We start from the raw sequence: 53,683 nt of genomic DNA on the forward strand, positions 1-53,683 counted from the left end.
GCTTGGAGTGCGTTGTCTACATGGGTGCCGAGGACTGCCGCCGCCAGGCTTTGAACGTTGCCCGCATGCAACTGCTCGGCGCCACCGTGGTTCCCGTGACCAACGGTTCGCAGACCCTCAAGGACGCCATCAACGACGCCCTGCGGGATTGGGTTTCCAACGTGGAGACCACCCACTACCTGTTGGGTACCGCTGCCGGAGCCCACCCGTTCCCTGCCATGGTCCGCTTCTTCCACGAAGTGATTGGCGAGGAAGCCCGCGCCCAGATCCTGGATCAGACCGGCAGGCTGCCCGACGCCATCTGTGCCTGCATTGGTGGTGGATCCAACGCCATCGGCCTGTTCCACAGCTTCCTTGACGACGCTTCCGTGAAGATCTACGGCTTTGAAGCCGGTGGCGATGGCGTTGAGACGGGGCGTCACGCCGCAGCAATCTCCCTGGGACGTCCCGGTGTGCTCCATGGTGCACGTTCGTACCTGATGCAGGACGAAGACGGCCAGACCATCGAATCCCACTCGATCTCTGCCGGACTTGACTACCCCAGCGTGGGACCCGAGCACTCGTACCTGGCGGACATCGGACGCGTGACGTACGAGGCCATCACAGACACCGAAGCCATGGACGCCTTCAGCCTCCTGTGCCGGACGGAGGGCATCATCCCGGCTATCGAGTCTGCGCACGCGCTTGCCGGTGCCATTAAAGTGGGCAAGCGCCTCACCGAGGGTAAAGAGGACCCGTCCGAGATCTCCGTGATCGTGAACCTGTCCGGACGCGGGGATAAGGACGTTGAAACAGCAGCGGCGTGGTTCAACATGCTGGACGAGGAAGGCCACGTCAAGGGCACCACGCTTTCTACCCGCAAGCCCAAGGGTCCTGCAGAGCGCACCTCCGAAGCAGCCGTGGACGTAAACGAGGACCAGAACTGATGACTGAACAATTCGCCAGCAAATCCGCTGCCGCCATCGACCGCGCCAAGGCCGAGGGCCGGGCGGCCCTTGTCGGATACCTTCCGGCAGGCTACCCCACGGTCCAGGACAGCATCGATGCCGGGATTGCCCTGGCACGGAACGGTGCGGACCTCATTGAGATCGGCATTCCCTACTCCGATCCCGTAATGGATGGGCCTGTAATCCAGGCTGCTACCACGGAAGCGATCAACAACGGTTTCCGCGTGGCCAATGTCTTCGACGTCGTTGCAGGGATCACAGCCGCTACTGACGCCGCCGTGTTGGTCATGACCTACTGGAACCCGGTCATGCGCATGGGCGTGGATGAGTTCTCCCGCCGCCTGGCTGAATCCGGCGGAGCCGGCCTTATTACTCCGGACCTTATTCCGGATGAGGCCAGTGAGTGGTTCGAGGCTTCGGACAAGTACGGACTGGACAGGGTCTTCCTGGTGGCCCCGTCATCCACGCCTGAACGCTTGGACATGACTGTCAAGGCCAGCCGCGGCTTCGTGTATGCCGTCTCCATCATGGGCGTGACCGGTACGCGCCAGTCTGTCAGCAGCACAGCCGAAGACGTCGTGGCGCGTGCCCACGCTGCAGGTGCAGAACGGGTTTGCGTTGGCCTCGGTGTTTCCAACCCGGACCATGTCCGTGAGATAGCTGAGTACGCGGACGGCGTGATCGTCGGCACCGCTCTCGTGGCGGCCCCTCCGCGACGGCGGCGTTGACGCTGTCGGCCAACTCACCAAGAACCTCAGCGCCGGCTTGGGCCGCGCAGCTGCAGACGCCTAGGAAAAAGGAAACAGCGAAGCCCAATGCAGACCGTCCTCCACGCAGCGGCAATGGTTCCACTAAGCATCCCGAGCCCATCGTGGTCCGGTTTCGACATTCCGCTGCCGTGGGGGACGCTGCGTATCCACGCGTACGCCCTCTGCATCCTGGCGGGAATCATCATCGGCCTGTGGCTGACGTCTTCCCGATGGAAGCGACGGGGAGCCCCGGAGGGCAGCCTGTGGGATATCGCTATTTGGGCGATTCCCTTCGGCATTATCGGTGGCCGCCTGTACCACGTGTTTTCGTCGCCGGATGCGTACTTCGGTCCTGGGTTCGACGGCACAGGTGACCTCTCCCTGATTCCGCAGATACAGCGGGGCGGCCTCGGTATTTGGGGTGCCGTGCTGCTTGGTGCCGTGGGCGCCTGGATCGGTTGCCGTCGGGCGGGCGTCAAGCTCACCGCGTTCCTGGATGCCGCAGCCCCCGGGTTGCTGCTTGCCCAGGCGATCGGACGTTGGGGCAACTGGTTCAACCAGGAACTCTTCGGCGCCCCCACTACATTGCCGTGGGGACTCCAGATTGACCCCGCCAACGCAAACTTCCCAGCGGGCATGCCGGCGGACACGCTCTTCCACCCGACGTTCCTCTATGAATTCCTGTGGAACATCCTGGGCGTTGCCATACTTCTTCTGCTGGACCGGAAGTTCCACTTCCGCCGGGGACGCCTGTTCTGGCTGTACGCGATGTATTACACACTTGGCCGGGTGTGGATCGAAGCTCTCAGGATTGACGATGCCGAGCAAATCAGCCTCTTTGGGATCACCACCAGGCTGAATGTATGGACGAGTATCTTCGTCTTCGTTGCGGCGCTGGTTATCCTCGTTGTTCTCGGCAGGGGAGGGCGGCCACAGCCGGACACCCCTTATTTGCCGGGTCGGGACCCGGAATCCACACCTGCCAAAGATGAGGCATCCGTGACGAGAGTCACCAGTCATGATGTGGACCCATCTGTCTCGGATAGTGGTTCCCGTGGTAATCTCCCAGATAACCAAAGCGATCCGGGCCACGTTGACGAGCCGCAGGATGCAGCAGGGGATTCCCTTAAGGACGGCACGTCCAAGGCGGAGTCCGAATCTGCTGCGACTGCCGCAAGGAAGGCCCCCGGATCCTCGCTGGAAGCTGACGACACCAAGTAGTCGTTTCCGGCAAAGGGGCAACAGAGTCACCGCTCGTAGGGCCCAGTCCACAGCGTCGTGGCACCCCGGAAACCGGATCGCAGCATACCGATGTTCACTGGTCAAGCCGGGGCCAGTGGTCTGCGTAACTGTTAGTTGCGCTTGATTGGCTGGCCTACAATTCCAATAACTAGCGCTTTGTTGTGCCCATCACAAGGGCATGCAAGGTGGGGCCAACGTTGTCCCTTCCATACGCACGATCACGAGGAAGGACGTCTCCCATGACCCATCTTCATAACCCCGGTTGGTCCGAAAATATCGAACCGCAGGGTGCCATGTCTCCATTCAAGCGCTTTGCTGCGCTTCCGGAGGGCCCGGGGTCTTTACAACCCGGACAAGGAGAAGGACGCCTGCGGCCTGGCAATTATTGCCACGCTCCGCGGGGAACCGGGATACGACATCGTGGAAGCGGCTCTGACTGCCCTCCGCAATCTCGAACACCGCGGCGCCGTGGGCGCCGATGAAGGTACGGGCGACGGTGCGGGCCTGCTGATGCAGGTTCCGGACGAGTTCTTCCGGGCCGTCACCGAATTCGAATTGCCCGCTCCGGGCCAGTACGTGGTGGGCACGGCCTTCCTTCCTGCTGAATCGCGCGAAGCAGCTACGGCCAAGGCCGGTATCGAAGCGCTGGCGGCGGACGAGGGCCTCACGGTCCTTGGCTGGCGCGAGGTTCCCGTGGTCGCAGACCTCGTGGGTGCCATGGCGCGTGCATGTATGCCGTACTTCTCGCAGCCCTTCTTTGCATCCGCTACCGGCGAGCAGCTTGAGCGCAACGAACTTGACTCCCGCGCCTGGCGGATCCGCAAGCGCGCCCAGAACAAGTACGGCGTCTACTTCCCGTCGCTGTCCTCGCGCACCATTGTGTACAAGGGCATGCTGACGACGGCACAGTTGGAGCCGTTCTACCCGGACCTGTCGGACAAGCGCTTCAAGACCAAGCTTGCCATCGTCCACTCACGCTTTTCCACGAACACCTTCCCGTCGTGGCCCCTGGCACAGCCCTTCCGGACCATCGCCCACAACGGCGAAATCAACACGGTCAAGGGCAACCGCAACTGGATGCGTGCACGCCAGTCGCAGCTGGCCAGCCCGCTGCTTGGCGACACCCCTGAAGAGCTTTACCCGATCTGCACCCCAGGTGCCTCGGACTCTGCCTCCTTCGATGAAGTAGCCGAGCTCCTTTGGCTCTCCGGCCGGCCGATCACGCACTCGATCATGATGATGATCCCTGAGGCGTGGGAGAACCATGCCACCATGGATCCTGCACGCCGCGCCTTCTACGAGTACCACTCGCTGCTCATGGAGCCGTGGGACGGTCCCGCCGCCGTGTCCTTCACTGATGGCAACCTCGTTGGCGCAACGCTGGACCGCAATGGCCTGCGCCCGGGACGCTACTGGATCACTGAAGACGGCTTGATCGTCTTTGCCTCGGAAGTGGGCGTCATCGAGGTCGAGCCTTCCAACGTGGTCAAGAAGGGTCGCGTTGCCCCGGGCAAGATGTTCCTGGTTGACACCGAAGCCGGCCGCATCATCGACGACGCCGAGGTCAAGGCCGAGGTCGCAGCAGCCAACCCGTGGGCCGAATGGCTCAAGGACAACCTGATCGACATCAACGAGCTCCCCGAGCGTGAGCACGTACGCCACACCGCTGCATCGGTGAACATCCGCCAGCGGACCTTCGGCTACACCACCGAAGAACTGAAGATTCTGCTCGGCCCCATGGCCCGTACAGGCGCCGAGCCCTTGGGCGCCATGGGTTCCGATACTCCGGTTGCCGTGCTGTCCAAGCGTCCGCGCCTGCTGTTTGACTACTTCGTGCAGTCCTTCGCCCAGGTCACCAACCCGCCGCTGGACGCCATCCGCGAAGAGCTGGTGACGTCACTTAAGTGCGCCATCGGCCCCAACGGCAACCTCTTGGATGGCAAGCAGGTCCGCCAACCGCAGATCTCCCTGCCGTTCCCCGTGATCAACAACGATCAACTGGCAAAGATCTCGAACATCGAAAACGCCGACGGCGACCGCATCGCCATGAAGGTACGCGGCCTTTACCGCCCGGAGGGTGGGGAAGCGGCACTGCGTGCCCGCCTGACGGAGATCTGTGAGCAGGTTTCCGGCGCGATCAACCGTGGCGTGCAGTACGTTGTGTTGTCCGACCGTGACTCGAACGCGCAATGGGCACCCATTCCGTCGCTCCTGTTGGTCAGCGCCGTCCACCACCACTTGCTCCGCAGTGCGAACCGCACCAAGACGGCACTCGTGGTTGAGGCCGGCGACGTCCGCGAGACGCACCATGTTGCCGTGCTCATTGGCTATGGCGCATCGGCAGTCAACCCCTACCTCGCCATGGAATCGGTTGAACAGCTGATCTCCAACGGCGACGTCGAGGGCGTGACTCCGGAAGACGGCGTTTACAACCTCATCAAGGGCCTCGGCAAGGGTGTCCTGAAGATCATGTCCAAGATGGGCATCTCCACTGTTGCTTCGTACACCGGCGCCCAGACTTTCGAGGCGCTGGGCCTTTCGCAGGAACTCGTTGACGAATTCTTCTCGGGTACGCACTCCCAACTGGGTGGCGTGGGCCTTGACGTTATTGCTGCGGAAGTTTCGGCACGGCACCAGATGGCGTACCCCGAGGGCGGCATCGAGCACCCGCACCGTCCGCTCCTGGGTGGCGGCGAGTACCAGTGGCGCCGTGACGGTGAACCGCACCTCTTCAACCCGGAGACCGTGTTCCGCCTGCAGCACGCTACCCGTGAGCGTCGCTACGACATCTTCAAGGCCTACACCAAGGGCGTTGACGATCAGTCCGAGAACCTGATGACCCTGCGTGGGTTGCTCAAGTTCAAGAGCGACGTCCGTCCGGCCGTGCCGCTGGAGGAAGTGGAGCCCGTCTCCAGCATCGTCAAGCGTTTCTCTACCGGCGCCATGAGCTACGGCTCCATCTCCAAGGAAGCCCACGAGACCCTCGCCATCGCCATGAACCGGTTGGGCGCCAAGTCCAATACCGGTGAAGGTGGCGAGGACGTTGACCGTCTGTTGGATCCGGAGCGCCGCTCTGCCATCAAGCAGATCGCTTCCGGCCGCTTCGGTGTCACCAGCCTGTACCTGACCAACGCCGACGACATCCAAATCAAGATGGCCCAGGGCGCCAAGCCCGGCGAGGGTGGCCAGTTGATGGCCCAGAAGGTCTACCCGTGGGTGGCCCGGACGCGCCACTCGACGCCCGGCGTCGGGCTCATTTCCCCGCCCCCGCACCACGACATCTACTCGATCGAAGACCTCGCGCAGCTCATCTACGATGCCAAGCGCGCCAACCCTTCGGCCCGTGTACATGTGAAGCTGGTTTCGGAAGTCGGGATCGGCACGGTGGCCTCCGGCGTGACCAAGGCGAAGGCCGACGTCGTGCTTGTTTCAGGGCACGACGGCGGTACCGGCGCCTCGCCGCTGAACTCGCTCAAGCACGCGGGTGTGCCGTGGGAACTCGGCCTGGCCGAGACCCAGCAGACCCTCATGCTCAACGGACTCCGCGACCGCGTTGTTGTCCAGGTTGACGGCCAGCTCAAGACCGGCCGTGACGTGGTCATCGCCGCCCTCCTGGGTGGCGAAGAGTTCGGTTTCGCAACGGCTCCGCTGGTTGTCTCGGGCTGCATCATGATGCGCGTCTGCCACTTGGACACCTGCCCCGTTGGTGTTGCTACCCAGAACCCGGAACTGCGTTCGCGGTTCAACGGCAAGCCCGAATTCGTGGTCAACTTCTTCGAGTTCCTCGCAGAAGAAGTCCGCGAAATCCTGGCCGAGCTTGGCTTCCGCAGCCTCGAAGAGGCGATCGGCCACGCCGAGGTACTGGACACCCGCGAAGCGATCGACCACTGGAAGGCCGAAGGCCTGGACCTGGACCCGATCCTGCACGGTCTTGAGTTTGACGACGACGTGCCGCTGCGCAACATGACAACCCAGAACCACGAACTGGACAAGCACTTCGACCAGCGGCTCATCACCATGGCCGCCGAAGCGCTCAGCGACCGCATGCCCGTCAAGATCACCCTGGACGTCATCAACACGGACCGTTCCGTGGGCACGATGCTCGGCCACGTAGTGACCAAGACGTTCGGTACCGACGTGCTGGCGACGGACACGATCGACATCACGCTCAACGGCACGGCCGGCCAGTCACTTGGCGCATTCCTGCCTGCCGGCATCACGCTGCGCATGTATGGAGACTCCAACGACTACGTTGGCAAGGGCCTCTCCGGTGGACGCATCATCGTCCGCCCGGACCGCACCAACGTGTTCCAGGCAGAGCGAAACGTCATTGCCGGCAACGTCATCGGCTACGGCGCAACGAGCGGCGAGATGTTCCTGCGTGGCCAGGTCGGTGAACGCTTCCTCGTGCGCAACTCCGGCGCGACCGCCGTCGTCGAAGGTATTGGCGATCACGGATGCGAGTACATGACCGGTGGCCAAACACTGATCATTGGCCGCACCGGGCGCAACTTCGGTGCAGGCATGTCCGGTGGTACCGCTTACGTGCTGGACCTGCAGCATGAGCGCGTCAACAAGGATGCGCTGGACTCCGGCGAACTTCAGCTCCTGGAGCTGGACGCCGAGGACCGCGACATCGTCCATGGCCTGCTCACCAAGCACGCCGAGGAAACCGAATCCGTCCTGGCCGGCCGTCTGCTCGAGAACTTCGACGACACCGCCGCCCGCATCACCAAAGTACTGCCGCGCGACTACGCCGCAGTCCTGCAAACCCGTCTCGACGCCATCGAAGAGGGCCTTGACCCCGACGGCGAAGAAGTATGGTCTCGAATCCTGGAGGTAACCGGTGGCTGATCCACGCGGATTTCTGAAAGTCCGGCAGCGCGAAACGCAGCCACGCCGTCCCGTTCCGGTCCGCATCATGGACTGGAAGGAAGTGTACGAAGCACAGGAAAAGGGCGTCCTGAAGAGCCAGGCCGGCCGCTGCATGGACTGTGGCGTACCGTTCTGCCACCAGGGCTGCCCGCTGGGCAACCTCATTCCTGAGTGGAACGACCTCGTCTGGCGGGACAAGGGTGAGGAAGCGATCGAACGCCTCCACGCCACGAACAACTTCCCGGAGTTCACCGGCCGTCTGTGCCCGGCACCCTGCGAAGCGTCCTGCGTGCTCGGTATCAACCAGCCCGCCGTGACCATCAAACAGGTTGAGGTTTCCATCATTGATGAAGCCTTCGACAACGACTGGGTCCACCCCCTTCCGCCGACGCGCCTCACGGGCAAGACGGTTGCCGTGGTGGGTTCCGGTCCTGCAGGTCTCGCAGTTGCCCAGCAGCTGACGCGTGTTGGCCACACTGTTGCCGTGTACGAGCGTGACGACAAGATCGGCGGCTTGCTCCGCTACGGCATCCCCGACTTCAAAATGGAGAAGGAACAGGTTGACCGCCGCCTGGAGCAGATGAAGGCCGAAGGCACCCGCTTCCGCACCGGCGTCGCAGTCGGTACGGACGTGACCTGGGAACAGCTGCGCCGCCGTTACGACGCCGTTGTGATCGCCACCGGTGCAACGGTTCCGCGCGACCTGCCCATTCCGGGCCGTGACCTTGAAGGTGTTCACTTCGCCATGGACTACCTGGTTCCTTCCAACCGCGTAGTGGCGGGGGAGAGCCCGGAGAATCACATCGACGCCCGTGGCAAGCACGTGGTCATTCTTGGTGGTGGCGACACCGGCGCGGACTGCATCGGTACAGCGCACCGTCACCAGGCGGCTTCAGTTACGACGCTCGCGATCGGCAAGCAGCCGCCTCTTGAGCGTGCCGGGCACCAGCCGTGGCCGACGTTCCCCACACTCTTCGAGGTCGCCAGCGCCCACGAAGAAGGTGGCGAACGTACCTACCTGGCCTCCACCGTGGAGTTTGTTGGCGAGAATGGCAAGCTCACCGGGGTCAAGGTTGCCGAGACGGAGTTCGTGGATGGCAAGCGCCTCCCGAAGGCGGGGACCGAGCGGATCATTCCCGCTGACCTCGTCTTCCTGAGCCTCGGCTTCACCGGTGCTGAGCCGTCCGGTATCACCGAGCAGGTCAGTGCAGAATTCGACGGTCGGGGCAACGTAGCCCGCGACGGCTACTACATGACGAACACCGAGGGTGTGTTTGTTGCCGGTGACGCCGGACGTGGCCAGTCCCTGATTGTGTGGGCCATTGCCGAAGGCCGTGCATGCGCGGCGGCAGTGGACAAGTTCCTCATGGGAAGCACAATCCTTCCGGCACCGGTCGCCCCCACTGACCGGGCAATCGCGGTCTTATAACGCCGGTAGGAATGATCTTTAACTCAACCAGCAGCACACTACTTAGGGTAGGTATATGAGACGCGCGAAAATTGTGGCAACTTTCGGCCCGGCAATCTCCAGCTACGACAACACTCTCGCAGTGCTGGAAGCCGGCGTTGACGTTGCCCGCATGAACATGAGCCACGGCGACTACTCCGTGCACGACAACACCTATGAGAATGTCCGCAAGGCTGCGGCGCAACTGCACAAGCCCGTGGCTATCATGGCTGACCTCCAAGGTCCCAAGATCCGCCTTGGCCGCTTTGTCGACGGCCCGCACGAGCTTGCCGTTGGCGACACGTTCACCATCACCACTGAAGACGTCCCCGGCACCAAGGACATCTGCTCCACCACGCTGAAGAGCCTCACCGAAGACGTCAACGTGGGCGACGCCCTGCTGATCGACGACGGCAAGGTTGCCCTTCGCGCCATCGAGGTTGACGACGTCAAGGTCGTCGCCACCGTTACGGTCGGTGGCAAGGTGTCCAACAACAAGGGCATCAACCTGCCCGGTGTTGCCGTCAACGTCCCCGCACTGAGCGAAAAGGACGAGGACGACCTCCGTTGGGCCCTCAAGCGCGGCGTGGACATGGTAGCCCTCTCCTTCGTTCGGGATGCCTCTGACATCAAGCGTGTCCACGAGATCATGGACGAAGAAGGTCGCCGCGTTCCGGTGATCGCCAAGATCGAAAAGCCCCAGGCCGTGGACCAGCTCCACGAAATCATCGATGCGTTCGACGCCATCATGGTTGCCCGTGGCGACCTCGGCGTTGAGCTCCCGCTCGAAGAGGTGCCGATCGTCCAGAAGCGAGCCATTGAACTGGCACGCCGCTGGGCCAAGCCCGTCATCGTGGCAACGCAGGTCCTGGAATCCATGATCGACAACCCGCGTCCGACGCGCGCCGAGGCTTCTGACTGCGCCAACGCAGTTCTCGACGGCGCCGACGCAGTCATGCTGTCCGGCGAAACCTCAGTGGGTCAGTACCCCATCGAAACCGTCAAGGTCATGGCCCGGATCATCGAGTCCACCGAAGAACACGGCCTCGAGCGCGTCCCCCCGCTGGGCACCAAGCCCAAGACCCGTGGTGGCGCCATCACCCGTGCCGCCGTCGAAATCGCCGACCAGCTGGACGCAAAGTACATCTGTACTTTCACCCAGTCCGGTGACTCGGCACGCCGTTTGTCGCGTCTGCGCCCGGTCAAGCCGGTCTTCGCGTTCACGCCCGTTGAGCACGTGTGGAACCAGCTTGCCCTCACCTGGGGTATTCAGCCGGTTCTTGTGCCCTCCGTCGGCCACACCGACGAAATGACCGCACAGGTTGACCGTAGCCTCCTGGATATGAAGATCGTCGACGAAGGCGACCTCGTTGTCATCGCCGCCGGTTCCCCTCCCGGACAGGCCGGTTCCACGAACTCGCTGAAGGTCCACAAAGTGGGCGACCTCGCCGACACGTCCAAGGTTGACGCATCGCGCAAGGAACCTGTGGGTCCGTGGCCCGAAAAGAAGAGCAAGACAAGGGCATAGTCCCCTCGGTTTGAAAGCGGGCCCCGCCGTTTGGCGGGGCCCGCTTTGTTTTGTCTTGTTTCGACTCTTAAGCAGGCACGACGGCGGCCGGTCACCTTTCGCGTAGGTGACCGGCCGCCGTCGTTTGCTGCTTGGTGCTAGTTGACCTGGTTGATGATCGTTTCAGCAACCTCACGCATGCTCAGGCGACGGTCCATGGACGTCTTCTGAATCCAGCGGAAGGCCTCCGGCTCGGTGAGGCCCATCTTCGTAGTCAGGAGGCTCTTGGCACGCTCTACGAGCTTGCGCGTGGCGAACTGCTCCTGGAGGTCGGACACCTCGTTCTCGAGCGCCTTGATCTCCTCGTGGCGGGAAAGCGCGATCTCAATCGCCGGGATGAGGTCAGCCGGCGTAAACGGCTTCACAACGTAGGCCATGGCACCGGCGTCGCGGGCACGCTCCACGAGTTCCTTCTGGCTGAAAGCAGTCAACAGGACAACAGGGGCGATGCGGGCCTTGACGATCTTCTCTGCCGCCGAGATGCCATCCATCACGGGCATCTTCACATCCATGAGGACAAGGTCCGGCTTCAGCTCTTCGGCCAGCTGCACGGCCTTCTCGCCGTTGTCTGCCTCGCCGACGACGTCGTACCCTTCGCCCTTCAGGATCTCGATAATGTCCAAGCGGATGAGGGTCTCATCCTCGGCTACGACGACGCGTCGGGCCGGCTGGGCTGCGGGTGTGGACTCCGTCTGTTCGGTCACGGGATCTCCTTGAAAAGGTTCGGCGGGTTCATGTCCATCTTAGTGTGGACCGCTGCGGCACATGATTTTGTTGCACTCGGGTGCCCGGTTCTTTGATTTAGCCTATCTGCATGTAGAGTAGTTTCGCGTGCTGGGAAAGGATCGCGTTGCTCACAGGAATGAGGGCAGTCAGCGAGAATTAACTTCCCGGTAATCCGCGCCCGAGTGGCGGAATTGGCAGACGCGCCGCACTCAAAATGCGGTATCGAAAGGTGTGTGGGTTCGAGTCCCACCTCGGGCACATGATTAACCCCTAGAAATAGGGGTTTTTTCATGCCCTTGTTGACGTAAACCTCGCCTTTGTTGACGTAAAGCATTAAACTGGAACTGATCCACCAAAATAATCTGATCGGGGACAGACCTATGCCACGTACAAAATTGGACGCAAACAAGGGCACTTGGCCTAGCAGGGTTGACGCTGTTACTAACGACCCGGCCCGGATCGAGCAGCGCATGAGCATCGAACCCGACATGACAGTTCCCCGCAGTGGGGAGGGCGACTACGTACCTAAGCTCGCGCGGGGTGAGTATGTGATCCGGGCTCAAGACGTCGCCCAGCTTGAACACGAACGTCGCCACAGCGGGGTCTTGGGGATTCTTGAAGCTCACCCCGACTGGGCGCATGTTGGAGACGACAACATGGTGTTCTGCGTGGGCTGTGACTACGAGGAAGCGCCGGTGAGCTTGTCCGATGCACCACGGAAGTTCCGCGAACATCAAGCCCGCATGATCCCCTCTGGTCAAGCACTGGACATCGACGCAGAAGAACAACTCATCGAATGTCTTTTCCGCGGCTACAAGACTCTTGGATTCGACACGGACGGCGATAAGACCGGCATGGAAATGCTTGCTAGAGCAGGGCTGGGCGGTAACAACCTAGCCGAATTCATCCGGCTCATGGACCACTCTTTCGCTCAGGCACGCGAAGACATGGCCGGCGCCCGATGATTGGGTGGGCGCTGGTACTCGAGCTGGACGCGGCATGATCGACCGAGACGACTACATAACGCGCGGCCTGCTGTACCTCCTGGCGTGGTTCGCAACAACCCCGCTCGTGTTGCCCTTTCTGGGGGGTATGGGCCTTCGGGATGGCTGGGATGCCCATCGGGCTAGTCGCGTCCGTCGTACTTGGGCTGGGCGGCTACAAGCTTTACCTTGACTGGCAGGGCAGGAAGTACGGGGCATGAGTCTGATAAACATCATCACCGTTGCCCTCTCGGCAGTGTCATTAAGCCTCTCCGCGTGGGCCGTCATCTACAGCATTGGAACTATCCGGCTGAGCAACAGAACCATCGCGCGCAGCGAGGCGACCATTCAAGAGAGCATCAGGACCCGGCAGGCTTACGAGACGCCATGATGCGATGGGTTCGAGAGGCGCTAGCCCTCATCCGCGAGGATCGTAGGCTCACAAAAAGAAATCAACGCATACATCAAATCCCGCAGGAGCAAGAAATGAACGTCGCCCGTGGCTAGTATCCGTACCCGTAACCGTGTTGACGGCTCCGAATACCATCAAGTCTCATGGCGGGAGAACGGCAAGCAATGCGGGCGGTCGTTCGATGTCATGGCCGAAGCGGAAATGTTCAAAGCCGCGCTAGAGATGAACAACAACAACGAAGACATAGCAGACGCCATAGTCTTCGCCTACCTCAAAGGCGCCCGAACAGTCGGCGCCGTTGTCGCGGAACACATTGACCTTCTCGTCAAACCAACACCGCAAACCATCCGCAACTACCGGCACATGCTCGCGGAACACATCATGCCGCACCTCGGCGGGATCGCAGTCAAAGACCTGGACCTACGCCACCTCACCTCATGGGTTCGGTCCATGCAGGAAAAGAAGCTAGCGCCAAAGACAATCCGAAACGTGCACGGGCTCATCTCCGCTGCTATGGAAACTGCGATGCGGTTAGGTTACCGGCCTGACAACCCATGCCGCGGCGTCACCCTCCCAACAACGGAACACGCCGAAGACCACGAACAGTTCCTCACATGGGATGAATGGAACCTCATCTACAAACACCTGAACCCGCTCTACCAACCACTGGCCCTGTTCTTGGTGATGTCAGGGGCTAGGTTCGGTGAAGCAACAGCGGTTACGGTTGCTGACTTGAACGCAGCAGGGAAGCCGGCGACTGTCCGTATCAGTAAGTCGTGGAAGCGTGACGCGTCAAACGGGTATTATGTGGGCGCCCCTAAGACCCGTTCATCCAAGCGAACGGTGTCACTGCCACCCACCTGTGTTCAAGCCCTCATCCCGGCCATTGAAGGGCAGCGAGGCGACACTCTACTGTTCCGCACGAAGACAGGTGGCAGGATCGCGCAACGCTACCTGTGGGACGCCTGGACCGCCGCCGTTGAGGACGCCCGCAAAGAAGACCCACGCTTCACAAAGACCCCACGCATCCACGACCTACGGCACACGTCCGCGTCATGGGGGCTCCAAGGGGGGCTTAGTTTGTACGAGGTGGCCCGCCGTCTGGGTCACGCCTCAACAGCGACCACAGAGCGCGTCTACGCACACCTAATGCACGAAGGCATGGCGAAGGGTGCAGACGTTATGGGCAAGATGCTCGAAGGGTAACCTTACGGGGTGGAAGTTACGCTAACGGTTGAGGATAGTGAGGGCGGTATCGGTTACGTGTCCGCTGTGGGTGCTGACTATGAGGACGCGTACGAGAAAGCGTTGGTGCTGGTCCCGGAGGACTGCAAGCCCATCGTCATCCGGACGGACGCTTAACGCACGAAATGCCCCCACCCGATGATGGATGAGGGCGTTTATTGTCCCGCTGGTATTCTTGCCCGATGACTGACACGCATGGGGGCATGCAGCGCGAGATGGCGCCAGAAGAAATCCAGAGACGTGCGGTAGAGCGCGAACACGCTGATGATATGGCGTTTGGTTACTGCGAATTGTGCGGTTACTCGTATCACGTTGAACCGTTTGTTCTACACGCTTGCTCCAACTAACGACGAAATGCCCCCACCCCTATGAAGGGTGGGGGCATTGTTACGCAAGGCACGCCGGCATGCTGGTATGCCTAACTGATCTTTCGGAACTGCACTTCCGCGAACTCCGCGTAACCAGATGAGTTGTCGAACAGCTCGAAGCTAACCCGTGCTGTTGCTGCGTTTGCTGGGATAGTGATTTGGTGGTGGGCAAGCCCCCAACCGTTGACCATTCGGTCGCGGGCAACGACCACGCTGCCCAGCAGGACGCTGGACGCGTCACGGAAGCGGATCACGAACATACCCTCAGCTAGTCCTGACGTGCGGATCAGCACCGAGGCTGTCCACACTTCACCTGGAACCACTGAAACGGCGTAGTAGTCGTTGGGTGCGGTTCCCGTTCCGGACTCGTTGGGCATGAGTCGGAAGATGTTACCCTTCACTCCGGTTTCTGTCGTGAGGACAGGGCCGATGGTCTTGACAGAGCTTCCACCAATGGTGAGCCCTACGGGGTAGGGGGAAGTGTCGATGCCTGACATGTCAGCCCCGGCTACCAACGATCCATCATCGACAAATGAGGTCGTGGTGTTTAGGGAGATGAATGTGAGGAACTTCCACGTCGAGTCTCCAGGGGCCTTGCGGTAGACTCGGTACCCGCGTGAGCCGCTGACAGTCGTGTTGGTGATGGTGATCTTGCCAGTTCCACCCAGTGTCACCTGACGTTCGGCTGACGGCAGCGATTCGCCCCAGTACGTGCGGGAAGTGTACTTGTAGGAGTAGGTGCCTGCGGGAAGGGTGCCGCTTGCTGTGTCTGCGGTGCCGGCTGTCAGGTTCGGTGCTGCCTGCGGGGCGGTCGCCGTCAGCATGCCGTTAGCGAGCCCGTCAGCGCCGTTCATCGTGGCACGCCGGATGTTGGGCGGCCCAGCTTTGGGCTCGACAGAGTTCCACCCAAATTTGCCGATGGTGGCGTACGCTACGGCGCCGACCGTATTTGGGTGAAGGCTGTCCGTTGACCAACCAGCAGGCCACCCGCCCGTGACTGGATCCGCCAAGGAGTCCCAGCCAATGATCTGAACCTTGTTGGTGTTCGCCCAATCATAAAGAGCAGTGTTCCATGTGCGAGTGGTGGCGCCGCGCCCTGCCACGTCGGTGGCGTCAGTGGGCCATATCGCGCCAATCACAAGGTCTGCGTTGATGGCTTTGCACTTGTCGTAGTAGGCCCTGCACGTTCGCAAGCCACGACGCCATTGTGTACCCCTGGCCGATGTCATTAGTCCCAATGGTCAGCAGCACAACATCAGGATTCTGGGGCGCGACATAGGTATCAAAACGGGCAAGAACCTGATCCGACCGGTAACCGGCTACGGCAGCGTTGAAGACGAACCGGATCCTGCCCATGGACTGGCGTGCCATTTCGGAGGTCCAAGAACGGGACCTGTCTTGGTTGCCCAGTACAGTTGAGAACCCATTGATGGTGATGGAGTCCCCATCGAACACCCATCGGGGACCGTATACGGCGCGACGGGCTTGCGCGTAGCTGGCATTGAGAGCCGCGCCTTGGAGGCGTACGGGGAGGTTGATATCGGCGGCTTTGACCGCCGCGGGCAGGGTGAAATCATCGCCTACCGAAACAAGTCGCTGGGTCAAGGTGTTACTCCGATCAAATAAAACCCAGGATGGTCCGGGTCAGGGGTGACAGCGCCAGCAGCGACCGTATTCAACGGTGCCAGCCACGCCGGATTAGGCGAAGGCGCAGGGGTCAACGTGTCAGGGTCAATCTCAACAAGATCCGTGTACTCCACCGTGGCCACGTCAGGAACAGCGAAAGCGCGCTGCTTCGCCGGAACCCCATCGAAATACTCGGTGACATACCAAACCCACGCGGGCGTTGAAGGCTCAACCTCAACGTCGGCGGCGCCAGCGACGAGTGACACGGCGAACTCCACCGGGAGAACCACCGCGCCACCCTCCACACGCCGCGCTGTTGGCTGCCACAACAAACCCCCACGAGCAGCCACAAGACCAGCCACCCCTGGAACTTGCGCCCGTATCTGAACAATGGTCACAGGGTGCCTCCTAAGCTGGGGTTAGTTGGTTTGCTTAGGCTCAGCACCAAGACCAAGCTTCGTTAGCCACTCATTCACGAACGGGTTAGCCATGAGCCGGGTAATAGCACCGGCAACAGTCAATGCCGTGAGCCCTGCACCTGTTGCGGCTTCGGGGCTCTGGTTCGTGACAGCGGTGTACAGCAAGGGAGCAGCAACCGCAGCGCCACCAATGAAGGCGATTACCGTTCGGAGTGTTGCTCGCCATGGGTACTTGGTCTGAGTCGTCCCAGCAACATGGTCAGCCATTACGCATCCCCCTTGGACAGCTCGACCAGCAACGCCTTTGCGAGGTCCGGGGCGAGTGCCTTAGCAATCGCCGCAGCATCAGCCTGCACGTCACCACCTGGGGCCGTTTCGAGCTTCCCGCCGATGGTTGCGAGCTGCGTACGCACAGCGGTGAAGCTGTCATAAACCATGTCCTTGAGAGGCTTACCTTCGGGCATCGCAGTGCCGCCAACAAAGTCATGCTCGAACAGCCCCTTGAAGACTTCGCTGACAGTCTTTCCGCCGTCGTAGGCGGGGGAGTTAAGCAGAGCGTGTACTACTTCTGCGGAGGTGGGCATGTCGTCTTCTTCCGTGTTAATGATTTCGCCGGCTGGTCCGATGGAGGCTGAGCCTGCTTCGTCGTCCCAGTAATCGGTCATGAACAGCCGCGGATTCACGCGACCGTAAGTGTTGGTGTTGAGGTTGAAGTTGTACGGCAGGCAACCAACATGACTATGCGGGCCGGTGCTTACGCCCGTGCCCCCGTCACTGTTGCCTGAGAGCGCGAAAACTTGTCCACGCCTAACCCGGTCGCCCGTCTTCACCCGCAGTTCCGAGTTGTGCCCGAACTCGAAGTACGGGGCCGTCTCGCCATCCATGTTGAGGATGACCATCTTGCCGCCGTACATGAGGTTCCAGCCCCAGTTGTCTGCGTAGGTGTCATCAAACTCGCCCGCGAACACCACCACACCATCACCGGGCGCGCGGACTGGGGTGCCGACAGGTACGGCCCAGTCGTCACCGTTGTGACCACCGGGCGGGTTCGGACCCCAGCCGGGGTTAGCGCCGAAGTCCTGAGACCTGCGGACGCTGCGGGGAAACGGGAACAGATAGCCCATGGCTAGACTCCAGGAGGGTTTACGTTGATGGTGGTTTGCGGGACCGGCGCGTTGATGTGATCTGTTAGGACCTTCTCAACACGGGTAACGGCGTCCTTCACTGAGGTGCCGTTGTTGAACTCGACCTCATGGCGGATCGTTTCCAGCACACCGTCTTGATGGTCGAGCCGTTCGAAGATCCCCGGAATTGCAGGCTGCCCGGTTTTCTTGTCCTCGGGCACGCCGATCACGCGGTCAATGAACCGGCCCCACTTGCGCAGGACCGGCCCAACCTTCCACACCGCAAGGAGCGCAAGAAAAAGGCCCCCGAGCCAGGGAGCCACCGAAATAAGATCAGATATCCACTGAGGCATCATGATGTCGTCCCCTACACTGGCCGGTACTCGACATTGCGGACCTCAACCGTCCCGCCAGACACGCGGGCGAGGCGGGTCCAGGCATAGTCATCAGCACTCAACGTCAGCGGGACGCAAGCATTGAGACGCAAAGTCACCCAGTCTGACGACGCAGGCAACGTGAAGTCCTTCTCGGCAGTCCACGCAGCCGAATCCAAATCCGAGGACTGATGCAACCGAACTACAGCGCCCGTCGTGGCGCGGACCTCAGCCTTAAGCTGCATCGTGCCGCCACGCATCCACCCGTAACGGAGCATGCTGTGAGACTGGGAAAGGTTGTTCGTGCCCGCCGTTGAAGCAACACCGCTGGAAACTGTCCAGCCCGTACCAAGCCATTTCGCCAAACCGCCAGCAAACGAGCCATCCCGGACCACCTGAGCCCAATTCAGTGTGCTCGAATCAGCACACAACAAACCAGACACGGTAAGGATCTCAATCGATCCCGCATCCCGGAGGTCAGCGAGGTGCTGCAACAAGTCCTTGAAGTCCGCTGATGTGGAGAAATCACCAACCCGGTCAAGGTTGTTCGGGTGAACCATGATGCACAGGCCCGCGGCATCCTCGATAGCCGCATCAATGTGGTCATACACTGCCGTCAGGTTCGCTGGCGTATCCACTGTGAAGTGGGTTAGCCCGTTGCGCGGCTTCCCGTCCAACTGCCGCAACAGCCCTGGCATGTAACCGGACATGACAGAGTGACCAGTGGACAAGAGCTTCCCGGCTGTGTGTTCGAAGAACAGTTCCGCCGCGTCAGCGGACGCGAACCCGTCATAGTTCGTCCCGCCAACCCCAGGCTGCATCCACTTGTTCACCTCAAGGGTTGGAAGTGAGGTTTTGAGTGTGGCGAGGCTGGTCACGATCTGTCCCGTGAGAGCGGACGTGCCAGAAGCGTCCTGATGATTGCCTCCGTGATGCCAAACCTCAAGACCCTGCTTGTGCGCCCAGTCCTTCACGGTGTCCCATGTGCCAAGGTTGGACAGGGCGATAAGATCGGTGGCAGTGAATGAACCCGAGCAGTGCGCCGAACTGGCTGGGATCCCAAGGTCAGACAACGTTACGTCCACACCAGAGTTGATCAGCCCGTTGATAGGGTCATCAAACCTGAGTGCGACAACCGCTTTCGGGTTCGTGCCGATCTTCCCGCCACGGCGCCGGCTGAACTCATCCCGCAAACCAGTCTGATTCAGGCCAAGCGGCTGAACCGTGGCCGAAACAGCATCAACGTCAGCTTTCGTGGCGATCTTCTGCCAACCAGACCACGTGTGCGTGCCAACCGTCGTGACAGTCCAGTTGCGGTACAAACCACCAACAGCCGTGCCCTGCGCCTCATACTCCACAAACCGGACACCCAGACCGACGTTGCTCATCGTGTGGTACGTCAGGTAGCCGGGGACAGCGACACCAGTGGGGAGGTTCGTAATCGCCGCCGCTGTCGTGGCGGACTCGATGGAGTACCGCCCGTCAGGGCGCGTCAGGTCAAGCGCGTCCGCACCCGAGTCCAGACGGCCCTGGTAGTCCGTGTCAATGCGCCGCCACGGCATGAACGTGTTAGAACCAACACTGTTCGTCTGAGTCGAGTAAACCCCGGCACGCGCACCAAACGAGTAGATCGTAATGGACTTAACACCAGACTTGTTCCGGAACTCAACATGCCCACCAACAGTGCCAAGCCACGTCGGCCAGTTGACCATGCCCGTTGCGTTCGCCACATAGTACAGCCCCTCATCCGCGAACGTAAACAAATCCGTCGAAGCGGGCAGGTTCCCAACAGACCAGCCCGGAGGGCCCGGAACGCCCTGCGGGCCGCGGAGGTTAGCGAGGTAAACCCATCCCCATGTAGCCATTAGAGCTGCCTCCATTCGTAAAGTTTCCCGGTATTCAGCGGGTCAGCATCGTTTAGCGGGTTCTGTTCGAGCCACATGGTGAATGGGCGCGGGTTTTCGGGGGCCGTGAGGGACACATAAACCATTCGGGTGTTTGTTGGGGGCTTCCCGAAAAGGTCACTGAACGAGCCGCCACCCGTCGGTACTTGCAACGCCCAGTCCGGGAAGTCAGCTCGCACGTAGTTGCCGCCCGCGTCTAGCCATTGGATGGAGAGCGTGTACCACGCGTCGTCCAGCATGTCCGTGGTGGACTGCAACGGGGCCGTGAACGAACCGTCAGACGCCGGCTGGACTGTGACAGGCTCGGTGGGGAGCATCACGCCAGACTTGGAATTTGGGGCGTTCAGCGTGAAATGAATTTCAGGGTATTTCCCAACAAGGTGCCCACCCCCAACCTCGGTTAGCGTGCCGGTCACGTTTGGCATGTCGCCTCCTGGGGCAAAAGAAAAGCCCCGGTGTGCGGGGCTGTGTACGTATGAAGAGTGAGGGTTACGCTTGCGGCTCTAGCTCGGCTCGCATTTCAGCGATGATGCGGTCCTTGACTTTGTTTTGAGCGTTCGCCGTAGCCAACGCCAACTGACAATCAGCCAACGCCTGCCGAAACTCGCCAACGATGCTGTCATGCATCAACTGGAAATCCTTGGCGTTCATGGGGCTCCCGGTGTATTAATTCAGCGGGCGAACCGCTACCATTCATTCATGAGGAAAATTGGGGGACTCATCGCCGTTGCGGCGTTGGCCCTTGCTGGATGCGCAGCACCAGAACCAACAGTGCAGACAACTCCGCAACCCACGGCAACCACCAAATGGGTCACCAAAGATGGCCAGCCGTTCGACATCACAACCGTCAAGTTCAACGACAGGGAAGTTCCGGCGTTCAAGGCTGCGGCAGCGGGGATACCTGCGTACTCGCATGAATCGGAAGCATCACTAGCCGCGATCGGGCATGACCTGTGCGAGCACTACGCCAGCGGGTTCACAACAGAAGACCTCCGCATATCAGGCGGCGAGTCACTAGCCACTATGGGAGAAGCAGCAAAGGCAACCGTCTGCGCTACGCGGTAGACCTGTAAACCCGGCCACCTTCACTGATGTACAAGTTTGCTGGCTCAGTCGTTGTGGGCAGGTTGTTCAAGAACGTGCCAGTCGAATTCACGATGATTGCGTTCAACCCAACACCCATGTCAGCTTGGCTCGTGCTGACGGTTACCGCCCCGCTGCCCTTGACGAGCTGCGCACCGTTAGGGGTAGCCGCAAGGTAGGACCCATTGGCGAACTTGAGGCTGCCGTCGAAGTAGCCTGGGTCAATCGTCACGTCACCCGCCACGATCTTGCCCGTGGTCACGTTCAGATCGTTCTTGAGCGTCGTCACGCCCTCAACAGACAGCGTGCTTGTCGTCTTCATCGGGCCGTTCACTGTGAAGTCGCCAGTCACAGTGGTGTCACCAGCGACGGTAGTGGTGCCATTCAAATCCGTGGGGCCGGTCTGCGTGAAGTGCCCCGCAGATGTGACATCACCTGTGATCGTGGTGGCGCCAGCAATATCAACAGGCCCGTTGAGGTTCACGTCACCAGTCGCAGTGAAAATGCCAGTCATAGTGATCGTGCCATCGGCGATAAGCTCGCCTGAGATGGTCGCGGAGCCTGTAACGTACAAGCCGCCGTTCTCGATAGTGATCGCGCCACCGTCATACACAGACATTCCGCTACGGCCAATCGCCATGTGGTTCTGATTCGTCGCATACCGCAGATCACGGATCGCGTCCCAAATCTCTCGCAGATCGCCCTGGGATAGGTCATGGATCTGGGTCACGTCAACCGCCTATCTCTTGGATTTGCAGGGTGATCCAGTCCCGGTCGAACGTGAACCCGATCAACCGCCACTCATGCCAATCGGCAGTCAAGAAATACAGGCCAGAAGTCTTCACCCGGCACGTTCCCCCAAGGATCAAATCCGCAGCCGTAACCGAACCATTCGCGCGGATCTTGAAACTCATCTGCTGCGTCGGATCGTTCGAGGCGTTCAAGTCCGCCGTGGCGCGCTGCTGCAACTGCCCACCATCCGGCATGCCCTGATAACTCTTGACTGCTTCAAGTGCCGGCCCTGTCCCCGTGAACGAATCATCGTCACGGACAATCATGTTTCGTTCAGAGCCCTCGCCCGTGGCGATGACCCGGTTAGCGACTTTCGAAGCGTCGGTTTTAAGGGTGAGGCCGAACACTTCTTTCTTCGCCGCTGTGGCGTCCCACTCCCACAAACCCTGGGTCAGAGCACCACACCGCATCACCCACCGGAACGTCTCGGTGCCGTTGTCCCACTGCGTATCAAAGTCAATATCAGGTCCGCCGTCAGCGTCCGTGATTTCTTTCAACGCCGCAGCGGTGCGCTGGAACTTGTACCCGTAGTAGGTGCGCGTCTCAGTGCCGGATACATCCGCGTTCATGATCAGCGGCAGGTCGTACCTTGCCGCTGGGTCGCCGGTCATGGCGTTGGCAACAAGCCGGAACGCGATAGTTGGGAGGGTCTTGCTTGTCAGGGTGAACGGCGCCGCTGATTGGGCGCCGTCACCCCTGACAGTCAGAACATGGCGGGACTCCCACAAAGACCAAATGTCTTGGTGGCGTACCGTAACAGTGCCGGCGTCAAGGTCCTCATCAACGCCGGTGATGAAGCCTGCGTACACGGCATTGCCATCCCACTCGGCGACGAGGATCCGTTCCCATGGCCTCAGCGTGTCAATGGTCAGAGGTGCCGCTGTCCGGGCGTCACGGACGTTGAACCGTGCCGTGCCGCCCTGCCCACTGTTCAGCGACCGGCCCCCGGTGAACTCTGACGGCTCCAACTCGACCTTACCGGCCCACGTGTCCGTACTGACGGAGAAGTATCTCCACACGGGGCCTCCTAGATGTAAGTGTCAAGCAGTGTGAGTGTTGCCGTGCCCGTGCCCGTAGTGTTCGGCTCGATAGCCAGTGCAGTGGGGACGCCGGGTGTTATGCCAGGGGTGAATCCCCAGCCGAGCCCGCCATGAACGATGGCCCCGTCGATGCTGAGTCGGCCTGTGCCGTAGTCGATGCTGTGCGGGTGGCCGGTAACCAGGGGGGCTGTCACGTTGAAGATGAGTCCCTTGATGGTCAGCTTGTAACCATCGGGCATGCTCCCAGCAACCACGAACCTAGCTGTGGCGTCGTAGTTTCCGCGATGCCAGATCCCTGACGCGGGAGCCCCAACAGAAGCGGCCCAAGTCCACGTCTCCCCATACTTGCGAGGATCAACGAACTTGAGCCGAACCTGCCACTGAGCAAACCTGTCAGTCACCGGCAAAAACTTCGCACCACTATTCCGCTTACCGTCAGCCCACTGTGTTGGCCCATGACCAGCAACCATGAACCTGCCAAACATCGGTGACGCAAAATACGCCTGAGCCTCATGCATCTGCTCATGACTGTCCGTGTGCAGACTGCCTGAGAGAGTCAGCAGGCGGGCCTGGTTATACACAGGAAGATCAAGCTCGCCATCAGCATCAGGACGATCAACAACCTCACCCTTCGTATCCGGCGAACCCCACCAATCCTCCATACCACCCGTAACAACCCACTCACCAAACCTGTCCACACCGGAAAACGTCCTAGCACCCCACGTAATACGCTCAGCCACCAAGACGAACCCCCTGCTTCTGCAACTCAAACCGGATCAAACCCATAGCCTCATCCGCAACCTCACGCGGTGCTGTCGTCCCATGCACATTCAACTCCAAAGACACAGCCGCGCCCGCCTGAGCAGGAGCCGCGACAGTAGACGCACGAGATACGGGAGCAGCAGCCGGCGCATACTGATAACCCATCGGCTTGATCGGGGTAACGTCACCACCGTTCATGCGGTCCAGGTTCCCGTAACCGATCTTCCTCGCCGCCGCCGCAGTCAACACGTACTCGTCATTCGACAACCACGCCGGAACATCATCAGACGTGGAAGTACCCGGACCAGTCACCCGACCACCCGTAGCGTAGTGCCCGCCAAGCTGGTTCGGATCAACGACAGTAGGCGCCGAACGCTGATCCACACGATTGAAATACTCAGTCGTGTAAATGCCAATCGTTACCCTCTTGCCGTCAAGCCCATCAGCCTTACCCTTGATCCCATCCAAAGTCGTGGACGCATGGTCAGCGATCCACGCATCAATGTTCACGTTCTTAGGGATACCCAAAGCCTTACGCGCCATGTCATCAGCAGCGTCACCGGTAATACCGAACTGCCCAGCAGCGGTAATCAGGTCCTTGTAGCTCTGAGAAAGGCCAGCCTGCAACGTGGCCTGAGCAGCGGCGGAACCCTGAGTTTTCAACGTCTCCGCAGCGGTAGCCTCAGCAACAGTCATAGCAGCCTTAGCCATGTCGTTGTACGCCGTCTGATTGGCCCGGCCCTGCTCAGTGTGCACATCAAGGGTCGTGCCGTTTTTCTTGACAGACTCAGTAACAGCATCAATCGCAGCCTCGTAAGCGATAGTCGCGTCAGAAGCAGACAGTGAAAGCATCCCGGCGTTGAACAACGATTGCGTGAACTTCTCAATATCAGTCACCGCACCAGAAGCACTAAGACCAACATCCTCAAGAGCTTTAGACATCCCCTCAGTCATTGGCACCGAATTGCCAACCTTCGTCGTGTACATCTCCACCGAATCAGCAGCAGGCTTCATCGAGTCTGGGATCTTACCCATCGCGAAGTCCAACAACTCCTGCTCGGTCAACGTCTGCCCCGACTGATTAGCCAAAGCCAACAACGCGTCCTTATACCCAGGCAGGAACTCCAACGCTTCCTTCGCGCCCTTACCGTTCAACTGGAACTCTTTAGTGAGCTCCCGGAAAGACGCAGCCGCCGTCTCGCCGGCCCCGTTCTTCACGAGGTTACCCATCGCGTCGCCAAGGCCCTTCATACGGTCCTCAAGCTGCCCGATCTCGCCCTTCGAGCCCGTCACGAACTCACGGAACCCATCAAGCCCCTTGTTCAGCGTCACATCAGTGAAGTCCTGATGGGTCAAACGTTTGATAGCGTCAGCCGCGTTATTGATACCCGGCGCGACACCAGCAAGGCTGTTCCAACCCTGAAACGTAGTATCCAGACTCGATAGCGACTTAGCGCCGCTGGTTGCGTTCTTCTGAACCTGAAGGAGAGCCTGCCCGAAGTCCTCAGCAGACTTCGTGTTCTTCTCACTGAATATTGCTGACGCGACCTGCAAGGCAATCAACGCCCCAACAGCAACACCAGCGGCCTTACCCACGCCCATAATTGCTGACCTCGCGCGAGAACCAGCCGGGGCGATCCTATTGAACGACCCGTGGAACTCCACAAGGCGCGGCAACGCTGTTAGTAGCGCGCCGCCAAGCAGCAACGTGCCACCAGTCACAGCCGCGATACCAACAGCGGCGTTCAAGATAGGGGTAGGGATCTTGCCAATAGCGTCAACGAGATCCTCAGCGCCCTGCACAATCCCGCGCAACGCCTGAGCCGCCCCAGAACCGCCCTTGATCAGAACAGAATCAAACGAGCCGCCCAGCTTCTCCAAGTCACCAGCAAGATTGTCCTGCTTGATGCTCGCCGTGACCGCCGCATACCCGGCCTCGTTGACCTTCTCAATCCAGCCCTGAATACCAGACGCGCCCTGCTCATACAGAACATTCGCGCCACGGATAGCATCAGTACCGAAGATAGTAGCCAAAGCAGAGTCACGCTGCGCCTGGGTTAGCCCACTCAGCTTTTCTTTCAACTGCCCAGCAAGGCCAGTGACACCAACAAACTGGCCCGAAGCGTCATACGCCGCAATGCCCAACTCGCCCATAAGGCCCGCGGCTTCCTGAGATGGTGCCGCGAGTTTCAGCAGCATCGTTTTCAGCGACGTACCAGAGTCGGAACCAATCAGACCCGCTGAGGCGAAAGCAGCCAACGTACCAGTTGTGTCCTCCATTGAAAGGCCAAACTGGGAAGCGACAAGACCGGACTGTTTCAGCGCGTTACCGATGTCCTCGACCGAGCCTTGCGCCTTACCAGCACCCGCCGCGAGCAAATCGGAAAGGTGAGGGATGTCTTTCCCTGAAAGCTTGAACTGAGTAAGGGCCGTTGCCGCTATCTCCGCAGCGTCACCCACCTCCAACGAACCGGCAGCAGCCAGAGACAGCGCACCAGCCAGACCGCCACTCAGGATGTCCTTGGTGGAGACGCCAGCCTTAGCAAGCTCGTCAATGCCCTGTGCGGCTTCCTTCGCGGAGAACGCCGTGTCAGCGCCCGCGTTAATCGCGGCCTCACGCAGCAAGTCCATGTTCCCGGCAGTCTCATGAGTGGACGCCTGGACCTCAGACATTGCAGAGTCGAACTCCATGAATGACTTCACAGACAGCAACGCGCCAGCGAGTAACGCACCACCCATGAGCATGGACGCCTTGCCAACCCGATCGAAATGCTCTTCATTCTCACGAGCAAACGCAGCCGTCCGGGAAGCGAAATCAGAAGCCGCCTGCTGAGCCGTGCGCATCCCCGCCACAAAACCCTGCACGCGCGCCTCAAGGGCAATACTTATTGACCGGTCTGCCACTTAAAGGCCCCCTAAAAGACGGCGCCATGCCCTACAATTGCGGGATGACGGAAAAGACGGCGACCACAAACAGGCGACCGGGAACAAAGCTGCTCATAATCGGGGTAGTGCTAGCCGCAATCGGGCTGCTACTAGTCATCGTTGGATTCTCAACAACGCACGCCACGTTGCAACCAGGAACATTCCGCACAGTAGAAACGCCCGGCGCACCAACGCCGGTAGCGTGGATCATCCTCGCAACCGGGCTCGTCCTTACAGGCGTCGGCTTCGGGAAACGCGTACTAGCAGCAATCGAAAAGTAACTACTCCCGCAAACGCGGAACAAACATCAGCGCCTCAGAACCAGGCAAATCACGATAAGCCTCAGCCGCACGACCCCGCGCCGTCGTAGCATGACAACGAATCGGCAAACCAGCATCAAAACGCATCTCATTCGCCGCATCAGTACACACAGACAACGGGCCACCACACTTAGGGCACAACCCATTCCGGTACATCTGCAAAGCAAGCATGATCGTCTGCTCGCCCTCATCCCACTCAGGCTCAGGACGCGACGAAACCAACACACCCGCCCGGTACTCATGAACAGTCACAGGCTCCCACCCATGAAACCGCTTCAACGAAATACCAAGCGAATGAGCCGCCTCTACTTCTGCTCGAAGTCCTGAATCATCCTGAATGCGCTGAGCGAAAAAGGGACATCATTTCGCCCCGCATTCACACGCATAACCGCCAACACAAAATCCTCATACTGGCTGTTCGTCATATCATCAGCCAGATCATCCCACTCCTTCGCAGGATCAAACGGCAGAACCTCACCCGCGGCGTTCTCAACACTGATGATCGACAGCGGCAACGCCTCAACCATCAACGCCTCCACGTTGTACCCATAAGACTTATCCAACGTGTTACCCTCACGCGGCGCATGAGCAGCAACCAGATCAGACCAGTCACCACGCGGCAGCCCCCGAATCAGGAACGTCACAGACGCGCCCTTCATCTCAGCCTCAATATCAGCAACCCGCTGCGCCAAATCCTTCACAGGACTATTCAGCCGCGCATCAGCCAACGACTTATTGCGCGCCTCGTTGAACTCAGCCTCCGCCGCCTCATGCTCGGCCTTCAAATCACCATCAAGGCAAAACTGCACACGGGTTTCAGGGCGCTTCACAGTCAAAGTCATTACATACTCCAAAGTCTTTTAGCGGGACAAGTGGGACTAGAACCTGTTCGCCCGCGGTCCCACAACACACGGGCGAACAGGTGGCACTAGCTAAGCCGCGGCAGCAGTCGAAATCTTGACCTTGCCCGTAACGAATAGTTTCTGGGCGATCTTGAAAACACTGTTAGCCTCAGGCGGAAGCTCGTTATACTCACCCGGAGTAATCGGGTAAACACTGAACTTCTGAGCCGCAGCAGCCGCAGTGTCATACGGAAGACCCGTACGAACCACAATGAACATCGGCGTACCAGGGACAAGAGTGTCCTTCGCCTTGTTATAAGTAGTCGCGTTCGCCGTGTTCGTGTTGTCGATGTACTCGACCTCAAGACCACGCTGCGAACGGCCCTTCTGCTCATACGTCTGAGTCGTGCAAAGACGCTCATCCGTGATTACCTGCTCAGACAGGGAAGGCTTCCAACCACCAGCAGTCAAATAGCAAGAGATGTCAACGGACGACGCCGCGTTAATCTCAGTAGCGACCTTCGGGGCGGAAGTATCAGCGATGGCAGTGACGATCTTCACGAGCGTCATACCATCAGCGGGAGTGGACGGAATATCAGCCATAGTTAGGACTCCTTATTGGAATTGGTAGCCCTTACTGGGCTGACGTTGTACTTCGGTAAGCGGGGCGCATGAGTGGGCGGGTAACGGTCAGACTTGACCGGAACCAGAGCCCCAGACTCGATACGCCAATCAGATTCATGCACGTCAAACTCATGCCCTGACGTGGAATCCTTAACGCGGACAAACATGTGAACCCCTTTCAGGGCAAAGAAAAACGCCCCACAGTGAGGGCGTAAGTTACGGGACCTGGGAACCTGTCAGCACCCAATCGAACGGCTGATACAAGGGGTTCTCAGCGGTGCCGGGGATTGTCACGTCAAGGTCAGGTTGGATAGGTTGCTCGTTAGGGACAGACTCAATAGTGCCTAGCGTCCAGCCCGTAACGGTGGGACGTTTTCCCTCAAGGACATTCGTGACCTTCTGCGCAACAATCCGAACCGACGCGGCAGTCAAACCAACCACCGAAGTCCGCGACCGCAACACCCGCGAATGAACCGTACGAGCATGAGAACGACCAGACACAGCCGGGAAATTCGTCAACACCAGCACATAAGGGAACGTGGGAGACGCTGGAACCTTGTCCTTATAGACAGTGAACCCAGACAGCAACGCCTCAAAACCATTCGCCAGAGCATCACCAGTCACAACCGGCCCGCCCATCTCGCAGCCAAAGCCTCAAGCGCCGACACAGTACGCGGCTCCTCAGAACGCAACGGCTTATCAATGTCACCAGAACCACCACCACGGCTAGTGCCGAAATAGTAGATGTTCCCCAACGCGCCACCACGCCGGCCCTTATCAGGACCAATCACATACCGTGCACGCCCCGGCAAATAATGCGAATCATAAGTGATCGCACCAGCCATGCCCTTGAAGTGAGGAGACCCAGACACATCAGCCTGCATCTCCGTCTTAATGTTCTGAGCGCCCTTCTTAAGGACCTCATCAACATCCTTCACAGCATCCCCGGCGATACGCCCAAGGTTCGTAGCCAACCGGCGAACTTCCTCAAGACCATCACTCACGCCGTCACTTCCTCAACCCGTGTACGCTGCGCAGTAGCCCCCGTCTTATGGAACGGATCAGTCACCCGAAACACACGCCCAACAAGCTGAGGATCCAACACAGCACCAACCACAGTCACCACATCGCCAACCTCAAACGGGCCCTCACCAACAGGCGTATCCCACCGCGTATCCTGCACCGTATAAGCGTGACCACCAGCCACAGGATTAGACGACTGAGCCAACGTCTGCTGAAACTTACACGGACCCGTATAAAGCAAGGTGAGTGACGCCGTAACGTTGCCATCCGCATCAGTCACCGGCACGCCAGGACGATGGACCGTACACGTATCCAACATTGCCGAGTCGGCTTGCTCCCGCAAGAAAGGCATGATCCCGGCAATAATCCCGCCGATCATCGATGCTCCACAGTGATAGAAGGCGAACCATACGTAGCCTTCAACCGCAAAGCCACAGCATCAGGCAACGAAACCCCGCCGCCGTTCTCACCAGCACCAGTAGCCCACGTCACGCGACCATCATCGACACCCACGCTAGACAAACCACCAGCAAGACCAAGGTTCCCCGACTTCGCCGCAGCAATCGCAGCCGCCGCCAAAACCTTGCACCACTTCCGCAGCATCCCAGGAATGACCGCCCACCCGTGCGTATAGGTCACCTCGACCAGCACTGAACGGCAAACCGGAACAGACAACGTAACCGCATCAATGAGTTCGAACTCAACAGCAGCACCATCCAAAGTCACCGAAGCGACCTCAACCACAGGCACGGCAGGGAGCCTCACCAAACCACCAGGAGACGCCATAACCTTCACGGTAGACGTCCCCTGGTTAATGGCCTGCCCGGTAATGTCCCGCAGCTCGTCCGAAGCGTCCGAGAGCGCATCAACCATCTGCAAATACGCGGCAGACCCCACGGTAGGGGCTGTGATGCCAAGAGCCGCCGAAAGGTCAGCCACCGTAGCGAACGGGGTAAGTGTTGTAGCCACGGTGGCCTCCCTAACTGGTTATGCGAACAGGCCGCGAAGCAGACCGTGAGAACGCTCGTTGCCGTAAGACAGGCCGATCTCACCGTAAATCTGGGTCTTCTCAGAAGCGCCAGTCTTGGCCAGCTCTTCCTCGAACAGGACACCCTTGCCGGGGATGGAAAGGAACACGGGGTCAACCTGTTCCAGCGAAACAACGGCGAGCGCGTCAGCCGGCAGGGCCCGGTCAATCGCGATGTTCAGGGTGCCGAAGTCAGTGATGATCGTGTCAACGGACACGCCACCAAGGTTCCGGGTACCACCGAGAAGCTGGGCACCGACATTGCCGGTAGCGTAAGCCTTCGTGATGGCACGCTTCTGACCGGACGGGACAAACAAGGTCGCGGTGCCCTGCTCGGAGATGCCGCCGTTGTCGTAAACGGACTGCAACAGGTTCCCGATAAGGTCAGGCGTGACAACAGTCGCAGCCTTCACCCCGTAGAACGAAACCGTGGCAGTACCAACGGTGATCGCAGCGCCGCCCTTGGTAGCGGAGATCTTGAACGAAACCGTAGTAGAAACGGACTTCACCCAGTAAGCACGCCCCGGAACGATCGTGGTCGAAGCTCCAACGTCAGTGAACACAACCTTGTCATCCGCAACCAAGTTGTGAGTCGCGGTGATCGTGTCCGTAGCGGCAGAAGCACCAACAGTCAGCGGGTTGCTGGAATCGGCAACCTGAGCGTTCGTAGCAATCGCCTGGATAAGACCACGAGTCTGACGGGCAGTGGTGTTGTCCGCAGGCTTGTTGTACTTACCGTGCCAGAACGTGTAGTTCACGTCACGGGCGATCTGCTTAAGGGTCTGCGTGACCTGCCAAGCGTGCTCGTTCGCGACCGGATTAGCGACGCCGTTACCAGCAGAAGCGTAAAGCTCAGTCGCGGCCTGCTTCGTGTAAGACGTGTTCACAGTCTCGTGGAAAATCTGAACCACGTTATCGTGGTTCGCACGCACACGAGCCTCAGCAGCCGGCGCGTCCGCACCCTCAAGACGGGAGGCGATCCGCGGATCACGAAGATCGTAATCCTGCCACTCGAAAGAAGTAGACGTAGCCTGCTTACCGCCACCGTTAAGACCACCAGCAGCAGAAAGCAGCGGGGTTTCCTCCGGGGTCAAAGCAATAAGCTCGCCATGGTAGTTGGGAAGATTAAAAGTAGTACCAAGTCCGGTGATACCGGCCATAATGCCCTCCTGAGGCTATTTGGTTTTCGCAAGAGCAGCGATCCGCTGCCTAATGCCAATCACGCGGGTAAAGTCCCGCTTCTGCGTAGCCTCAACAAGCTGCTCATTGAGGCTCTGTTCCTCCGACTTCGCCGCCCCTTGCGGGCCTTGATCGGCTTTACCTTGGAACCGCTGGGGCGTGCCTTGCGCAACCGCCAAATAGGGTTCATCTTCCAGAAGCTTCACGATCAAATCGTCAAGCGCCTGGGTGTCAACATTGCCGTCCGAGTCAACCTCAACTTCGGACAGGTCAAGCAACCGCATCACCGTGGCAGGGTTATGCACCTTACCAACCAGTGACGCCTTCGCTTCCGCAGCGATAAGCTTCTTATTCGCCGCCGTCTGCACCTCAGCCCGAACCTCAGCCCGGATCTTCTCAGGATCCGGAGCGTCATCAGTCGCAGCCGGGGCAGGGGCTTTCTCAAGTTCCTGAATACGAGCGAAATCCTTCTTAGACTTCCGCTCAAGGGCCCGGTTGATGCGCTGCTGCGCCTCATACTCAGACTTCCAGTCCTTGTCTTCAACGGTTTCGTCAGCCGGCGTCTCGCTGGCGTCTACCGTCTCATCAACAACATCGGGCGTAACTTCATCGGACATATCAGTTGTCTCCCTTACGGAGGTAGTTCCGATCTTCCTTGCGAAGATCAGGACGAAAAGATTTGCCCGCCAGAAGCGAGCCACCGCCGATAATCAGTCTCCGCACGCGCAGACAACATCGGCGTCAACCCCTTACCATCACGGCTATAGGGGTTCCGGCCATCGAGCACCTGCTCATAACGTGACCGGGAATCATTGAGACGCCTCTCAGCGTCAGTCATAGTCGCCCGAACCCGCGGCTCACGGACACCAGACGCACGAGCCCGCTCAACAGCCTCACGAGCACCAACCCGTGTACCGCCACGACCCAGCGCACCAAAACCCTCACGCTGCCCAACAACAGCACCCCCAGAGACTTGGCCTTGCGGCAACACGTAACCATGCTGTTCAAGCAGCCGCACCGCTTCCTCACGGTTCTTCGCGGTCTTATAGATGCCCTCAGGGGTGAGACGCTGACCCCGCATGTTACTAGCGAAACCGCGCTTACCCGTGCCCTCAGTCGTGAACAAACCATCACGCCCACGCCAAGAGTTCTGCACCCGGAAAATGTCTCCACCGTCACGGATAGCCTGCGCCTTACCTTTACCGAATACTTTGTTCTGATCATGCTCGGAAAGGCTGTTGAAATACTCGTACGGGTCATCGATCAGGCCCTCAGATTTCAGCGCATCAGCACCCTTCGACGGCACATGGATGCAATCGCACTTGGGATGCCGCAGAAACCCCGCGTTCCAGCGGTAGAACTTGCCAGCCAGGATCACGCAACGCCCACAAGACGGCGGGTTCAACATCCGCACATACCCAACATTCCGGCGTGTGGCGATGTCCGTAGACGCAGCCTGCCTCCCAGCATCAGCAACAGCCGTGCTAACCAGGGAATCCAACCGGCCACGGCCCGAGGCCAGCGCCTGCCGAACAGACGCGCCACCAGCAATCGCCGTCTTCACATCCGTCACCGGGGAATACAACATCCCCTCAAGCGACCGACCATCAGCAGACGACCCGGCGAACCCGCGAGGATCCACAAACGCATCCGGCGCCACATATGCGCCCTGCTCAGCAAGAGCCCACACACCATACGCAGCACCGGCCACAGCCGCCTGTAACTGCACACCAGCGATAACCGGCACAACATCCCGCACAAGAAGCAACTCCCAAGAACGCGACAACGCCCCAGGAATCACCTTGTCCCACGCCCTACGCGCAGCCCGAACAGCTAAAACCTGTAGAGCCTGGACGTCCTTATACTGCTGGACCGCCGCTGCCGGGGTCGCCGCCGGTGTTGCCATCAACCGCCCCTGTCAACGAACCGCCAAGATCACGCGCCATGCGCTCCATCGTGGGATCCGCCTGCTGCTTTTCCCACTTCTCCATCACCCAAGCAAGCTCTTCAGGGTCGCTGATCTTCTGCTTCGCCAACCACTCAAACGGGAACCCGATAGAGTGATACTTCGTCAGCGAATCTGCGAGCTGGGCATCAGAACGAATCTCAATGTCCGCGTACTCAACAGCGCCCGCAGCCATCGCCTTAGCCTTCGCCTCGTTGCCCTGCGCCTTGCAAATCAGAACCGCGCCCTCACGCAAAGCATCAGACTGCACATCGTTGAGGTTCTTCACCTTCTGCACCAACCCGGCATCCAAAGCCTTGATAGCCTCAGCGCCGATGTTCGCGAACGTCGTCCCGCCCATCATGTAATAGGCCGGGGTGCGGGTCTGGTTAGCGATATGGTTCACGCCAGTGCTGATGACCTCCAAGAAGCCATCCATCTTCGCCGGCGACCACTCCTTGATATCCGCGTCAGGGCCCTCAAGGTTCATGATGCGTTTGATGTTCGCCTCAGGAAGGTCAATGACCTTCTCGCCAACCTTCTGCCCGTTCTCATCAAGAACAGGGATCTTCGGCAACTGAGCACCCAGAATCACACGCTGGGGGAGAGCCGCGAAGTCAGACGCCGTAAACAGGTGCGACCAAATCAGGTTGATGGCATCCTGCATCGCAGCAACACCACTGATAGCCGACAACGGATTACCAATCAGCGTCGTACGGTTCGCTATCTCAACAACCGGAACAACATTCATCGGGTTAGGCAAAGGCCACGGCTCATCCGAGACACGCGGACGCCAATCCATCGCAAGACTTGACGGAAGAAACAACGCCGAACCCTGGGTGAACTTCCAAATATTCTCAGGCGTGTACAACGTAACGTGCGTTACGCCATCCTCATCCGTCCACCGCTTCAAAGCAGCCCGACGCTTACGCCTCGAACCAGACTCGTACTCCACAACCATCTGAGTAGGCGAATCAAAATCCACAACCGGCGTTGACTCGTCATCCGGGTTACCCCAAACAGTCATGAACGCACGCCGCGCATACTGAGCCTCAGTCGCCGCCAACCCAAAATCAATGTCAGCGCCGTTAGTGCGCATCACCCGACCAAGATCAGTGTCAGCTTTCTTATCCCCATAAGGGCGAAAACCAGTCCAACGCTGACGCTCAGCCGTCGCATCCACCACCGAAGCACACCAGTTATCCGAGAACCCCGCATACTGCTCCCCGAACCACTCACGCCACTCCGAAGAAGCGAACTTCAACGGCTGCTCACCCTCGTAATAACGCCGCCAAACATCAGCATCCGACGCCTGCGGGTCAAGCTTCTTACACAACCTCCGAACAGCCGCCAAAGCCTCATCAAGGGTACTGATCGCCACTAGAACACTCCCTATCCGAAGTAAACGCCGTAAGTTGGGTTATCCGCACCAGCACCAGACGCCACAGCCTCAGCCGCCGCCTCATGCGCCAAAACAGACGACATAGCAAGGTCAATTTTCTGCATCTCAGACGCCTTACCCAGAATGTAAGACTGCCCCGGACGGGCACGCTCTACCGCGTTGCGCACATGAAACCCAGTCGTTTCACAACCGTCATGACTGAACTTAGAATCAGGCTCAACAACATCCGTTTTGAACCTCTCAAGCGAGGCATGCATCTGAGTAATACGGTTCGTCCGCCACTCAAAAAACACCTTCTCGCCATACCGGGCCTTCCACTCATCAAGCTCAGTCTCAAACTTGAACGGGTCACAGTAAGCGCGAACAATCTCAAACTGGTTATTGATGTCTTCCCACGCCCGATGAATCTCAGGACGCGGAACACGACCATCCCAGTCCCGCGGATCCCAAATGGTTGAACGCTCCCCATCGAAATAACGGGGCGTGAACTGATGAAAGTCCAAAGTCTCCAACCGGATACCAGTAACGTCATTCGTTTCCGAACCATCAAAACCAGCACAAACCTTAGTTCGCGGCTTCACGGACGTAACAGCCTTCCGCGATTCCCACTGACCAGGCTGCAACCACGACCGAGAACCAGCCACGATCCGGTTACCAAAAAACCGTTCAGCCTCAGCCGGGTTCTGCTCCATAACCGACGCGGCCTCAGCCTCAATCGAACGGATATCAACCCACGGCGAATGCTTATAGTTGAACGCGAAAATCTTCTTCCGATCAGCCTTCAACTTAAAATTCAGGTTCGGATCAGGCGGGAAGTAATGCTTATAAACATCCTTCTGCCGCGACTCATACAACGCCTGCGCCTGCGAATCCTCAGCAGGGTCATAACAGTTCGTAGAGCAAGACATCCGCCCACCCATACCAGCAGCGCCACGCGCCAAAGTACGGAAAAACTTCTTCATCTTGTTCGAGTCGTTCCACAACCCAATCTCATCCGGGAACGCATGCGAAATACGCGCACCAAGACGACCATCAGCCTTGGAAGTCACAGTCTCAATCCGCGAATCACGGTTCTTATTCGGGTGCTTAATGAAAGCCTCACCCGTTTTCAGTAAGTTCGCCAAAGGACCGTTATCGATCATCGGGACAAGAGCGCCCCAAGTGTTCTCAACCTGATCCTCAACAACCGCGGCAATCTGAATACGTGGAGTAGCCCACGGGCGCCCCATAGGCTCACCCTTGGCATACTCATACTCCCAACCGCACGGGCAACCGAAGTCCTTGCACCTGTACGCCTGCCCAAACTCGGCAAACCCGTTAAACAAGGCAGGGCCAACGAACTCAAACACAGCCTGCGAAGCGATACCAGGAGACTTGCCAATCTTCTGAGCAGCCATCCACAAACCAACACGATGAGCGAACGCAACGTTCTTCTCGCCAACCTTCGCAGTCGGACGAACCTCATAGTAGTTAGCAAGGTAAACGGCGTGGTCGATGGTCGGCGTAAACGGATCCCCGGCAGTATCACCCTCAGGGACTACACAGTGAGCCCGGATCCACCCCGTAGCCAGCCGGCCCATGTGAATCTTCGGGATGGTGTAATCATGCTCCACGGACCTTTACCCCAGAAAACAAATCAGTCACGTTCCCCGCCTTCGCTTTCTTACCGGAAGGTTCCTCGACCTCCGCAGCAGCAGAAACGCCAGAATGGCCCTTGAAGCGCCACTTATTCCGCAACAAACCATCCGTAGACAGCCCCAACATCTCCTGCTGCCGGCGCAACTCAGCCAACAACGGAGCAGACTTCACACTGATAGTCGCCTCAATAACCGTCAACAACCGCACATACAACGCAACAGCCGTTTCTTGCTTATCCAAAATCCATGCAGGAGCCTGCCCCTGGGACCACAACTTCCCCCACAACTCCAACTCACGCTCATGCCGAAACAACGGCGCGCCAGTCTCAAGATCATCAGGGTTATCCAACGGCCACTCCGGCGCAGGATGCGGCCAAGAATCAGGCAACACCACCCAATCCGCAGCGTCACGCTCACGAGCAAAAGCATCCAAATCAGGGGCAGGTCCACTCCGCGCCCTACTACCACCACGAGACATCGCAGACCCTCCAATCAGGAAAACTAGGGCCCTTGACAGGCCGGCCAAAAACCCTTTGAACCCGCCCGAGGTTTTTTTCCCCTCCCCGGCGGGTTAGCTATGGGGCGTGTCGAGGGGGTACCCGCCACCCCTGGGGTGCCCCTGTGTTGTCAGGTTGGTCGGTTCCATCCTGAGGGGTTGGTCGCGGCAGTCTTTGTGTCGTGGCAGTGTTTGCATAGGCCGCGTCCGTACTGGGGGTCGTCTGGGTTGAGCCCGCGTGCTACGAGGTCGCGTCGTTCATGTGGGTGGTGGTCGGCTATGGTGCTGATGCTGATGCCACAGAGTACGCAGATGGGGTCGCGGGTTAGGACTGCTGTCCTGAACCTGCGGTGTCCTGCTGTTGCGTATGGGTTGCCGTCTGGTCTGCGTGTGTGTTCTGCTGTGCTTCTGCATTTGGGGCAGCGCCCTGTTCCTTGGTGTAGGTCGGGGCATGCGGGGTTGGTGCATACACGCCAAGGGTCAGGCATCTACCCATCCTCGTGCCCGGTACAACAGGTGCCAGTCGTTGGGTGTGGGTAGTGGTGCGTGTGGTGTGCGTAGCCCTGCCGCGTTGACTGCTACTTGAGCGAGTGCGGAGCAGGTGGTGGGTGCGCGTTGAGCGAGCCACGTCTGGATCCGCAGTGGTGTGTCAACGCGGGTGATGGCAGCTACAGCGTGCGCGACACAGGCGAGGTAGTCGTATTTAACGCCGATGGAGTGTTCTGCTATCCCGGCGATGAGGTGTGCTTGTTTCTCGGTCATGGCGTATTGGGACCAGACAATGTTGGTGTAGTCGCTTATCAACCTGCGTCGCGTGGCGCCTGGTTCGGAGCTGATGCAGTGCGTGTCACTGGTCGCTATGACCACGTGGTGGTATTGCCAGCGGGTGATGCGGAGGATCGCGCGGCCCATCCAGAATCGTTTGTCCGCTACGAGCCCTACCTGACCAGTGAGCATCGCAGCCTCCAAAGGTCAGTAGGGTTGTAAGTTGTAGTCAGCCCCTCGGTAAGCACGCCGTCAGATGCTTACGTCAACAGGGCTGGTACTCCGCAATTCACCCGTAAAGGGTCCGGCTATGCGGCGTCGGTGGGAGCAGCAGGAATCGAACCTGCCGTGGACTGGTTTACAGCCAGCCCTGTCACCTTGACTCTTCTACTCCCACGTGGCTGACGCTCATGTTCGCCAGCCACTATTCAGTTGTGTGCCGACTGCTTCTCAGCGTGGGCGTGCGCTTGACCCTGCGCGGGAGACAGTGCCACCAACCTTTCAGCGTGCTTGACTGTCTAGGCTTGTATAACCAAAGCCAGAGAATAGCGGCGATGGTTATAAGTGTTGGTTAGCGTGGCCCATGCCAACACTTGGGGTTCAGCGGCCCCCATATTCGTAACCAGCGGCGCGGCTTGTGGTACAGCAGCGGACGTTTCACCGTGCGCTCCTGGTTTGTGTGGCGTCTTGGAGTTTCTTGGTTCCGCGCACCCAGTGGCCACACGTGCATTGGTACATGCGGTATCGCTGTACGTTGGCGTATGAGGTGCCTGCCCGGAACTTGGAGAGGTCTTTGTTGCCGCAGACTGGGCAGCCCCATTCCTCGCCTGTGTACATGCTCAGGTGCGGGTGGTTGGGGATCCATGCGCGTAACCGGTCGTACAGTTTCTCGGTGAGTACAACGTCTTGCATGTTGTACTTCCGCATGAGGTCCCACGCTTTGTCGTCACCGGCCAAGCACCGTACCCATAGTTCGTGGCCCATGTGGCTGGTTTTCTTGCCTAGTCCGAGTTGTTGGGCTACGTGGTCGAGTTTCCCTGACGAGAACTTGAACTGCTTGCGGACTGTCTGGAGAAGGTCAACGTTTTTGTATGGTGCGGGCGGGTTGAGGCCGGCGAGGATGAATTCGCGGTTGAGGTGTTTCATGTCGAACCCGGCACTGTTGTATCCGACGATCAGGTCAGCTTCGGAGACGAGCGCGTGGATCTTAGTGATCATCTCGGCGTGACCGTCGTGGTGGTCGCTAAAGAACAGAACTTCTTTGTCTTGGTACCATTTGGCCGCGACGCTGATGACGGTCGCGGTTTCCTGCAACTGGGAGAGGCTGATGTTCTGATTGAACAAACCCCACACGTGAGCTAGGTTAGGCGCGTTCTCAATATCAAGCGTAAGGATCCGTACCTGCTTGGCAGCGGCGGGCGCGATCTTCGGCGCTAACCGTTTCGCGAGGGCACCCATTTAGAGCCACCCGCATGAGCAGTCGGCTTTCCGGTGCCGTCGTATCGCGTGCTCGCTGAGTGGCACACCAGCGTCAGTGAGTGTGCGGGCGACGCCGATGTTTGTTGCGTCAGAGTTGAGCAGGGTTTGGAGTGCTTCACGGTCGGCTTGGTCGCCTTCGTTCATGACTCGGCTGATTATGCAGCCTTTGGCTCTGCTCATTGGGTTCTCCATTGCTCATTGGAAGGTGTGACAGGTACTTGCTCGGCCCACACTGCGTTTAGCTGATTAGCTGGGGGTGTTCGCTGTCTCGTGGGCTGGCAGGAATCGAACCTGCTGAACTCCTGCACGCCTGCGATTAAGCCCGCGTATTCGTTCAGCCCGTGCCCGAGCCCCAGGATCGTTATATGAGCCCGGGGAGGGCAAGTGATCTTCCCTCAGCCGTACTGGTGGGGAAGTTTGTTCCTGCACATGGCAGCCCATCGCCGATGAGCAGCGGCTTCGGGCTTGACGTTGGCGGAAACCAGGGGGTACGTCACCACGCTTAACCATGTGCAGGAAATCTATTAGCGCTTAGCGGTTCGCTTGATGCTCGCCTTGCCGATGAGCATCCGAACTGCGTAGACCGGGAGGACAAGCTGCCAGTATGTGAGGCCAAGTTCCGGGAACCATACTGCTACTGCCCACCAGATGAAAAGGACGCGGTACGCGAGCCCGAATAGGCTGCCGATGATTCGGGTTGCGGCTTCTGTGCCATCAAGTTTGGGGTTGACTATTTCTACTTGCGTCGCCATATCTGCTCCTATGGTGTGGTTGGTTATGCGGGTCCGATGTTTTTTCGGGCGCCGTTGATGTTTTGGAGTGCGCGGATGATCGCGGACCGTGCCGGCTGGGTTTGTAGGCCGTCGAGCGCGGTGTTGAGTGTTGTGTAGCAGCCGGTGAGTAGTTCGGCGTCGGCGTTCTCGGCTATCGTGCGGAGACTCGGCGTGTGCTTGTAAGTCATGTTCCTGGTTTCTTAGCTGCTTGACCCTCAACCCAGTGATCATCTTTGATGTGGTCGGTGAGGAACCGGGTTTCGTCCAACAGGTGGAGGACGTTGCAGCGGGCTTTGATCACGGGCATGTGCTCGTTGGCGTGATGACGGCACCAGAACAGTTCACCGTTATCGACGTACCCGGCTTCGTTGATCCCAGTTTCGATGTTGACCCGCACATACGCTCTGCTACCGCACGCGTCGCAACGGTGGGATGCGTTGAGCGTGGGTTTGTCCAGATCAGCAGCCATGTTGGGCCTCCCGTGCGTGGGTACGCAAAAGGCCGGGACTGTTACGTTCCCGGCCTTGCGGTGGTGCGGACTGGATAGCTACCGAAGTGCTATTGATCCACTATTCACAGAATACTCGACAAACTACTTGATTGCAAGGTGTTTCTACTTAATTTTCAAGTAGATTGGTTTTCGTCGAAGTGTGGAGCCTCTGCGAAGCGGTAGATCGTGTTTTGCATGTGGGCGTGCCGTTCCCAACTTTCCTCGGTGTAATCGTCGCCTGAGCAGACCTCGTTGTATTGCCGCTGGTATAGGCGGCAATCGAGTTTGTGGTACTCGGCCATGAGTTCCGCGTCGGTGAATCTTACGTCTCGGGCGTTGAGTGCGTATGGTGCGTATTGTCCGTTGACCCTGTATGCGTCCATGTCGGGTAGCTTCTCGAACCAGGTGAGGTTCATGCTGCTGTCCCGTCGATTGGTTTTTTCTTGGCTTTGTGGTGGAGGTCGAGTACGTCTGAGAGCCGGTATTTGGGTTTTAGCGGTTGGCCTTGTGGGTCGTGTTGGTCGTTGGCTCGTTCGAGTTTGTTGCGGTTTCCCCATCGCCAGATGCGGTCTACGGTGATGTTGATTCCGTATTCGGGTGCTGCGAGTGCGCGGGATAGTTCTGCTGGTGTGCCGATGTAGTAGTTGAGTGCGGTTTTTGCGTGGGCCCGCCATTTGAGGACTTCGTATGTGGTGCCGCAGGTTGTGCAGCGTGCTTCGGGTTGGCCTTTGGTGGCGTAGAGGTCGGTTTCGCATTCGGCGCATCTGCCGGCGAATACTCGGGGTTCGCGGCGTGTGCGTGCCCCGTCGAGCCCTTCTGCGTGGGTGAGTAGGGCTTTGTGGAAGTCGTCTGCCCAGTGCTGTCCGGTGATCCAGGCGGCGCGGGTGTAGAGGTAGTTGGTGAGTGAGTGTGGGTCGCGTCCGGTTAGTGGATGGTCGGTTTCCATAGCCACCTTGAGCGCCCGATCCATCAGCATGCGATGTGCCGCAACCTTTTTGTCGATGAGGTCAACGTCAACGGGCAGCGGCGCGTGTTCCCGTGAGCCGCCACCCATGCGCGGGCCGTAAGATGCGGTCATGGTCCCGCGTCCGATGTTCACGGACGCCACCACCTGATCCAACACCGTCAACGCCCGCTCCAACTGCTCAACCGTTACTGTCACGCAACCGCTCCTTGGTCCTTGTGCCCACAGTCGCAGGCGCATGCTGTCGGCTGATCATTGTCCACATCCCATGAGTCGCCCGCGCATGCCCGGTGCTTCCCGTCTCGGCAGTCAGGGTTTATGGCTGAGCTCACGCTGCGCTCCTGTCAATTTGTTGTTCGATGATTTCCCAGAGCGGGTCAGTGTCGAGGTTGCAGCTGGTACACATCGCGCCTGTCTTGTATGACGGCTCGCCTTGCCCGTGGCCCCATGTGCAGTACGGTTCTTGGTGCCCAGCGGCCCGAACATCACGTTCTAGCGCTTCGATTTGTTCGCGGGCTTCCGGGTAGTGGGTGCCGATCATTTCGAGCTCTCCTGGTTTGGCGAAGGCTCCGCATAGGCATTCCCCTGACATGCCCACATGATCAGAAACCATGTTCACGGGAACGTCGCCCATCATGAGTCTGTAGGTGTTCATGTCGAATTTGGTCCACATGGCGATTGGTGATGCCCAGATGACTGATCGGTTGCGTTCATAGAGAGGGATGTCTTTGCGGCGTGCTGATTCGGCGCGGCGCCGGCCCTGCGATGAACACAACGCGTTGCCTGCGTCCGTTAGGTACTAGGTCGCGGCGGACCTGTTCTAGGCAGCGTTCCTTGAGGCGCTGATACATCTTGAAGTGCATAGCGGGGCCAGGGAATCCGCGCTCAATAACCAGGTCCCGGTAACTGGTCGGAGGGTGCTTCTCAATGAGTGGCAAGCCCCATGACGTGCACGTATCGCGAACGAATTGACGTGTGGCTTCGATGCCTATGCCAGTGTTTGCGTGTGCTGCGTGGGTAGCTATGTCCTTGAATAGGTGCCCTAGAACGGTTGAGTCGTTGCCGCCGCTGAATAGGATCACGTTGGCGGTGATCTGTTTGCCCTCCGCAAGCTTCGTGGCATCGGAGTGGATTTCATGCGCCTGATCGATAAGGAACTCAACGCGCTTCTCACGCTCGGCGCGGGTCAGGGTTGCAACGATTTCCCACGGAGTTGGATCTTCAAGCCCTGGTTGGAGCGGGTCGCCCTCCCATGCTTCGGAGGCTTCGAATAGCGTCTCGCTCACGTGTTGCTCCTGGTTTCGTGTTCGCATGGTTGGTGGTTGAGGGTCCGGGCGAGTTGGGGGATGTCGTAGACACCGTTTCCGCGCATGAGGTCGAGTAGGTGACGCGCACGCGCGAGTTGTTGGGCTGCTTCACACATCAGGCGTCTTCTCCTAGCCCGCGTTTGATGGCTTCCCGGACTGCTGTGGCGTAGTGCCGGTCGCCGCCTGCCAGTGTCTCCCAGTACGCGCAGAGGTCTTCTACGGCGTCCAGTGCAGCGTGCAGCTTGGCGAGGTCCTCAGGGGTTCCGCTGAACCAATCAACGTGAGCTTCAGACTTGATCAGGTCGGCCAGTTCGTCGTGTTCGGTGCTCATGGCTTCTTCCCCTTGGTAATCAGTGCGAACAGTTGTGGGTTGGTGGTGGCGAGGGTGGCGAGCTTCCGGGCCAAATGCGGCGGATACGCGGGAGGTTTGAGTTTCACGCTGCGTCCCGAATCTTTCCGAAGCCTTCATCATCCAGGCATTCGGCTATCATCTCGGCAGTCAGCGAAATGATCCCGTAGCTACGGATAATCTCGATCAGCTGCGCTCGGTCTTCCTGCTTCATTCCGCGTCCTCAAAAGGGTCGATTACTGGCTTTCCGTCTTTGGTTGGGCATCTCCCGTTGTCTCCATGCATTCCGCCGTGGAATCCTCCGGTGTCGTGACAGAGACAGTTGCAGGAGATCGGACACCTTGGCCTTTTGCTGCTCATAGCGTTTGCTCCTGGTCTTTTGCGATGGTGTGTGCGGTGAGTTTGAGTTCCCTGACCAACGACCACTGCGATCCTTCGTCAAGGCCGTCGATGAGTTCGAATAGGTGGGTGAGGTTGTGATGCTCCGGATGGGTTGGCATTGTGCCGGCTCCTGCTCGGGGTCCGGGATGCTCAACTACCGGGCCGATTAGTATCTATTCTACTTGATTTTCAAGTATGATGGGCGATTTTCAAGTAGATCAGTGAAGAAAAAAATAATGCCCGGATCACCCACACCACCATGCCGATGATCCGGACCAACCACATGCAACCAGTCATCATCCACAAACAAACCAGCATCAACGAAACCATCCACACAAGCCTTCGTTGTCGGGTGAAGGTTGTTCGGGTCATACCTGCCCCGTCGTGGTTTCCAAATGTTCGCTACCACACGAACAGGCCGGTCAAACGTGATCAGACCTGCCGGAACCGACGCGGCTGCTGCTTCCCGCCACGCTGCCGTGAGTTTCGCCTTAGCCATCCGGTGTAAGCGCTGGTTTGAGTTGATCCAGGCTGTTGGTGATTCAACCCAGACTGACAGTAACTCACTCACGCTGCCATCCAATCGTCATGCTCACCCTGGTCGCCTTCACGGGCCCTCGTTGCAGACGCCCGTATCGAGTTACCCTCAGCACGCCCCGCCTCAAACAAACGATCCCACTCAACAGGATTACGCGCCCGCCACGACAACGGATGCCGCACCCGGTCACGCGGCGGCTCAATCGCACGCTGACCAGCCTCACGCGACGTCCGAATATTCGCCGCCCGCTTCGCAATAGCAGACGGACTAACCGGCACACCCTCATTCAACTTCACATGCTCCAACACAGCCTGCTTAGCAACAGCCGGCTCAACCGACCGCAACGCATAATGCCACTGCTCAACAGCCGCATCATTAAACTGCACCCGCGGATCAGCCTCATTCACCCACCGCAACATCGGAATAATCTCTTCGATACGCATTACGCCTCAATCCCCAAAAATTGTTGTTGCTCCTGTGAAGCCTGGAACCGTGCCAACATGTCCGCTTCCTTCGCCTTAGCCCTCGCACTGTGGTCCATGCGCTGAACACTCAAGTCAGGGGCGGGTAGTGCTTCGTCATCCCATGAGCCTGCGTTCAGCCACGTGCTGAAATGCTTCGTGAACTGTGGCTTACGGTTCGGATCATCCCGATACCTGACAACCCCTTCGATCAAGGCATCTTTTGTCACTTCCTTTGACGCTTTCAGGTAAGCCTTGTACGCGGCCTTCTTGTCCCGTTTGAGTGGGTAGAGATTCCAAACATGTTCGAACTCGTCGGGGTAGCTGCTTCGCTGCGGGGAGTCGGGAGTGGGGGAGTTGGGAGTAGGGAGTAGGGAGTAGGGAGCAGGCGAAGGGTTTCGATCTTCTTTTGAAAGGGTTACCGGAAGGGTTTCGGGAAGGGTTTCAACCGTGGTTTTGGAAGGGTTGAAAACTTCCAAACTGCGGGGGTCAACTGCCCGCTTCGTGAGCAGGTCAGAGCACACGTCCCATCCCTTCAAATGCGGTTCCTCAGCGTGCTTACGCGTCAACTCGTGAACGACCACACCGCGCAACGTGCGTGACCCGATCTCGCTGAATGTCCGGTACATGGCCTTGGCGATGTTGGGGCTCACCAGCAACCCGTCATTGCGGATGAATGACCTGACGAGGACTTCACCTGTTGTCTCGTCAATGACTAGGTACAGCCGCTCCGACAGCTCGGCAGCGGCTTCCTCAACAGCCGCCACAGTCCAACCGTTTGCGAGCTGAGAGATGCGCCCCGCGTGCCATGTGGTTACCCCGCAAAAGTTCAATGTCATCTGCGTGGTCACCACAAGGTAAAGGTGTTGTGCTGCCGGGGTCAGGTCCAGGAAATCATCGTCAATCCAGATCGCCGTTTGAATCCTTGCATGTTCACGCGCCACGTGTCGCACATCCTTGTAGGTAGGCTTCGATCCGCTCGTTAGTGAGCCGTTCTTCGAGTTCGCCGGCTGTGTACAGTCGCACCGTTGCTTCGGTCAGTCCGATAGGAACATCAGTTTCTTCCAGGGTCCGCCACACAATGCCGGCCATGTAAGTGAATTCCGGGAAGGGTCCACGGAGCCGTGATTTAGTCATGGCGGTCTTGATGGCGCGCTCTATTAGCTGGATCGGTACGCCCATCTTTGCCCACCGGTAGACGGAATTCTCATAATCGGGCGGCAGGGGGACGGTTTTCTCAGTTCCGTCATACTTCCAGACGTTCCAGGCGTCTTCGAACTCGCACAAGTACTCAGAATCGCGTTCAAGGTCGCCCCGGATGATGGTCATTCGCTCGGTCATTTCGAGGGCGTAGGTTGCCGCCATCTTCCCAACTGCCGCGACCAGCGGCGCATCTGCTGGGATTGATGTCTTGCCAAGGTTGCAGTCTTGGCAGGCTGCGACAAGGTTGTCAGGCTTGTCAGTACCGCCGAGTGTTACGGGGATTACGTGGTCTACGTGGAGTGTGACGTTAGGGGCTTTCTCTCCGCAGTATTGGCATGTGTGGTTGTCCCGCTTTAGTACTTCGTAGCGGAGACGTTTGCTAACAGCCACCTACCCTCGCTTTCTTGTCGCGTTCGCGTTGTTCCCGCATGGTTTGTTTGCGTGCCTGGTCCGCGGCCTTACGAGTCTGCCGGCGTAGTTGGTCAGACGCTACGGTCACGATGCCTCCCATAAGGTCCGCTGAACGAATGAAGTCCCATCGTCTTCTCTCGGTCGGCTCGGCCGTGACCATCCAGGCCGCGACGGACGTTGGGCTATTACGGCCCAGCCGGCAGCTCGCAGTGAAGCACCCGATTCCTGGTGTTGGGTATACGTGATGAGGCGTCGGTAGCCCATCGCCTTGGCAGCTCTCCATGCGGCTCCATAAAGCATGGAGTTGACGTTAGGCGTGCCGTCCGTGGCGGTGCGGTTGACTTCGAGCGTCAACCCGTCATCCGTCATCCGGGCCACTGGTCGCCCGATCATCGCCACCCCTACTAGTACGCCATTATTTTCAACCCCAATGGAAAACTTGTGACCAATCGGGGGCTTATTGTGTCGGTGGAACTGCTCAACGAATTCGGATGCGGCAGCAAAGGAGACTGGGCACAATGCGAGGCTCATGCTGCTTTCCTTTTTTGGCGGTCGTGTTGGGCGGCTTCGGCGGTGGCTGCGAGTAGTCCTTGTGGTCCGCCGTAGCGTGGTTCGGGTAGTGGGGTGTGGGGTAAGCGTCGGGGTGTTTCGATGAGTTGTGCGGTGCGGTTTTGGGTTTCGATGATGCGTTGTTCGATGCGCTGGTTTTCGCGTTGGATGCGTTGTGCTTCTTTGAGTGCTTGGCGGGATGCTTCGAGTTCTGCTTGGAGGCGTTGTTTGCGTTCTCGTGCTGCCCGGATGGTGTCGTTGCCGTGGTAGGTGTATCCGGCCATTAGTTGCTTTCCTTCCCGGCGTAGTGTTTGCAGTCTCGGCAGTGGGTGCGGTCGCTGGTTGGGCGGTTGCGGGTTGGGAAGTTGATGCCGCAGCGTTTGCAGTCGGCGTATTCCCAGCCTTTTTGTGGGGTGCGGGTGGCGGTGATTCGTGTGTTGGCGAGGGTGATCATTTGGTGTCCCAGTTGGCTCTGAATGTGGTTGTGGTGACGTTGCAGGGGGAGTGAACGCATGTAGCCCACGTAGCGCTGTGGTGGTTGCGTTCGTGCCAGTCGCGGATGTTGGCGAGGTTGTCGGCCATGGTGTCTTTGAGGCTCATGCGTTCACTCCCTTAGCTGGTTGGGTTAGAAGGCTGGGCCTGCGGTGGGCCCGTTGCCCCAGCCGCCTGCGTCTTGTGTTGCGGGAGCGGCCCAGGGGTCTTGCTGCGGGGCTTGCTGCGTGCGTGGCGGCTGCTGACCGGTCGCGGGCTGGTTGCGCGGGACAAGGCCAACTGAGTCAGCCACAACATCCAGCGATTCCCGTTTTGCGCCGTTGTGCTCGTACTCGCGGGTGCTCATGCGGCCCGAGAATGTGACCTTGCCCTTGCCTCCCTGCCCTGCGATCTGCTGGTCCAGGGCTTCGGATGCGCCTCCGAAGAGTGTGACGTTGAACCATGTTGTTCCGCCGTCTACCCATTGGCCGGACTGGTCTTTGATGCGGGCGGTTTCGGCGGCTGAGAAGCTGATGCGGGGTTTCCCGTCGTTGCCATACTTGAGGCCGTGGTAGGTGCCGATGTTTGCGGTAGTTGATACGTTCGCCATTTGGTTAGGCCGCTTCCGTTGAGTGTGCGTACTTGGTGAGGTTGTCAGGGATGAATCCGGACCACATGAGGTCGGTTTCTGGGTCGCCGGTTGAGACGATGACTACGGGTGCTTCTTTGAATCCGAGTGCGCGGATGGCTTCTGCGTCCTTGGCGTTTTCTGGTTTGGTGACATCGGTTTCCTGGAACCGGATGTCTCGTTTGTCGAGCCACCGTTTTGTTGCTTTGCACGGTTGGCAGTTCGGTTGTGTGTAGACAGTGATGGTGCGGGTTTTCAAGCGGCGTTCCTTTGTTGTTGTGGTTCGAGTTGGCGGGTCCAGTGAGTGAACCCGTAAGCGCATGTGTAGAAGCGGACTTCTGTTTGCCCGCCGCGTGCTGCCCATATTTCGGCGCGGGTTGCGCGGGCTTCGTCTATACCGTCACAGGCGACTTTGGAGCAGGCGCACCGTGGGTAGGTTTTACGAGGCGGGCGCTTCATCAGGGGTGTCTTCTCGCACTGCTGCAAGTACCTTCTGCGCATCCTCAGCGCTGATCTTGTTCGGGTGATCCCAATTGGCGCCGATTACCTGACCGGCAGTGGCAAGCAACTGCTTCGAGTCCCCGTCGTATCCCGCGGCGGTTAGTGCGTTCTTGATTGCCTGCCATTGGGCCAGCCAGGGTTCGGTGGCTGGTTCGGCAAGGACCGCAACGTGGTGTTGTTTGACTTTCTTCTGGCTGATGCGGACGGGGATAGTGAAGTCAGCCGGGATGTGTGACATGGCGATGACTTCGACCCCGCCCACTTTCTCGCCCGCGTAGATGACTTCGGGGTTGTTGACGAGCTTCACGAGGCGGCCAATCCATGCGTCTGATTCGACGCCCCAGGCGTGGGCGATTACGCGGAGCATGCCTTTGGAGGGTTTCCATGGGCGGCCATCCATGCCAACGAGGTCGATGACAACGGGCTTGGCTGCGTCACCTTTCCGTGCGCCCGCGATGGTTGCAACGATGGGCGCGCCGGTTAGGTCTGAGGCGTTGAGGCAATCTGATTTGGCTACGAGCGCTTTTGATATGTCCATGGCTAAAACTTGATCTCCGGTTCGAGGTAGTGGTCGATGTGTTTGGTGGCGGGTTTGCCTGCTGTGGCGAGGCGGTAGTTGCCGATCATGACGGCGGCTGTGTTTTCGAACTCGCGGGCAGCTTCGAGGATGGCTGTCTGCCACTTGGGATCCGGCGACACGCGTTTGGTGTAGAGGGGCATGCCTCCGCAGTAGGAGATGTAGTCGAGCCAGGAGCGCCCGGAGACTAGGAGGCCCGTCTGGATTTGGGCCATGTTCTCTAGCGGCACTTCATCGGCGAGGATGGTGGCGAGGTGCTTCTTCTGCCGGCGCGACTTGATTTCGATCAGCCCGTCATCGCCCACCAAGCCGTCGGGGGAGTACCCGATGCGCCCCCACCCGTACTCGCGGACCATGAAACCTACTTCATGGGCGGTCGCGTAGTGCTCGGAGTAGATGTCGCGTGCGTATGGTTCGTCGAGGTTGCCGCGTTCCATGTCTGATGAGATGTAGACGGGTTCTACGTGGCTGGTGATGCGTTCTGCTACGAGGTGTGTGGTGAGTGCGCGGGAGTAGTCGTTTGATGCTGGCTTCACGGTTTTGGGTGTGATGAGTTGGCCGATGACTGATGCGGTGAGGATCCCGCAGCGTGCTTGCAACCATTCATCCGTACCCTGCAGGAGGTCTTGGTAGATGTGGAGGCTGCTTGTTCCTGGCTCGGCTACTGTGGCGGTCATTCCATTTCCTCCGTGGGGATGGTTTGGGTGATGGCTTGGTCTTCGTGGCAGGTGCAGTCTGGGTTGTGTTGTTTGCGGACGGTTGCGGCGAGGTTTGCTGCTGCGAGTAGGTTGCGGTGCTCGTCCGCGTAGTACTCGGCGGGGGTCATGCGTAGAGCCTGGCGTGTTCAACGAACTCTGCTGCTGCCTGAGATTCCGTGTAGGCATATCGGAAAGGCAGTGAGGTTCCTGTGCCGCAGGAGCACTTCCATATCCAGCCGGTGAGGTAGTCCTGGGGCGTGCTGCCGTAGAACCTTTCAAACAGGACGTACTTGAGGTTGTGCTGGCCGTCCCACGTCTGGCGTTGCGGTTTCGCCTTGCGCTTGAACCATCCCCAGGTCATGCGATGTTCCCGAGGATCATTTGGCGGAGGTCTGGTGCGTTTTTGGCGAGGTATTTTGCTGCGGCGCGGCGTTCGTGTTCGGTGGTTGTGGTGTTGCTGAGTAGCATGTCGCGGTTGAATACTGATGCCCCGCTTACGAGGTCGTTGGCGGGGACTAGTTCCAGGTGGCGGCTCATCGGGTTCTCGTTTCTTTGTCGGTGTTCGGGTTGGTGCAGGTTGGGTGGTGGTGGGTGGTTGTTACGGGGAACGGGCCAACGTATTCCCTAGTGGCTGTGCAACGCTCGTGGTTTGGGGCTGGGTTGAAAGTCATTTGGACGTGCTCCCAATCGGGCTCAAGACTTGGAACATCCGGGTAGCTGTTGAGGTGGCTCTGCATTCGGGGCATCTATTCGGCGCGTCGCTCTGGATCCATGCGACAAATCGCGGGCAGGCGGCGTAAGCCTCAGTCCACCCGTAGCAAATGCAGAAGCCTCGTACGTAATGGCTGGCTGGTTGGTCGCCGTGGTGGCGGTGGGTCTGGTGCTGTGAGTGTTCGCATGGGATGGCTGGCATTTCCCCGACCAGTAGCCCAAGGTCCGTCTCAACCTCGATGCCTGCTTGGACGGTCATGGCTTGCGGTCCTCTATTACGGCCCAGCGGATGAACACGCCCGCCATGACGCAACCGGCTAGGACGAGCGCGATCATGCCGCGACCTTGAGGCTCTCGAAGGTTTCGTTTCGTCTGGCCCACACGGTTCCCCAGTACAGGCATTCGGGAAGGTTGCCTTCCTTTGAGAGCTTGCCGCCGTCAAGTACGTTGATCGCTTCGACCTTGTACAAGAGTCCGGCATAAGGAAGCCGAGTTCCGGTGATGGTGACGCGGGGGCGGGTTGTGAGTTCCTGGTTGCGGAGTCGGTTGCTCATTGGTTGTCTCCTTTGCGGTGGTTGTCTGCGTCGTCTTCGTAGCGGGTTTGTTGGTGTTCTTCGGCGGCTTCCCGGTCTGTGTAGTAGAAGAAGTCACGCGGCTCACGATGGCGGGTCATGCGAGCCCCAGCCTTTCCTTGATCTGCGCCGCGATTCCTCCATAGTCGAGGTCATTCATGGGCGAATCGTTCGCGTTCGGATCTGTCCAGAGTGCGATGAGGTTGGCGGTGCGCTGCTCGTATGCGAGGGCCATGGTCGCTTGCGCGAGGTTGTAGTTCTCGCTGCCGTTGTAGTAGTCGCCCTCATCAAAGTGCGGGTTGCCGGGGAGGTGGCTCATTGGTTTGCCTGTCGGTAGTTGTTGTTACTGCTGCTCATCGTGCGTTCTCGATTCGGGCTAGTTCTTGTTCGAGGACGGTCAGGTGCTCCTGCATTTGGCGAATCTCGCTGGTCATGATTCCTCCGAGAATTTGGTTTCGAGTTCCCGCATTTCGGCTTCGGTTTTTTGGAACCGTTCGATGTCATCGGGTCGGGCCGTGGTGCCGGCTGCTACTGCCGCTGCGATCTGGTAGGCGAGGACAGCTTGACGCTGCTTGGCTTTCTGCCATTCCTCGAATGTGCTGCTCATGCGCGGAGTACCCAGTCGGAGCGGCGTCCCATGAGCCTGGCTTTGAGTTGGTCCCGCCGCCCGTCTTCCACGACGTTGTAGGCCGAGTTGTAAGGGGATTCGCGGTGACGTCCTTGCCCTGCCGGGATGTGCCTGCCCAGTTCGACGTATGTCAGGAACTCTTCACCGAAGCGGAGGAACTTCCATGTGGTGCTGCGGCGTCCGAGGCATGTGGCGGCTTGGAAGTATTCGCGCATCACTTCGCCTGGTTCGGGACGGGCCGCTGGTGCTGTGAGGGTGTTCATTGGTTTCTCCGTTTCGCTTTGGTGCCGACGTTGGGGCGTGACCGGGCTTGTTCTTTGGTCGGGGTTTCTTTGCGGTAGAGGGCGATGATTTGCTCTACGTCTTCTGGTGTGAACCGGAACTCTGACCCGATCTGGAGGTGGGGCCAGTTGTCTTGTTTGCGTCTTCGGTAGATCGTTGACCGGCTGACTTTGAACAAGGCGGCGAGGTCTTCGAGTGTGTAGAGCAGCATGGTGTTCAGGCTGCGGCGAAGAGGTGTTGCAGTTGGGGTTCGGGGTCGGGCTGTTTGATGGCGACTGGGTTGATCCCGAGGTAGTGGGCGATTGCGTAGAGGACTTCGTTGGTCATGTGTTTTTCGCCGTTGCAGAGCTGGGTGATGTAGCCGCGTGACACGCCGCGTGGTGATCGGCGGGTGCGGACCTGCTTTGCGAGTTCTTCGTGGGTGATGGTGCGGGGAAGGTAGTAACCCTGGGGGGTTTGTTCTACCCGGTGGAGTAGGGATTTGAGTGTTTCGCCTACTCGGATGTCTTCGGGGTTCTTCTGTTCTGGGGCGACCCTCAAACCCTCCATTGTTGTGCTCATGTCAAGTATCTTGCCAGTGTTCAAGAGTATCCACAAGTATCTGAGGCAAGTTTCTTCGAGTATCACAAAGTATCTACGCCCCACTTCCGCGCCAATTAAAGGAAGTAGCCCCATCGTTCGAAAGTAGATTCGAACCCCATTTGACAGCCTGATACCAAGGGGAAGGGTCTAAGCTACTGCGGGCGATGGTTGCTGATACTTGAACTTTTTTGTGAGTCTCTTCTCAGCAGGTACAAGGGTTGAGCAAGTATCTTGACGGTAAAAAGTCGAGTACTCCCTACGTAGTTGCCAGTAGAAAGTCAGGTACATGCAACCGTTGCGTGAAGAAACGACCAGGGGGACATTGAAAGCTATGAGCATCAATACAGAATTTGAGGAAGACGAAATGGGTGATCTGCGGGAGTACGGCCAGGAAGCTATGCAGCGCCGGCTTGGGCAGCTCGCTAAGCAGCGTCGTGAGGAACTTGGGTTTGCTAGGGCGGCGTTCGCTGTTCACGCGGGGCTTGGTTCTGATGCGACTGTGCGTGATGTTGAGTTTGGGCGGATCATTCCGCGGAGCAGGACGTTGCATAAGTTGGAGTTGGCGTTGGGCTGGCGCGTGGGTTCCTTCATGGAGTTTGTTCAGAAGGAGGACCGTAAGGCTTCGTCCGTGATGATGGAAGAACTGGACGCTTACGACTCTGGTGCTAAGGATCCGTTATCTAAGGTGCCCACGGTTGATCTTTTGCAGGAGGTGATTCGTCGCCTGACTGGGTTGCAAGAGAATTTGGGGGTGCCTGTTGATTCGGCTTTGACTCAGCAGATGCTTGGTTTGGCTGCGATGGGTCATAAGCCTGAGCATTTGGATGATGACGGGGATGATGACATTAGTGGGTTTGGGCCTAGCGCTAACTAGGGGTACTGCCGGGTAGCTTTTGTTGTTGGCTAAAGTGTCAGACCCTCACCCTTATCCTTAATCCAGTCGTTGGCCGTTGGGGTCGGTGTGTGAGGTTATGGGGGCTGGCTGGTGGCTTTGGTTTTCAGGGTGCGTATGCCTGATGGTGTGCCTGCGCGTACGGATGGTGTGGATATTTGGGTGGATGATCGCCTGGATGAGATTCAGACTCGGTGCGCTATCGAGCATGAGCTAACACATATTGAGTACGGGCATAGTACGTTGCAGTCTGAGGCGGTGGAGATGGCCGTCCGGTATGAGACTGCTAAGAGACTCCTGCCGTTGGATAAGGTTGTCGGTGTTTGTAAGAACGGTAAGAACCTTGGGATGGTTGCTCGTGAGTTG

Annotated in this window: 71 protein-coding genes, 2 tRNA genes and 3 pseudogenes (1 of these 76 cut by a window edge); 13 read left to right on the forward strand and 63 right to left on the reverse strand. The window is 58.9% G+C overall.

Going from position 1 to position 53,683, the window contains the following annotated elements:
* The 6 genes and pseudogenes from trpB to pyk all read left to right on the forward strand — a co-directional run.
* Window positions 1-926, forward strand: the 3' portion of a protein-coding gene (trpB, locus tag LDP01_RS01060; protein ID WP_224089676.1) for a tryptophan synthase subunit beta. It extends 451 nt beyond the left edge of the window; 926 of the gene's 1,377 nt are visible here — the last part of the coding sequence; its start codon lies beyond the left edge, outside the window; the stop codon is at window positions 924-926.
* Window positions 926-1,739: pseudogene (gene trpA, locus LDP01_RS01065) on the forward strand (tryptophan synthase subunit alpha). The gene trpB and the pseudogene trpA overlap by 1 nt, the downstream one beginning before the upstream one ends.
* Window positions 1,740-1,762: 23 nt before the next feature.
* A complete protein-coding gene (gene lgt / locus LDP01_RS01070) occupies window positions 1,763-2,917 on the forward strand; it encodes a prolipoprotein diacylglyceryl transferase (protein WP_224089678.1) in 1,155 nt (384 codons plus the stop codon).
* Window positions 2,918-3,177: 260 nt separating this feature from the next.
* Window positions 3,178-7,792 (forward strand): annotated as a pseudogene (gltB, locus tag LDP01_RS01075) (glutamate synthase large subunit).
* Window positions 7,785-9,242 (forward strand): glutamate synthase subunit beta, encoded by a 1,458-nt coding sequence (gene gltD, locus LDP01_RS01080; protein ID WP_224089680.1) that lies wholly within the window; start codon window positions 7,785-7,787, stop codon window positions 9,240-9,242. Before gltB ends, gltD begins: the two are co-directional and overlap by 8 nt.
* Window positions 9,243-9,297: 55 nt before the next feature.
* Window positions 9,298-10,788 (forward strand): pyruvate kinase, encoded by a 1,491-nt coding sequence (gene pyk / locus LDP01_RS01085; RefSeq protein WP_224089682.1) that lies wholly within the window; start codon window positions 9,298-9,300, stop codon window positions 10,786-10,788.
* A 137-nt stretch (window positions 10,789-10,925) separates the two neighbouring features.
* On the opposite strand, the gene LDP01_RS01090 is transcribed toward pyk, so the two are convergent.
* Window positions 10,926-11,531 (reverse strand): ANTAR domain-containing response regulator, encoded by a 606-nt coding sequence (locus LDP01_RS01090; protein ID WP_216923235.1) that lies wholly within the window; start codon window positions 11,529-11,531, stop codon window positions 10,926-10,928.
* Window positions 11,532-11,729: 198 nt separating this feature from the next.
* Between LDP01_RS01090 and LDP01_RS01095 the strand changes: the two genes are divergently transcribed.
* The 5 genes from LDP01_RS01095 (at window position 11,730) to LDP01_RS01115 (ending at window position 14,310) form a co-directional block, all read left to right on the forward strand.
* Window positions 11,730-11,811, forward strand: a tRNA-Leu gene (locus LDP01_RS01095).
* 212 nt (window positions 11,812-12,023) lie between these two features.
* Entirely contained in the window at window positions 12,024-12,518 is a 495-nt protein-coding gene (locus LDP01_RS01100; protein ID WP_224089684.1) for a hypothetical protein, read from the forward strand.
* Window positions 12,519-12,753: 235 nt separating this feature from the next.
* Window positions 12,754-12,927 (forward strand): hypothetical protein, encoded by a 174-nt coding sequence (locus LDP01_RS01105; protein WP_224089686.1) that lies wholly within the window; start codon window positions 12,754-12,756, stop codon window positions 12,925-12,927.
* A gap of 108 nt (window positions 12,928-13,035) precedes the next feature.
* Window positions 13,036-14,154 carry a tyrosine-type recombinase/integrase gene (locus tag LDP01_RS01110; protein WP_224089688.1) on the forward strand — a complete coding sequence of 373 codons (1,119 nt, stop codon included), beginning with the start codon at window positions 13,036-13,038 and terminating at the stop codon, window positions 14,152-14,154.
* A 9-nt stretch (window positions 14,155-14,163) separates the two neighbouring features.
* Entirely contained in the window at window positions 14,164-14,310 is a 147-nt protein-coding gene (locus tag LDP01_RS01115) for a hypothetical protein (RefSeq protein WP_224089690.1), read from the forward strand.
* Between the two features lie 301 nt (window positions 14,311-14,611).
* On the opposite strand, the gene LDP01_RS01120 is transcribed toward LDP01_RS01115, so the two are convergent.
* From LDP01_RS01120 to LDP01_RS01160, 9 genes are all read right to left on the reverse strand, one after another.
* Window positions 14,612-15,700 carry a hypothetical protein gene (locus LDP01_RS01120; protein WP_224089692.1) on the reverse strand — a complete coding sequence of 363 codons (1,089 nt, stop codon included), beginning with the start codon at window positions 15,698-15,700 and terminating at the stop codon, window positions 14,612-14,614.
* Complete coding sequence (locus LDP01_RS01125) at window positions 15,675-16,166, reverse strand: SGNH/GDSL hydrolase family protein (protein ID WP_224089693.1); 492 nt, start codon at window positions 16,164-16,166, stop codon at window positions 15,675-15,677. The genes LDP01_RS01120 and LDP01_RS01125 overlap by 26 nt, the downstream gene beginning before the upstream one ends.
* On the reverse strand, window positions 16,163-16,585 hold the full coding sequence (locus LDP01_RS01130; RefSeq protein WP_224089695.1) for a hypothetical protein: 423 nt from the start codon (window positions 16,583-16,585) through the stop codon (window positions 16,163-16,165). The genes LDP01_RS01125 and LDP01_RS01130 overlap by 4 nt, the downstream gene beginning before the upstream one ends.
* A 21-nt stretch (window positions 16,586-16,606) precedes the next feature.
* Window positions 16,607-16,873: a hypothetical protein gene (locus LDP01_RS01135; RefSeq protein ID WP_224089697.1), complete on the reverse strand. Its 267-nt coding sequence runs from the start codon at window positions 16,871-16,873 to the stop codon at window positions 16,607-16,609.
* The gene (locus LDP01_RS01140) at window positions 16,873-17,730 is read right to left on the reverse strand and encodes a M23 family metallopeptidase (RefSeq protein ID WP_224089699.1); all 858 of its coding nucleotides are present in this window, start codon (window positions 17,728-17,730) and stop codon (window positions 16,873-16,875) included. The genes LDP01_RS01135 and LDP01_RS01140 overlap by 1 nt, the downstream gene beginning before the upstream one ends.
* Before the next feature lie 2 nt (window positions 17,731-17,732).
* Complete coding sequence (locus LDP01_RS01145; protein WP_224089700.1) at window positions 17,733-18,053, reverse strand: hypothetical protein; 321 nt, start codon at window positions 18,051-18,053, stop codon at window positions 17,733-17,735.
* A gap of 44 nt (window positions 18,054-18,097) precedes the next feature.
* Entirely contained in the window at window positions 18,098-19,969 is a 1,872-nt protein-coding gene (locus LDP01_RS01150) for a hypothetical protein (protein WP_224089701.1), read from the reverse strand.
* Window positions 19,969-20,433 (reverse strand): hypothetical protein, encoded by a 465-nt coding sequence (locus LDP01_RS01155; protein ID WP_224089702.1) that lies wholly within the window; start codon window positions 20,431-20,433, stop codon window positions 19,969-19,971. The genes LDP01_RS01150 and LDP01_RS01155 overlap by 1 nt, the downstream gene beginning before the upstream one ends.
* Window positions 20,434-20,497: 64 nt before the next feature.
* Window positions 20,498-20,659 (reverse strand): hypothetical protein, encoded by a 162-nt coding sequence (locus LDP01_RS01160; protein WP_224089703.1) that lies wholly within the window; start codon window positions 20,657-20,659, stop codon window positions 20,498-20,500.
* Between the two features lie 48 nt (window positions 20,660-20,707).
* Between LDP01_RS01160 and LDP01_RS01165 the strand changes: the two genes are divergently transcribed.
* Entirely contained in the window at window positions 20,708-21,073 is a 366-nt protein-coding gene (locus LDP01_RS01165; RefSeq protein ID WP_224089704.1) for a hypothetical protein, read from the forward strand.
* On the opposite strand, the gene LDP01_RS01170 is transcribed toward LDP01_RS01165, so the two are convergent.
* The 53 genes and pseudogenes from LDP01_RS01170 to LDP01_RS01415 form a co-directional block, all read right to left on the reverse strand.
* Window positions 21,063-21,821, reverse strand: a complete 759-nt coding sequence (locus LDP01_RS01170) for a hypothetical protein (RefSeq protein ID WP_224089705.1) — start codon at window positions 21,819-21,821, stop codon at window positions 21,063-21,065. The genes LDP01_RS01165 and LDP01_RS01170 overlap by 11 nt on opposite strands.
* A gap of 1 nt (window position 21,822) precedes the next feature.
* A complete protein-coding gene (locus LDP01_RS01175; RefSeq protein WP_224089706.1) occupies window positions 21,823-22,902 on the reverse strand; it encodes a hypothetical protein in 1,080 nt (359 codons plus the stop codon).
* 8 nt (window positions 22,903-22,910) lie between these two features.
* Window positions 22,911-23,663 carry a hypothetical protein gene (locus LDP01_RS01180; RefSeq protein WP_224089707.1) on the reverse strand — a complete coding sequence of 251 codons (753 nt, stop codon included), beginning with the start codon at window positions 23,661-23,663 and terminating at the stop codon, window positions 22,911-22,913.
* Window positions 23,656-26,589 carry a phage tail tape measure protein gene (locus LDP01_RS01185; protein ID WP_224089709.1) on the reverse strand — a complete coding sequence of 978 codons (2,934 nt, stop codon included), beginning with the start codon at window positions 26,587-26,589 and terminating at the stop codon, window positions 23,656-23,658. Before LDP01_RS01185 ends, LDP01_RS01180 begins: the two co-directional genes overlap by 8 nt.
* Before the next feature lie 646 nt (window positions 26,590-27,235).
* Window positions 27,236-27,772: a hypothetical protein gene (locus LDP01_RS01190; protein WP_224089711.1), complete on the reverse strand. Its 537-nt coding sequence runs from the start codon at window positions 27,770-27,772 to the stop codon at window positions 27,236-27,238.
* 90 nt (window positions 27,773-27,862) lie between these two features.
* A complete protein-coding gene (locus tag LDP01_RS01195) occupies window positions 27,863-28,375 on the reverse strand; it encodes a phage tail tube protein (protein ID WP_224089713.1) in 513 nt (170 codons plus the stop codon).
* A 641-nt stretch (window positions 28,376-29,016) separates the two neighbouring features.
* On the reverse strand, window positions 29,017-29,400 hold the full coding sequence (locus LDP01_RS01200) for a hypothetical protein (protein ID WP_224089715.1): 384 nt from the start codon (window positions 29,398-29,400) through the stop codon (window positions 29,017-29,019).
* Entirely contained in the window at window positions 29,397-29,798 is a 402-nt protein-coding gene (locus LDP01_RS23840; RefSeq protein ID WP_527249047.1) for a DUF6093 family protein, read from the reverse strand. The genes LDP01_RS01200 and LDP01_RS23840 overlap by 4 nt, the downstream gene beginning before the upstream one ends.
* Window positions 29,795-30,388: a hypothetical protein gene (locus tag LDP01_RS01210; protein ID WP_224089717.1), complete on the reverse strand. Its 594-nt coding sequence runs from the start codon at window positions 30,386-30,388 to the stop codon at window positions 29,795-29,797. The genes LDP01_RS23840 and LDP01_RS01210 overlap by 4 nt, the downstream gene beginning before the upstream one ends.
* 18 nt (window positions 30,389-30,406) lie before the next feature.
* Window positions 30,407-31,606, reverse strand: coding sequence for an SU10 major capsid protein (locus LDP01_RS01215; RefSeq protein ID WP_224089718.1), 1,200 nt, complete (start codon window positions 31,604-31,606; stop codon window positions 30,407-30,409).
* 15 nt (window positions 31,607-31,621) lie between these two features.
* Window positions 31,622-32,326 carry a phage scaffolding protein gene (locus LDP01_RS01220; protein WP_224089719.1) on the reverse strand — a complete coding sequence of 235 codons (705 nt, stop codon included), beginning with the start codon at window positions 32,324-32,326 and terminating at the stop codon, window positions 31,622-31,624.
* A complete protein-coding gene (locus LDP01_RS01225; protein ID WP_224089720.1) occupies window positions 32,290-33,531 on the reverse strand; it encodes a hypothetical protein in 1,242 nt (413 codons plus the stop codon). The genes LDP01_RS01220 and LDP01_RS01225 overlap by 37 nt, the downstream gene beginning before the upstream one ends.
* The gene (locus tag LDP01_RS01230; protein WP_224089721.1) at window positions 33,485-34,951 is read right to left on the reverse strand and encodes a phage portal protein; all 1,467 of its coding nucleotides are present in this window, start codon (window positions 34,949-34,951) and stop codon (window positions 33,485-33,487) included. The genes LDP01_RS01225 and LDP01_RS01230 overlap by 47 nt, the downstream gene beginning before the upstream one ends.
* Window positions 34,952-34,962: 11 nt before the next feature.
* A complete protein-coding gene (locus tag LDP01_RS01235; protein WP_224089722.1) occupies window positions 34,963-36,585 on the reverse strand; it encodes a terminase large subunit domain-containing protein in 1,623 nt (540 codons plus the stop codon).
* On the reverse strand, window positions 36,575-37,042 hold the full coding sequence (locus tag LDP01_RS01240) for a hypothetical protein (RefSeq protein ID WP_224089723.1): 468 nt from the start codon (window positions 37,040-37,042) through the stop codon (window positions 36,575-36,577). The genes LDP01_RS01235 and LDP01_RS01240 overlap by 11 nt, the downstream gene beginning before the upstream one ends.
* Window positions 37,043-37,585: 543 nt before the next feature.
* Window positions 37,586-38,062 carry a hypothetical protein gene (locus LDP01_RS01245; protein WP_224089725.1) on the reverse strand — a complete coding sequence of 159 codons (477 nt, stop codon included), beginning with the start codon at window positions 38,060-38,062 and terminating at the stop codon, window positions 37,586-37,588.
* Between the two features lie 130 nt (window positions 38,063-38,192).
* A tRNA-OTHER gene (locus LDP01_RS01250) sits at window positions 38,193-38,265 on the reverse strand.
* Between the two features lie 262 nt (window positions 38,266-38,527).
* Window positions 38,528-39,223, reverse strand: a complete 696-nt coding sequence (locus LDP01_RS01255) for a ribonuclease H-like domain-containing protein (RefSeq protein ID WP_224089726.1) — start codon at window positions 39,221-39,223, stop codon at window positions 38,528-38,530.
* A 105-nt stretch (window positions 39,224-39,328) separates the two neighbouring features.
* Window positions 39,329-39,529, reverse strand: coding sequence for a hypothetical protein (locus tag LDP01_RS01260; protein WP_224089727.1), 201 nt, complete (start codon window positions 39,527-39,529; stop codon window positions 39,329-39,331).
* 344 nt (window positions 39,530-39,873) lie between these two features.
* Window positions 39,874-40,101: a hypothetical protein gene (locus tag LDP01_RS01265; protein WP_224089728.1), complete on the reverse strand. Its 228-nt coding sequence runs from the start codon at window positions 40,099-40,101 to the stop codon at window positions 39,874-39,876.
* Between the two features lie 23 nt (window positions 40,102-40,124).
* Window positions 40,125-40,310: a hypothetical protein gene (locus LDP01_RS01270; RefSeq protein WP_224089729.1), complete on the reverse strand. Its 186-nt coding sequence runs from the start codon at window positions 40,308-40,310 to the stop codon at window positions 40,125-40,127.
* Window positions 40,307-40,591 carry a DUF7455 domain-containing protein gene (locus LDP01_RS01275; protein ID WP_224089730.1) on the reverse strand — a complete coding sequence of 95 codons (285 nt, stop codon included), beginning with the start codon at window positions 40,589-40,591 and terminating at the stop codon, window positions 40,307-40,309. Before LDP01_RS01275 ends, LDP01_RS01270 begins: the two co-directional genes overlap by 4 nt.
* A 155-nt stretch (window positions 40,592-40,746) precedes the next feature.
* Window positions 40,747-41,028: a hypothetical protein gene (locus tag LDP01_RS01280; RefSeq protein ID WP_224089731.1), complete on the reverse strand. Its 282-nt coding sequence runs from the start codon at window positions 41,026-41,028 to the stop codon at window positions 40,747-40,749.
* Window positions 41,025-41,774, reverse strand: a complete 750-nt coding sequence (locus tag LDP01_RS01285) for a hypothetical protein (RefSeq protein WP_224089732.1) — start codon at window positions 41,772-41,774, stop codon at window positions 41,025-41,027. Before LDP01_RS01285 ends, LDP01_RS01280 begins: the two co-directional genes overlap by 4 nt.
* A gap of 130 nt (window positions 41,775-41,904) precedes the next feature.
* Window positions 41,905-42,231 carry a hypothetical protein gene (locus LDP01_RS01290; RefSeq protein ID WP_224089733.1) on the reverse strand — a complete coding sequence of 109 codons (327 nt, stop codon included), beginning with the start codon at window positions 42,229-42,231 and terminating at the stop codon, window positions 41,905-41,907.
* A gap of 55 nt (window positions 42,232-42,286) precedes the next feature.
* Window positions 42,287-42,862: a hypothetical protein gene (locus LDP01_RS01295; RefSeq protein WP_224089734.1), complete on the reverse strand. Its 576-nt coding sequence runs from the start codon at window positions 42,860-42,862 to the stop codon at window positions 42,287-42,289.
* On the reverse strand, window positions 42,859-42,999 hold the full coding sequence (locus tag LDP01_RS01300; protein ID WP_224089735.1) for a hypothetical protein: 141 nt from the start codon (window positions 42,997-42,999) through the stop codon (window positions 42,859-42,861). Before LDP01_RS01300 ends, LDP01_RS01295 begins: the two co-directional genes overlap by 4 nt.
* A complete protein-coding gene (locus LDP01_RS01305) occupies window positions 42,999-43,214 on the reverse strand; it encodes a hypothetical protein (protein ID WP_224089737.1) in 216 nt (71 codons plus the stop codon). Before LDP01_RS01305 ends, LDP01_RS01300 begins: the two co-directional genes overlap by 1 nt.
* Before the next feature lie 103 nt (window positions 43,215-43,317).
* Window positions 43,318-43,446 (reverse strand): hypothetical protein, encoded by a 129-nt coding sequence (locus LDP01_RS23245; RefSeq protein ID WP_263433724.1) that lies wholly within the window; start codon window positions 43,444-43,446, stop codon window positions 43,318-43,320.
* 142 nt (window positions 43,447-43,588) lie between these two features.
* On the reverse strand, window positions 43,589-43,732 hold the full coding sequence (locus tag LDP01_RS01310) for a hypothetical protein (protein ID WP_224089739.1): 144 nt from the start codon (window positions 43,730-43,732) through the stop codon (window positions 43,589-43,591).
* A gap of 59 nt (window positions 43,733-43,791) precedes the next feature.
* Window positions 43,792-44,184, reverse strand: a complete 393-nt coding sequence (locus tag LDP01_RS01315) for a hypothetical protein (RefSeq protein WP_224089740.1) — start codon at window positions 44,182-44,184, stop codon at window positions 43,792-43,794.
* Window positions 44,181-44,594, reverse strand: a complete 414-nt coding sequence (locus LDP01_RS01320; RefSeq protein WP_224089742.1) for a hypothetical protein — start codon at window positions 44,592-44,594, stop codon at window positions 44,181-44,183. The genes LDP01_RS01315 and LDP01_RS01320 overlap by 4 nt, the downstream gene beginning before the upstream one ends.
* Window positions 44,594-45,556: an LvrA C-terminal domain-related protein gene (locus LDP01_RS01325; RefSeq protein WP_224089744.1), complete on the reverse strand. Its 963-nt coding sequence runs from the start codon at window positions 45,554-45,556 to the stop codon at window positions 44,594-44,596. Before LDP01_RS01325 ends, LDP01_RS01320 begins: the two co-directional genes overlap by 1 nt.
* Entirely contained in the window at window positions 45,546-45,977 is a 432-nt protein-coding gene (locus tag LDP01_RS01330) for a hypothetical protein (protein ID WP_224091202.1), read from the reverse strand. Before LDP01_RS01330 ends, LDP01_RS01325 begins: the two co-directional genes overlap by 11 nt.
* Window positions 45,978-46,031: 54 nt before the next feature.
* Window positions 46,032-46,205, reverse strand: a pseudogene (locus LDP01_RS23845) (HNH endonuclease); the annotation flags it as partial.
* Between the two features lie 105 nt (window positions 46,206-46,310).
* Window positions 46,311-46,757, reverse strand: coding sequence for an XF1762 family protein (locus tag LDP01_RS23570; RefSeq protein ID WP_346658886.1), 447 nt, complete (start codon window positions 46,755-46,757; stop codon window positions 46,311-46,313).
* Window positions 46,754-47,059: a hypothetical protein gene (locus LDP01_RS01340; protein WP_224089746.1), complete on the reverse strand. Its 306-nt coding sequence runs from the start codon at window positions 47,057-47,059 to the stop codon at window positions 46,754-46,756. The genes LDP01_RS23570 and LDP01_RS01340 overlap by 4 nt, the downstream gene beginning before the upstream one ends.
* Window positions 47,059-47,229, reverse strand: a complete 171-nt coding sequence (locus LDP01_RS01345; protein ID WP_224089747.1) for a hypothetical protein — start codon at window positions 47,227-47,229, stop codon at window positions 47,059-47,061. Before LDP01_RS01345 ends, LDP01_RS01340 begins: the two co-directional genes overlap by 1 nt.
* The gene (locus LDP01_RS01350; RefSeq protein ID WP_224089748.1) at window positions 47,226-47,375 is read right to left on the reverse strand and encodes a hypothetical protein; all 150 of its coding nucleotides are present in this window, start codon (window positions 47,373-47,375) and stop codon (window positions 47,226-47,228) included. The genes LDP01_RS01345 and LDP01_RS01350 overlap by 4 nt, the downstream gene beginning before the upstream one ends.
* A 25-nt stretch (window positions 47,376-47,400) precedes the next feature.
* A complete protein-coding gene (locus tag LDP01_RS01355; RefSeq protein WP_224089749.1) occupies window positions 47,401-47,856 on the reverse strand; it encodes a single-stranded DNA-binding protein in 456 nt (151 codons plus the stop codon).
* Between the two features lie 4 nt (window positions 47,857-47,860).
* Entirely contained in the window at window positions 47,861-48,133 is a 273-nt protein-coding gene (locus LDP01_RS01360) for a glutaredoxin domain-containing protein (RefSeq protein WP_224089750.1), read from the reverse strand.
* 180 nt (window positions 48,134-48,313) lie between these two features.
* Window positions 48,314-48,913, reverse strand: coding sequence for a hypothetical protein (locus LDP01_RS01365; protein WP_224089751.1), 600 nt, complete (start codon window positions 48,911-48,913; stop codon window positions 48,314-48,316).
* 2 nt (window positions 48,914-48,915) lie between these two features.
* The gene (locus tag LDP01_RS01370) at window positions 48,916-49,629 is read right to left on the reverse strand and encodes a lambda exonuclease family protein (RefSeq protein WP_224089752.1); all 714 of its coding nucleotides are present in this window, start codon (window positions 49,627-49,629) and stop codon (window positions 48,916-48,918) included.
* Window positions 49,626-49,778, reverse strand: coding sequence for a hypothetical protein (locus LDP01_RS01375; protein ID WP_224089753.1), 153 nt, complete (start codon window positions 49,776-49,778; stop codon window positions 49,626-49,628). The genes LDP01_RS01370 and LDP01_RS01375 overlap by 4 nt, the downstream gene beginning before the upstream one ends.
* Window positions 49,775-50,011, reverse strand: coding sequence for a hypothetical protein (locus LDP01_RS01380; RefSeq protein ID WP_224089754.1), 237 nt, complete (start codon window positions 50,009-50,011; stop codon window positions 49,775-49,777). Before LDP01_RS01380 ends, LDP01_RS01375 begins: the two co-directional genes overlap by 4 nt.
* Window positions 50,008-50,187, reverse strand: coding sequence for a hypothetical protein (locus tag LDP01_RS01385; protein ID WP_224089755.1), 180 nt, complete (start codon window positions 50,185-50,187; stop codon window positions 50,008-50,010). The genes LDP01_RS01380 and LDP01_RS01385 overlap by 4 nt, the downstream gene beginning before the upstream one ends.
* Window positions 50,188-50,693: 506 nt before the next feature.
* Window positions 50,694-50,915, reverse strand: coding sequence for a hypothetical protein (locus tag LDP01_RS01390; RefSeq protein ID WP_224089756.1), 222 nt, complete (start codon window positions 50,913-50,915; stop codon window positions 50,694-50,696).
* Window positions 50,912-51,034, reverse strand: a complete 123-nt coding sequence (locus LDP01_RS23250) for a hypothetical protein (RefSeq protein ID WP_263433726.1) — start codon at window positions 51,032-51,034, stop codon at window positions 50,912-50,914. Before LDP01_RS23250 ends, LDP01_RS01390 begins: the two co-directional genes overlap by 4 nt.
* Window positions 51,031-51,252 (reverse strand): hypothetical protein, encoded by a 222-nt coding sequence (locus tag LDP01_RS01395; protein WP_224089757.1) that lies wholly within the window; start codon window positions 51,250-51,252, stop codon window positions 51,031-51,033. The genes LDP01_RS23250 and LDP01_RS01395 overlap by 4 nt, the downstream gene beginning before the upstream one ends.
* A 111-nt stretch (window positions 51,253-51,363) precedes the next feature.
* Window positions 51,364-51,540 carry a hypothetical protein gene (locus LDP01_RS01400; RefSeq protein ID WP_224089758.1) on the reverse strand — a complete coding sequence of 59 codons (177 nt, stop codon included), beginning with the start codon at window positions 51,538-51,540 and terminating at the stop codon, window positions 51,364-51,366.
* On the reverse strand, window positions 51,537-51,824 hold the full coding sequence (locus LDP01_RS01405) for a hypothetical protein (RefSeq protein WP_224089759.1): 288 nt from the start codon (window positions 51,822-51,824) through the stop codon (window positions 51,537-51,539). Before LDP01_RS01405 ends, LDP01_RS01400 begins: the two co-directional genes overlap by 4 nt.
* Window positions 51,821-52,054, reverse strand: a complete 234-nt coding sequence (locus tag LDP01_RS01410) for a helix-turn-helix domain-containing protein (protein ID WP_224089760.1) — start codon at window positions 52,052-52,054, stop codon at window positions 51,821-51,823. The genes LDP01_RS01405 and LDP01_RS01410 overlap by 4 nt, the downstream gene beginning before the upstream one ends.
* Window positions 52,055-52,059: 5 nt before the next feature.
* The gene (locus LDP01_RS01415; RefSeq protein WP_224089761.1) at window positions 52,060-52,404 is read right to left on the reverse strand and encodes a helix-turn-helix domain-containing protein; all 345 of its coding nucleotides are present in this window, start codon (window positions 52,402-52,404) and stop codon (window positions 52,060-52,062) included.
* 352 nt (window positions 52,405-52,756) lie between these two features.
* Between LDP01_RS01415 and LDP01_RS01420 the strand changes: the two genes are divergently transcribed.
* Window positions 52,757-53,299, forward strand: a complete 543-nt coding sequence (locus LDP01_RS01420; RefSeq protein WP_224089762.1) for a helix-turn-helix domain-containing protein — start codon at window positions 52,757-52,759, stop codon at window positions 53,297-53,299.
* Window positions 53,300-53,683: the final 384 nt, after the last annotated feature.

Origin of the sequence: Arthrobacter sp. StoSoilB13 (genome assembly GCF_019977255.1) — a bacterium.
Taxonomy (GTDB): Bacteria; Actinomycetota; Actinomycetes; order Actinomycetales; family Micrococcaceae; genus Arthrobacter.

Coding starts and splice junctions, on each gene's coding strand:
- lgt (WP_224089678.1), top strand. CDS start 1,763: ATGCAGACCGTCCTCCACGCAGCGGCAATGGTTCCACTAAGCATCCCG.
- pyk (WP_224089682.1), top strand. CDS start 9,298: ATGAGACGCGCGAAAATTGTGGCAACTTTCGGCCCGGCAATCTCCAGC.
- LDP01_RS01100 (WP_224089684.1), top strand. CDS start 12,024: ATGAGCATCGAACCCGACATGACAGTTCCCCGCAGTGGGGAGGGCGAC.
- LDP01_RS01105 (WP_224089686.1), top strand. CDS start 12,754: ATGAGTCTGATAAACATCATCACCGTTGCCCTCTCGGCAGTGTCATTA.
- LDP01_RS01135 (WP_224089697.1), bottom strand. CDS start 16,873: ATGGCTGACCATGTTGCTGGGACGACTCAGACCAAGTACCCATGGCGA.
- LDP01_RS01140 (WP_224089699.1), bottom strand. CDS start 17,730: ATGGGCTATCTGTTCCCGTTTCCCCGCAGCGTCCGCAGGTCTCAGGAC.
- LDP01_RS01150 (WP_224089701.1), bottom strand. CDS start 19,969: ATGGCTACATGGGGATGGGTTTACCTCGCTAACCTCCGCGGCCCGCAG.
- LDP01_RS01155 (WP_224089702.1), bottom strand. CDS start 20,433: ATGCCAAACGTGACCGGCACGCTAACCGAGGTTGGGGGTGGGCACCTT.
- LDP01_RS01160 (WP_224089703.1), bottom strand. CDS start 20,659: ATGAACGCCAAGGATTTCCAGTTGATGCATGACAGCATCGTTGGCGAG.
- LDP01_RS01165 (WP_224089704.1), top strand. CDS start 20,708: ATGAGGAAAATTGGGGGACTCATCGCCGTTGCGGCGTTGGCCCTTGCT.
- LDP01_RS01190 (WP_224089711.1), bottom strand. CDS start 27,772: ATGACTTTGACTGTGAAGCGCCCTGAAACCCGTGTGCAGTTTTGCCTT.
- LDP01_RS01195 (WP_224089713.1), bottom strand. CDS start 28,375: ATGGCTGATATTCCGTCCACTCCCGCTGATGGTATGACGCTCGTGAAG.
- LDP01_RS23840 (WP_527249047.1), bottom strand. CDS start 29,798: ATGATCGGCGGGATTATTGCCGGGATCATGCCTTTCTTGCGGGAGCAA.
- LDP01_RS01215 (WP_224089718.1), bottom strand. CDS start 31,606: ATGGCCGGTATCACCGGACTTGGTACTACTTTTAATCTTCCCAACTAC.
- LDP01_RS01225 (WP_224089720.1), bottom strand. CDS start 33,531: ATGGCAACACCGGCGGCGACCCCGGCAGCGGCGGTCCAGCAGTATAAG.
- LDP01_RS01245 (WP_224089725.1), bottom strand. CDS start 38,062: ATGCTCACTGGTCAGGTAGGGCTCGTAGCGGACAAACGATTCTGGATG.
- LDP01_RS01260 (WP_224089727.1), bottom strand. CDS start 39,529: ATGAGCAGAGCCAAAGGCTGCATAATCAGCCGAGTCATGAACGAAGGC.
- LDP01_RS01265 (WP_224089728.1), bottom strand. CDS start 40,101: ATGGCGACGCAAGTAGAAATAGTCAACCCCAAACTTGATGGCACAGAA.
- LDP01_RS01270 (WP_224089729.1), bottom strand. CDS start 40,310: ATGACTTACAAGCACACGCCGAGTCTCCGCACGATAGCCGAGAACGCC.
- LDP01_RS01275 (WP_224089730.1), bottom strand. CDS start 40,591: ATGGCTGCTGATCTGGACAAACCCACGCTCAACGCATCCCACCGTTGC.
- LDP01_RS01280 (WP_224089731.1), bottom strand. CDS start 41,028: ATGAACCTCACCTGGTTCGAGAAGCTACCCGACATGGACGCATACAGG.
- LDP01_RS01290 (WP_224089733.1), bottom strand. CDS start 42,231: ATGAACACCTACAGACTCATGATGGGCGACGTTCCCGTGAACATGGTT.
- LDP01_RS01300 (WP_224089735.1), bottom strand. CDS start 42,999: ATGTGTGAAGCAGCCCAACAACTCGCGCGTGCGCGTCACCTACTCGAC.
- LDP01_RS01305 (WP_224089737.1), bottom strand. CDS start 43,214: ATGAGCACCGAACACGACGAACTGGCCGACCTGATCAAGTCTGAAGCT.
- LDP01_RS23245 (WP_263433724.1), bottom strand. CDS start 43,446: ATGAAGCAGGAAGACCGAGCGCAGCTGATCGAGATTATCCGTAGCTAC.
- LDP01_RS01310 (WP_224089739.1), bottom strand. CDS start 43,732: ATGCCAACCCATCCGGAGCATCACAACCTCACCCACCTATTCGAACTC.
- LDP01_RS01320 (WP_224089742.1), bottom strand. CDS start 44,594: ATGCGTATCGAAGAGATTATTCCGATGTTGCGGTGGGTGAATGAGGCT.
- LDP01_RS01330 (WP_224091202.1), bottom strand. CDS start 45,977: ATGGCGGCAACCTACGCCCTCGAAATGACCGAGCGAATGACCATCATC.
- LDP01_RS23570 (WP_346658886.1), bottom strand. CDS start 46,757: ATGAGCCTCGCATTGTGCCCAGTCTCCTTTGCTGCCGCATCCGAATTC.
- LDP01_RS01340 (WP_224089746.1), bottom strand. CDS start 47,059: ATGGCCGGATACACCTACCACGGCAACGACACCATCCGGGCAGCACGA.
- LDP01_RS01345 (WP_224089747.1), bottom strand. CDS start 47,229: ATGATCACCCTCGCCAACACACGAATCACCGCCACCCGCACCCCACAA.
- LDP01_RS01350 (WP_224089748.1), bottom strand. CDS start 47,375: ATGAGCCTCAAAGACACCATGGCCGACAACCTCGCCAACATCCGCGAC.
- LDP01_RS01355 (WP_224089749.1), bottom strand. CDS start 47,856: ATGGCGAACGTATCAACTACCGCAAACATCGGCACCTACCACGGCCTC.
- LDP01_RS01365 (WP_224089751.1), bottom strand. CDS start 48,913: ATGGACATATCAAAAGCGCTCGTAGCCAAATCAGATTGCCTCAACGCC.
- LDP01_RS01370 (WP_224089752.1), bottom strand. CDS start 49,629: ATGACCGCCACAGTAGCCGAGCCAGGAACAAGCAGCCTCCACATCTAC.
- LDP01_RS01375 (WP_224089753.1), bottom strand. CDS start 49,778: ATGACCCCCGCCGAGTACTACGCGGACGAGCACCGCAACCTACTCGCA.
- LDP01_RS01380 (WP_224089754.1), bottom strand. CDS start 50,011: ATGACCTGGGGATGGTTCAAGCGCAAGGCGAAACCGCAACGCCAGACG.
- LDP01_RS01385 (WP_224089755.1), bottom strand. CDS start 50,187: ATGAGCCGCCACCTGGAACTAGTCCCCGCCAACGACCTCGTAAGCGGG.
- LDP01_RS01390 (WP_224089756.1), bottom strand. CDS start 50,915: ATGAGCAACCGACTCCGCAACCAGGAACTCACAACCCGCCCCCGCGTC.
- LDP01_RS23250 (WP_263433726.1), bottom strand. CDS start 51,034: ATGACCCGCCATCGTGAGCCGCGTGACTTCTTCTACTACACAGACCGG.
- LDP01_RS01395 (WP_224089757.1), bottom strand. CDS start 51,252: ATGAGCCACCTCCCCGGCAACCCGCACTTTGATGAGGGCGACTACTAC.
- LDP01_RS01400 (WP_224089758.1), bottom strand. CDS start 51,540: ATGAGCAGCACATTCGAGGAATGGCAGAAAGCCAAGCAGCGTCAAGCT.
- LDP01_RS01405 (WP_224089759.1), bottom strand. CDS start 51,824: ATGAACACCCTCACAGCACCAGCGGCCCGTCCCGAACCAGGCGAAGTG.
- LDP01_RS01410 (WP_224089760.1), bottom strand. CDS start 52,054: ATGCTGCTCTACACACTCGAAGACCTCGCCGCCTTGTTCAAAGTCAGC.
- LDP01_RS01415 (WP_224089761.1), bottom strand. CDS start 52,404: ATGAGCACAACAATGGAGGGTTTGAGGGTCGCCCCAGAACAGAAGAAC.
- LDP01_RS01420 (WP_224089762.1), top strand. CDS start 52,757: ATGAGCATCAATACAGAATTTGAGGAAGACGAAATGGGTGATCTGCGG.